52 protein-coding genes, 1 tRNA gene and 1 other RNA gene (1 of these 54 only partly in view) are annotated in these 55,824 nt (G+C 64.7%); 18 read left to right on the plus strand and 36 right to left on the minus strand.

The genetic code is table 11. From position 1 onward, the window contains the following. Positions 1-181 precede the first annotated feature (181 nt). The 13 genes from RFM40_RS14730 to RFM40_RS14790 form a co-directional block, all read right to left on the minus strand. Entirely contained in the window at positions 182-577 is a 396-nt protein-coding gene (locus RFM40_RS14730; RefSeq protein WP_320227453.1) for a RidA family protein, read from the minus strand. Positions 578-613: 36 nt separating this feature from the next. After that, positions 614-1,762 (minus strand): acyl-CoA dehydrogenase family protein, encoded by a 1,149-nt coding sequence (locus RFM40_RS14735; protein WP_320277717.1) that lies wholly within the window; start codon positions 1,760-1,762, stop codon positions 614-616. Positions 1,763-1,993: 231 nt separating this feature from the next. After that, on the minus strand, positions 1,994-2,806 hold the full coding sequence (locus RFM40_RS14740) for an enoyl-CoA hydratase family protein (RefSeq protein WP_320277718.1): 813 nt from the start codon (positions 2,804-2,806) through the stop codon (positions 1,994-1,996). Further along, positions 2,803-3,267 (minus strand): MarR family winged helix-turn-helix transcriptional regulator, encoded by a 465-nt coding sequence (locus tag RFM40_RS14745; protein ID WP_059189765.1) that lies wholly within the window; start codon positions 3,265-3,267, stop codon positions 2,803-2,805. Before RFM40_RS14745 ends, RFM40_RS14740 begins: the two co-directional genes overlap by 4 nt. Beyond that, positions 3,261-4,034, minus strand: a complete 774-nt coding sequence (locus RFM40_RS14750) for an SDR family NAD(P)-dependent oxidoreductase (RefSeq protein WP_320277719.1) — start codon at positions 4,032-4,034, stop codon at positions 3,261-3,263. Before RFM40_RS14750 ends, RFM40_RS14745 begins: the two co-directional genes overlap by 7 nt. Continuing rightward, positions 4,031-6,325, minus strand: a complete 2,295-nt coding sequence (locus tag RFM40_RS14755) for a bifunctional salicylyl-CoA 5-hydroxylase/oxidoreductase (protein ID WP_320277720.1) — start codon at positions 6,323-6,325, stop codon at positions 4,031-4,033. The genes RFM40_RS14750 and RFM40_RS14755 overlap by 4 nt, the downstream gene beginning before the upstream one ends. A gap of 137 nt (positions 6,326-6,462) precedes the next feature. Beyond that, on the minus strand, positions 6,463-7,062 hold the full coding sequence (locus tag RFM40_RS14760; protein ID WP_320277721.1) for a VOC family protein: 600 nt from the start codon (positions 7,060-7,062) through the stop codon (positions 6,463-6,465). A 79-nt stretch (positions 7,063-7,141) separates the two neighbouring features. Beyond that, the gene (locus tag RFM40_RS14765) at positions 7,142-7,966 is read right to left on the minus strand and encodes an ATP-binding cassette domain-containing protein (protein WP_320277722.1); all 825 of its coding nucleotides are present in this window, start codon (positions 7,964-7,966) and stop codon (positions 7,142-7,144) included. Beyond that, positions 7,959-8,837 carry an ABC transporter ATP-binding protein gene (locus RFM40_RS14770; RefSeq protein ID WP_320277723.1) on the minus strand — a complete coding sequence of 293 codons (879 nt, stop codon included), beginning with the start codon at positions 8,835-8,837 and terminating at the stop codon, positions 7,959-7,961. The genes RFM40_RS14765 and RFM40_RS14770 overlap by 8 nt, the downstream gene beginning before the upstream one ends. Further along, entirely contained in the window at positions 8,834-9,682 is an 849-nt protein-coding gene (locus RFM40_RS14775; RefSeq protein ID WP_320277724.1) for an ABC transporter permease, read from the minus strand. The genes RFM40_RS14770 and RFM40_RS14775 overlap by 4 nt, the downstream gene beginning before the upstream one ends. Then, positions 9,675-10,682 (minus strand): ABC transporter permease, encoded by a 1,008-nt coding sequence (locus tag RFM40_RS14780; protein WP_320277725.1) that lies wholly within the window; start codon positions 10,680-10,682, stop codon positions 9,675-9,677. Before RFM40_RS14780 ends, RFM40_RS14775 begins: the two co-directional genes overlap by 8 nt. A 70-nt stretch (positions 10,683-10,752) precedes the next feature. Beyond that, on the minus strand, positions 10,753-12,279 hold the full coding sequence (locus RFM40_RS14785) for an ABC transporter substrate-binding protein (RefSeq protein WP_320277726.1): 1,527 nt from the start codon (positions 12,277-12,279) through the stop codon (positions 10,753-10,755). Positions 12,280-12,392: 113 nt separating this feature from the next. Continuing rightward, entirely contained in the window at positions 12,393-13,967 is a 1,575-nt protein-coding gene (locus RFM40_RS14790) for a phytoene desaturase family protein (protein WP_320277727.1), read from the minus strand. Between the two features lie 119 nt (positions 13,968-14,086). Between RFM40_RS14790 and RFM40_RS14795 the strand changes: the two genes are divergently transcribed. The 6 genes from RFM40_RS14795 to RFM40_RS14820 all read left to right on the plus strand — a co-directional run bounded on the left by RFM40_RS14795 (position 14,087) and on the right by RFM40_RS14820 (position 21,411). Next, positions 14,087-14,878, plus strand: coding sequence for a cyclase family protein (locus tag RFM40_RS14795; protein WP_320277728.1), 792 nt, complete (start codon positions 14,087-14,089; stop codon positions 14,876-14,878). Between the two features lie 348 nt (positions 14,879-15,226). Next, positions 15,227-16,798 carry a phytoene desaturase family protein gene (locus RFM40_RS14800; RefSeq protein ID WP_320277729.1) on the plus strand — a complete coding sequence of 524 codons (1,572 nt, stop codon included), beginning with the start codon at positions 15,227-15,229 and terminating at the stop codon, positions 16,796-16,798. Then, positions 16,798-17,280, plus strand: coding sequence for a MarR family winged helix-turn-helix transcriptional regulator (locus tag RFM40_RS14805; protein ID WP_126096391.1), 483 nt, complete (start codon positions 16,798-16,800; stop codon positions 17,278-17,280). The genes RFM40_RS14800 and RFM40_RS14805 overlap by 1 nt, the downstream gene beginning before the upstream one ends. Before the next feature lie 48 nt (positions 17,281-17,328). Next, entirely contained in the window at positions 17,329-19,482 is a 2,154-nt protein-coding gene (locus RFM40_RS14810; protein WP_320277730.1) for an indolepyruvate ferredoxin oxidoreductase subunit alpha, read from the plus strand. Beyond that, positions 19,475-21,058, plus strand: coding sequence for an indolepyruvate oxidoreductase subunit beta family protein (locus RFM40_RS14815; protein ID WP_320277731.1), 1,584 nt, complete (start codon positions 19,475-19,477; stop codon positions 21,056-21,058). The genes RFM40_RS14810 and RFM40_RS14815 overlap by 8 nt, the downstream gene beginning before the upstream one ends. Positions 21,059-21,144: 86 nt before the next feature. Next, on the plus strand, positions 21,145-21,411 hold the full coding sequence (locus tag RFM40_RS14820; RefSeq protein WP_320277732.1) for a GCG_CRPN prefix-to-repeats domain-containing protein: 267 nt from the start codon (positions 21,145-21,147) through the stop codon (positions 21,409-21,411). Positions 21,412-21,762: 351 nt separating this feature from the next. On the opposite strand, the gene RFM40_RS14825 is transcribed toward RFM40_RS14820, so the two are convergent. The 9 genes from RFM40_RS14825 to RFM40_RS14865 form a co-directional block, all read right to left on the minus strand. Then, positions 21,763-23,001, minus strand: coding sequence for a DUF1501 domain-containing protein (locus RFM40_RS14825; RefSeq protein WP_320277733.1), 1,239 nt, complete (start codon positions 22,999-23,001; stop codon positions 21,763-21,765). A gap of 34 nt (positions 23,002-23,035) precedes the next feature. Next, positions 23,036-24,481 carry a DUF1800 domain-containing protein gene (locus RFM40_RS14830; RefSeq protein ID WP_320277734.1) on the minus strand — a complete coding sequence of 482 codons (1,446 nt, stop codon included), beginning with the start codon at positions 24,479-24,481 and terminating at the stop codon, positions 23,036-23,038. Between the two features lie 103 nt (positions 24,482-24,584). After that, positions 24,585-24,869 (minus strand): GCG_CRPN prefix-to-repeats domain-containing protein, encoded by a 285-nt coding sequence (locus RFM40_RS14835; protein WP_320277735.1) that lies wholly within the window; start codon positions 24,867-24,869, stop codon positions 24,585-24,587. 108 nt (positions 24,870-24,977) lie between these two features. Further along, entirely contained in the window at positions 24,978-25,424 is a 447-nt protein-coding gene (locus RFM40_RS14840; protein WP_320277736.1) for a periplasmic heavy metal sensor, read from the minus strand. Further along, positions 25,421-25,870, minus strand: a complete 450-nt coding sequence (locus RFM40_RS14845) for a hypothetical protein (RefSeq protein ID WP_320277737.1) — start codon at positions 25,868-25,870, stop codon at positions 25,421-25,423. Before RFM40_RS14845 ends, RFM40_RS14840 begins: the two co-directional genes overlap by 4 nt. 74 nt (positions 25,871-25,944) lie before the next feature. Further along, positions 25,945-26,487 (minus strand): RNA polymerase sigma factor, encoded by a 543-nt coding sequence (locus RFM40_RS14850; RefSeq protein WP_320277738.1) that lies wholly within the window; start codon positions 26,485-26,487, stop codon positions 25,945-25,947. A 45-nt stretch (positions 26,488-26,532) separates the two neighbouring features. Next, a complete protein-coding gene (locus RFM40_RS14855; RefSeq protein WP_320277739.1) occupies positions 26,533-26,988 on the minus strand; it encodes an EF-hand domain-containing protein in 456 nt (151 codons plus the stop codon). Positions 26,989-27,145: 157 nt separating this feature from the next. Next, the gene (locus RFM40_RS14860; protein WP_126096380.1) at positions 27,146-27,334 is read right to left on the minus strand and encodes a YodC family protein; all 189 of its coding nucleotides are present in this window, start codon (positions 27,332-27,334) and stop codon (positions 27,146-27,148) included. A gap of 249 nt (positions 27,335-27,583) precedes the next feature. Next, entirely contained in the window at positions 27,584-29,323 is a 1,740-nt protein-coding gene (locus RFM40_RS14865; protein WP_320227429.1) for an adenylate/guanylate cyclase domain-containing protein, read from the minus strand. Between the two features lie 439 nt (positions 29,324-29,762). Between RFM40_RS14865 and RFM40_RS14870 the strand changes: the two genes are divergently transcribed. After that, positions 29,763-29,936 (plus strand): hypothetical protein, encoded by a 174-nt coding sequence (locus RFM40_RS14870; protein WP_320277740.1) that lies wholly within the window; start codon positions 29,763-29,765, stop codon positions 29,934-29,936. Here RFM40_RS14870 and RFM40_RS14875 read toward each other — a convergent pair. Next, positions 29,924-30,589 carry an outer membrane protein gene (locus tag RFM40_RS14875; protein WP_320277741.1) on the minus strand — a complete coding sequence of 222 codons (666 nt, stop codon included), beginning with the start codon at positions 30,587-30,589 and terminating at the stop codon, positions 29,924-29,926. The two genes, RFM40_RS14870 and RFM40_RS14875, sit on opposite strands and share 13 nt — an antisense overlap. A gap of 239 nt (positions 30,590-30,828) precedes the next feature. Continuing rightward, positions 30,829-30,904: transfer RNA gene (locus RFM40_RS14880), tRNA-Thr, on the minus strand. A 347-nt stretch (positions 30,905-31,251) separates the two neighbouring features. Between RFM40_RS14880 and RFM40_RS14885 the strand changes: the two genes are divergently transcribed. Then, the gene (locus tag RFM40_RS14885) at positions 31,252-32,457 is read left to right on the plus strand and encodes a hypothetical protein (RefSeq protein WP_320277742.1); all 1,206 of its coding nucleotides are present in this window, start codon (positions 31,252-31,254) and stop codon (positions 32,455-32,457) included. Positions 32,458-32,624: 167 nt separating this feature from the next. Here the strand turns inward: RFM40_RS14885 and RFM40_RS14890 are convergent, their stop codons facing one another. Together RFM40_RS14890 and RFM40_RS14895 are read right to left on the minus strand one after the other, a co-directional pair. Further along, positions 32,625-34,226 (minus strand): cisplatin damage response ATP-dependent DNA ligase, encoded by a 1,602-nt coding sequence (locus tag RFM40_RS14890; RefSeq protein ID WP_320277743.1) that lies wholly within the window; start codon positions 34,224-34,226, stop codon positions 32,625-32,627. Positions 34,227-34,467: 241 nt separating this feature from the next. After that, positions 34,468-35,478: a ligase-associated DNA damage response exonuclease gene (locus tag RFM40_RS14895; RefSeq protein ID WP_320271561.1), complete on the minus strand. Its 1,011-nt coding sequence runs from the start codon at positions 35,476-35,478 to the stop codon at positions 34,468-34,470. Between the two features lie 245 nt (positions 35,479-35,723). Here RFM40_RS14895 and RFM40_RS14900 point away from each other — a divergent pair, with 245 nt between their 5' ends. Then, entirely contained in the window at positions 35,724-36,110 is a 387-nt protein-coding gene (locus tag RFM40_RS14900; protein WP_320277744.1) for a hypothetical protein, read from the plus strand. Here the strand turns inward: RFM40_RS14900 and RFM40_RS14905 are convergent. The 7 genes from RFM40_RS14905 to RFM40_RS14935 form a co-directional block, all read right to left on the minus strand. Further along, on the minus strand, positions 36,104-37,045 hold the full coding sequence (locus RFM40_RS14905; RefSeq protein WP_320277745.1) for a 2-hydroxyacid dehydrogenase: 942 nt from the start codon (positions 37,043-37,045) through the stop codon (positions 36,104-36,106). The two genes, RFM40_RS14900 and RFM40_RS14905, sit on opposite strands and share 7 nt — an antisense overlap. Positions 37,046-37,086: 41 nt before the next feature. Next, positions 37,087-38,715: an ABC transporter ATP-binding protein gene (locus RFM40_RS14910; protein ID WP_320277746.1), complete on the minus strand. Its 1,629-nt coding sequence runs from the start codon at positions 38,713-38,715 to the stop codon at positions 37,087-37,089. Next, the gene (locus RFM40_RS14915; RefSeq protein WP_320227421.1) at positions 38,712-39,851 is read right to left on the minus strand and encodes an ABC transporter permease; all 1,140 of its coding nucleotides are present in this window, start codon (positions 39,849-39,851) and stop codon (positions 38,712-38,714) included. The genes RFM40_RS14910 and RFM40_RS14915 overlap by 4 nt, the downstream gene beginning before the upstream one ends. Next, positions 39,851-40,948, minus strand: coding sequence for a microcin C ABC transporter permease YejB (locus RFM40_RS14920; protein WP_320277747.1), 1,098 nt, complete (start codon positions 40,946-40,948; stop codon positions 39,851-39,853). Before RFM40_RS14920 ends, RFM40_RS14915 begins: the two co-directional genes overlap by 1 nt. Before the next feature lie 30 nt (positions 40,949-40,978). After that, the gene (locus RFM40_RS14925) at positions 40,979-42,850 is read right to left on the minus strand and encodes an extracellular solute-binding protein (protein WP_320277748.1); all 1,872 of its coding nucleotides are present in this window, start codon (positions 42,848-42,850) and stop codon (positions 40,979-40,981) included. Further along, complete coding sequence (locus RFM40_RS14930; RefSeq protein ID WP_430691675.1) at positions 42,850-44,748, minus strand: extracellular solute-binding protein; 1,899 nt, start codon at positions 44,746-44,748, stop codon at positions 42,850-42,852. The genes RFM40_RS14925 and RFM40_RS14930 overlap by 1 nt, the downstream gene beginning before the upstream one ends. Before the next feature lie 157 nt (positions 44,749-44,905). After that, the gene (locus RFM40_RS14935) at positions 44,906-45,571 is read right to left on the minus strand and encodes a c-type cytochrome (RefSeq protein WP_320218631.1); all 666 of its coding nucleotides are present in this window, start codon (positions 45,569-45,571) and stop codon (positions 44,906-44,908) included. Positions 45,572-45,764: 193 nt separating this feature from the next. On the opposite strand from RFM40_RS14935, the gene RFM40_RS14940 reads away from it, so the two are divergent. After that, the gene (locus RFM40_RS14940) at positions 45,765-46,493 is read left to right on the plus strand and encodes a 3-deoxy-manno-octulosonate cytidylyltransferase (RefSeq protein WP_320277749.1); all 729 of its coding nucleotides are present in this window, start codon (positions 45,765-45,767) and stop codon (positions 46,491-46,493) included. Positions 46,494-46,516: 23 nt separating this feature from the next. Further along, on the plus strand, positions 46,517-47,380 hold the full coding sequence (locus tag RFM40_RS14945) for a prephenate dehydratase (RefSeq protein ID WP_320227416.1): 864 nt from the start codon (positions 46,517-46,519) through the stop codon (positions 47,378-47,380). Between the two features lie 336 nt (positions 47,381-47,716). On the opposite strand, the gene RFM40_RS14950 is transcribed toward RFM40_RS14945, so the two are convergent. Genes RFM40_RS14950 through RFM40_RS14960 form a run of 3 tightly spaced genes read right to left on the minus strand, consistent with a single transcriptional unit; the run spans position 47,717 to position 49,436 of the window. Then, positions 47,717-48,019 (minus strand): Dabb family protein, encoded by a 303-nt coding sequence (locus tag RFM40_RS14950; protein WP_320227415.1) that lies wholly within the window; start codon positions 48,017-48,019, stop codon positions 47,717-47,719. Between the two features lie 10 nt (positions 48,020-48,029). Continuing rightward, positions 48,030-48,971: an NAD(+) diphosphatase gene (nudC, locus tag RFM40_RS14955; RefSeq protein WP_320277750.1), complete on the minus strand. Its 942-nt coding sequence runs from the start codon at positions 48,969-48,971 to the stop codon at positions 48,030-48,032. 45 nt (positions 48,972-49,016) lie between these two features. Continuing rightward, a complete protein-coding gene (locus RFM40_RS14960; protein WP_320227413.1) occupies positions 49,017-49,436 on the minus strand; it encodes an HIT family protein in 420 nt (139 codons plus the stop codon). A 181-nt stretch (positions 49,437-49,617) separates the two neighbouring features. On the opposite strand from RFM40_RS14960, the gene ffs reads away from it, so the two are divergent. The 7 genes from ffs to RFM40_RS14995 form a co-directional block, all read left to right on the plus strand. Further along, positions 49,618-49,714, plus strand: an RNA gene (gene ffs / locus RFM40_RS14965) — signal recognition particle sRNA small type. Positions 49,715-49,814: 100 nt separating this feature from the next. Next, the gene (locus RFM40_RS14970) at positions 49,815-51,626 is read left to right on the plus strand and encodes a DNA polymerase III subunit gamma/tau (protein WP_320227412.1); all 1,812 of its coding nucleotides are present in this window, start codon (positions 49,815-49,817) and stop codon (positions 51,624-51,626) included. A gap of 118 nt (positions 51,627-51,744) precedes the next feature. Next, complete coding sequence (locus tag RFM40_RS14975; RefSeq protein WP_071101772.1) at positions 51,745-52,068, plus strand: YbaB/EbfC family nucleoid-associated protein; 324 nt, start codon at positions 51,745-51,747, stop codon at positions 52,066-52,068. A gap of 217 nt (positions 52,069-52,285) precedes the next feature. After that, positions 52,286-53,260, plus strand: coding sequence for a cell wall hydrolase (locus RFM40_RS14980; protein ID WP_320277751.1), 975 nt, complete (start codon positions 52,286-52,288; stop codon positions 53,258-53,260). 102 nt (positions 53,261-53,362) lie between these two features. After that, positions 53,363-53,968: a recombination mediator RecR gene (recR, locus tag RFM40_RS14985; RefSeq protein ID WP_292345833.1), complete on the plus strand. Its 606-nt coding sequence runs from the start codon at positions 53,363-53,365 to the stop codon at positions 53,966-53,968. Positions 53,969-54,144: 176 nt separating this feature from the next. Continuing rightward, positions 54,145-55,422, plus strand: coding sequence for a lytic murein transglycosylase (locus tag RFM40_RS14990; protein WP_320277752.1), 1,278 nt, complete (start codon positions 54,145-54,147; stop codon positions 55,420-55,422). Between the two features lie 270 nt (positions 55,423-55,692). Further along, a protein-coding gene (locus RFM40_RS14995) for an ABC transporter substrate-binding protein (RefSeq protein ID WP_320227459.1) crosses the window boundary here: on the plus strand, positions 55,693-55,824 show its start. The gene runs 1,497 nt beyond the window's last position; only the first 132 of its 1,629 coding nucleotides appear in the window; the start codon lies at positions 55,693-55,695; the stop codon falls past the right edge of the window.

Here is a 55,824-nt window from a genome sequence, read left to right on the forward strand (position 1 = left end):
TCGCAAATGCAACTTGACACCTCAGATAGTCGCTCATTGCCCTGCCGGGCATTTCTCCCCGTTAACGGGGAGAAAGAGGGCTGTCCGCTACGCGTGGCGCCAACATCGAAGATTGGCAGCCCAAGGTGGGCATTGGGTGGATTGCTTGCCGCTGGGGATGCCGACCAAGCCGAGCAGAACCTCACTCCGGAATGACCGCCATGGCCTGTATCTCGACCTTGGCGCGGTCCTCGACCAGTGCCATCACCTGCATGGCGGCCATTGCCGGAAAGTGCCGGCCGATCACCGCGCGGTAGGCCTCGCCGATCCCCTTGAGGTTGGCGAGATATTCGGCCTTGTCGGTGAAATACCAGGTCATCGAGGTGATGTGCCGAGGCTCGCCACTTGCTTCGGCAAGCACCGCAACGATGTTGGCGAGCGCCTGGCGCACCTGGCCGACGAAGTCGTCGGTCTCGAATTTGCACTCGGCGCTCCAGCCGACCTGGCCGCCGATGAAAACCAGCCGCCCGCGAGCGGCGACACCATTGGCATAGCCGATCGGTTTGGCCCAGCCTTCAGGCTGCAGGATCGTGTGCATGTCCAGCCCCCATTTCAAATGCGGTTCGCAAGGATGTCATGCCGCACCCATGACCTGCCTGGCGATCACCACCTTCTGCACGTCCGAGGCGCCTTCATAGATGCGCAGCGCCCGGATCTCGCGATAGAGGCTCTCGACGATGTGGCCTTTGCGCACGCCGTCGCCGCCATGCAGCTGCACCGCCTTGTCGATCACTTCCTGCGCCTTGTCCGTGGCGAACAGCTTCGCCATCGCCGCCTCGCGCGTCACCCGCGCGGCGCCCATGTCCTTGGTCCAGGCGGCCCGATAGATGAGCAAGGCGGCGGCGTCGACATCCAGCGCCATGTCGGCGATGTGGCCCTGCACCATTTGCAGCTCGGCCATCGGCGCGCCGAACAGTTTTCGCTCGGCCGCCCTTTTGACGCTTTCATCCAGCGCGCGCCGCGCGAAGCCGAGTGCCGCGGCGCCCACCGTCGAGCGGAAGACGTCGAGCACCGACATGGCAATGCGAAAACCGACGCCGGGCTTGCCGATCAGGGCGGAAGCCGGAACGCGGACATTGTCGAAGGAAAGCCGCGCCAGCGGATGCGGGGCGATCACTTCCAGCCGCTCGGCAACGCCAAGGCCCTTGGCGTCGGCGGGCACGATGAAAGCGGAAATACCCTTGGCGCCAGGCGCCTCGCCGGTGCGGGCGAAGACGACGTAGAGGTCCGCGATGCCGCCATTGGAGATCCAGGTCTTTTCACCCGACAGCACATAGTCGTCGCCGTCGCGGACAACCGACATTTCCATATTGGCGACATCGGACCCCGAGCGTGGCTCCGAGAGCGCGAAAGCGGAAATCGCCTGGCCGGCCCGTGTCTTTGCCAACCAGCGCTGCTGGTCCGGCGTGCCGAACAGGGTAAGCGCGCCGGTGCCCAACCCCTGCATGGCAAAGGCGAAGTCGGCGAGCCCGTCATGGCGCGCCAGCGTTTCGCGTGTGATGCAGAGCGTGCGCACATCGAGCGGCCCCGGCTCGTCCGGGTCGAGCGCCGTCGGCTGCAGCCAGCCGTCGCGGCCAAGCTTCGCCACCAGCTCGCGGCAGGCACCGTCCACGTCGTGGTGATCGACCGGCAGGTTCTTTGCGCACCAGGCATCGAGCTGTTCGGCCAGTAGGCGATGGCGGTCTTCGAAGAACGGCCAGTTGAGGAAGGAGCGGTCAGGCATGTCTGCCTCCGCAGTTGTGCGAGGTTTGCGCTCTACGGCGCCCCCCTCTGTCCTGCCGGACATCTCCCCCTCTAGGGGGGAGATCGGCTGTCATTGTCGTTTTCGCCAATCGCCAACGCTGCAGGATGTGAGCCCGCGGCCAAGCTGCCAATCTCCCCCCTTGAGGGGGAGATGTCCGGCAGGACAGAGGGGGGTGCTGTCCCACCATCGTGTCTGGTAACGCACCCATCCTCAATTCCCCTCGAACACCGGCTTTTCCTTGGCCACAAACGCCTTGTATGCCCGTTCGAAATCGCTGGTCTGCATGCAGATCGCCTGTGCCTGAGCCTCCGCCTCGATCGCCTGGTCGAGGCCCATCGACCATTCCTGGTTGAGCTGCGTCTTGGTGATGCCATGCGCGAAGGTCGGCCCGGAGACGATGCGCGCCGCCATGTCCAGGGCGTCGGCTTCGATCGCGGCGGGCTCGACGAGGCGGTTGTAGAACCCCCAGCGCTCGCCTTCGGCCGCGCTCATCGTGCGGCCGGTATAAAGCAGCTCCGCCGCTCGGCCTTGGCCGATGATGCGCGGCAGGATCGCGCAGGTGCCCATGTCGCAGCCGGCAAGCCCGACGCGGGTGAACAGAAACGCCGTCTTTGCCTGCGGCGTCGCGATGCGGATGTCGGAGGCCATGGCGATGATGGCGCCGGCGCCGACCGCAACGCCGTCGACCGCCGAAATGATCGGCTTGCCGCAGTTGAGCATCGCTTTGACGAAGTCGCCCGTCATACGCGTGAAGGCGAGCAGCGCCTTCATGTCCATCTTGACCAGCGGTCCGATGATGTCGTGGACATCGCCGCCCGAGCAGAAATTGCCGCCATTGGGCAGGAACACCACGGCGTCGACATCCTCGGCATAGACGAGATCGCGAAACGTGTCGCGAAGCTCGCCATAGCTGTCGAAGGTCAGCGGGTTCTTGCGCTCCGGCCGGTCGAGCCGGACCTTCGCGACCTTGCCTTCGATCTCCCAGAGGAAGTGCTTCGGCTTGAGCTTGGCCATGGCGCTCATTCGCGTCCCTCCCAATTGCTGCGGAACGATTTCAGCATGCCGGTGAGCCGCCTTGCTTCGTCCTCGCTGACAGTGCCGAGCAGTTCGCCGACCCAGCTCTCATGCGCGGCGGCGATTGCCGCGAAAGACTTCGAGCCTTCCTCGGTCAATCGCACCATCGAGGTGCGGCGGTCGCCATTGCGGCGCGCCCGTGTCACCAGCCCTTCGGAAACCAGCCGGTCGACGATGCCCGTCACATTGCCGTTCGACACCAACAGGAAGCGCGACAGGTCGCTCATCAGCATCCCTTCCGGCGACCGGTAGAGCGCCGCCATCACGTCGAAGCGCGGCAGCGTGGTGTCGAACTCCTTCTTCAGCCGTTCTCGCAACTCGGCCTCGATCGTGCGCGAAGCGCGCAGCAAGCGTATCCATAGGCGCAGCCTGTCCTTGCCCGGTCCGGCGGATGTCGGCCCCGCTACCATGTCTCGCCTCCCGAGACCGAGATCGCCTGTCCGGTGATCGATCGCGCGGCATCGCTGCACAGCCAGAGTACCGCCGCCGCAATTTCCTCCGGTTGGATGAAACGCCCTTGCGGGTTGATCGCTGAAAGGCTCGCGCGGGCGTCATCGGCGGAACGCCCGGTCTTCTCGACGATGCGCCGGACGGATTCTTCCAGCATGTCGGTCTCCACGAAACCCGGGCAGACTGCGTTCACCGTCACGCCTGACTTGGCGGTCTCGGCGGCCAAAGCCCGCATCAGCCCGACGACGCCGTGCTTGGCCGCGACGTAAGGCGCGACATAGGCGTAGCCTTTCAGGCCGGCGGTCGAGGCGACGAAGACGATGCGCCCCTGCTTGCGCGCCAGCATGCCTGTCAGCGCCGGCTTCACCGTTAGGAAAGCGCCGGTCAGGTTGACGTCGAGTGTCCGCCGCCAGTCGACCAGCGCGGTCTTGTGCGCCGGGGCGCTGCCGGCCATGCCGGCATTGGCGACGACGATGTCGAACGGTCCGCGCGCCGCCTCGGCCTTCTCGTAGAGGGTCGCCACCTCTGCCTCATCGGTGACATCGGCGGCGATCGCGAAGATGCGGTCGTTCTCCTTCGCGACCTCGGCGAGTGCTTCTTCGCGCCGTCCGCAGATGGTGACGTTCACACCGGCTTCCACCAGTGCCAGCGCGGTTGCCCTGCCGACGCCGGAGCCGCCGCCGGTGACGAGGGCATGCTTGCCGGCGATTGCTTGGGCCGCGCTCATACCTTCAGCCCCGCCGCCGCTTCGCGTTCGGCCAGGCGGTAGATCTGGTCGCGCCCGCGCAGATAGGGATCCGGCCATTTGACGCCGCGGTCGCCGAGCGTCACCGCCGCATGTAGCGTCCAGTAGGGATCCGTGAGATGCGGCCTGGCCAGCGCCACAAGGTCGGCGCGTCCGGCCATCAGGATCGAGTTGGCATGGTCTGGCTCGTAGATGTTGCCGACGGCCATCGTCGCCATGCCGACCTCGTTGCGGATGCGGTCGGAGAACGGCGTCTGGAACATGCGGCCATAGACCGGCTTCGCGGCGATGGTGGTCTGGCCGGCCGAGACGTCGCAGAGGTCGACGCCGGCCTCATGCAGCAGCCTGGCGATCTCGACCGCGTCGGCGGGCGTGACGCCTTCGATGCCCACCCAGTCATTGGCGGAGATGCGCATCGAGATCGGCTTCTGCGCTGGCCACACGGCCCGTACGGCGTGAAAAATCTCCAGCGGATAGCGCATGCGGTTTTCAAGCGAGCCGCCATAGTCGTCGGTGCGCCTGTTGGTCAGCGGCGTGATGAAGGCGGACAGCAGATAGCCATGCGCGGCATGGATCTCCAGCATGTCGAAGCCGCAGCGCTCGGCCATCTGCGCCGACGCGACGAACTGATTGCGCACAACGTCCATGTCGGCGCGGTCCATCGCCTTCGGCACCTGGTTCTGCGGCGACCACGGGATCGCGGACGGCGCCATCACCGGCCAGTTGCCGGAGGGCAGCGGCTCGTCCGTTCCTTCCCAGCCGAGGCGGGTCGAGCCCTTGGCGCCGGAATGGCCGATCTGGGCGCAGATTTTCGCTTCGGTCTCGGCATGGACGAAATCGACCAGGCGCTTCCAGGCGACCTCATGTTCGGGCTTGTAGAAGCCTGGGCATCCAGGCGTGATGCGCCCCTCGGGGCTGACGCAGGTCATCTCGATATAAAGCAGCCCCGCGCCGCCCTTGGCGCGCTCGGCATAATGGGCGAAATGCCAATCAGTGGGGCAGCCGTCGACCGCCTTGTACTGCGCCATCGGCGAGACGACGATGCGGTTGTTGAGCGTCATGTCGCGCAGCCTGAACGGCGCGAACATCGGCGCGCGGCGCAGCAAATTGCCGCCGGCGCCGGCCTTGCGCTGGAACCATTCCTCGGCGCCCGCCAGCCATTCGGCGTCGCGAAGTCTCAGGTTCTCGTGGCTGATGCGTTGCGAGCGGGTAAGCAGCGAATAGTTGAACTGAACTGGATCGAGTCCGAGATATCGTTCGACTTCCTCGAACCATTCGAGCGAATTGCGCGCCGCCGACTGCAGCTTCAGCACCTCGGTGCGCCGGGCATCCTCGTATTTGCGGAAGGCGGCTTCGAGGTCGGGCTCGGACTCGACATAGTCGGCGAGCGCGACGGCGCTTTCCAGCGCAAGCTTGGTGCCGGAGCCGATCGAGAAGTGCGCCGAAGCCGCCGCATCGCCCATCAGCGCCAGGTTATTGTACGACCAGCGCTCGCACAGCACGCGCGGGAAGCTGATCCAGGCCGAACCTCGAATGTGGTTGGCGTTGGTCATCAGCGGATGGCCGTCGAGATGCTTTTTGAAGATGCGCTCGCAGACCGCGATCGATTCCTGCTGCGTCATTTGGCCGAAGCCGAAGGCAGCCCAAGTCTGCTCGCTGCATTCGACGATGAACGTCGCGGTCTCGCTGTCGAACTGGTAGGCATGCGCCCACACCCAGCCATGCTCCGTCTTCTCGAAGATGAAGGTGAAGGCGTCATCGAATTTTTGCGTGGTGCCGAGCCAGACGAACTTGCATTTGCGGGTGTCGATGTCGGGCTTGAAGACATCGGCGAAGGCCGCGCGCGACTTCGAGTTCAGCCCGTCGGCCGCAACCACCAAATCATGCGTTTCCATGAAGGGCTTGGGGTCCGAGATGTCGGTCTCGAACATCATCTTGACGCCGAGCTCGCGCGCCCGCCGCTGTAAAAGGATCAAGAGCCGCTTGCGGCCGATGCCGCAGAAACCATGGCCGGAGGACAACGTGCGCACGCCGTCATGGATGACGGCGATGTCGTCCCAGTAGGCAAAATGCTTCTTGATCCAGACGGCGCTGACCGGGTCGTTCCTGGTCAGGTTCTCCAGCGTTTCGGCCGACAGCACCACGCCCCAGCCGAACGTGTCGTCCGGACGGTTGCGCTCGTAGACCGTCACCTCATGCGCGGCATCGCGCAATTTCAGCGAGATGGCAAAGTAGAGTCCGGCCGGTCCGCCGCCGAGAACCGCAACCTTCATGTCTTGCGATCTCCTCTTCGCATCCGGAACCGCCGGCAAGGCCGATGGTTCCGGATGTCAGTATCGCGCCAGAAGGCAATTATTTCAAGCTTGAAGTTTTATAATTGAACAATTGCTGGTGCGCATCGCGAATCAGCTCACTTGGTCGGATCCTTCGGACTCCACAGCACCGTCTCGGCACCCTTCTCGTAGGCCATGCCTTGAGGATAGCTGATCGCTTCGAGCTGCAGGCCCCAAGGCGCCTGGAAATAGAGGATGGTCTGGCCAGCGGCCGGCCCTTCCTTCACCGGCAGCGGCCCCAGTCTGGTCTTGACGCCCTTGGCCTCGAGATAGGCTTTCGCGGCCGCAACGTCGTCCACATAGAAGGCGATGTGGAAGCCGCCGATGTCGCTGTTCTTTGGCGTCAAATCCTTCTGGTCGGGTGCGGTGTATTTGAACAGCTCGATGTTCGATCCGCTGCCGCAGCGGACCATGGTAATCTCCTCGATCACCGCCTTCGGATCGACGCCGAGCAGGTCCTGCATGAAGGTGCCCTTGTCGTCGGCGAACGGACCGAAGGACATCGCCTTCTTGCAGCCGACGACATTGGTGAAGAAATCGACGGCCTGCTTCATGTCGGGCACGGTGACGCCGGTATGGTCGTGCCCGCGCATGCCGGGGATCGAGTCGGCCGAGGTCGCTCCCATCGATCCGAACAAAGTGGCTGCGAAGATCGCCGCCTGGATTGCGTATTTCATGTCACCCTCCGTTGGCGGGCTGACTTGTCATCGCGCATGTCCGGGCCCGCTGGTCGGCATGCGGATATCGAAGCTCACTTCATGCCGGCGCCTTGGGCCGCAGCCAGTCCGCGTCGATCTCGGGCAGCGGAATGGCGGCGAGCAGGTCGCGCGTGTAGGCCTCCTTCGGGTTCTCGAACAGCGCGTCGGTAGCGCTCGATTCGACGATCCTGCCTTCGCGCATGACGATGACCTGCTGGCAGAGCCGCCGGATCACCGAAAGATCGTGGCTGATGAAGGCGATGGTCAGGCCCATCTCGGCCGCGAGCTTTCCCAGCAGCGTCAGGATCTGCGCCTGCGTCGAGACGTCGAGGCCGGAGACGATCTCGTCGGCCAGCACGAATTTCGGCGACAGCGCCAGTGCCCGTGCGATGCCGACACGCTGGCGTTGCCCGCCGGACAGCTCGTGTCGGTAGCGGCTGGCGAAATTCTGCGGCAGGCCGACGCGCTGCAAGGCTTCCGCCACGCGTTCCTTCAGCCTGTCGCCAAGCCCGTTCTGCCTGAGCGGTGCGGCGACGATTTTGAAGATAGTATGGCGCGGATTGAGCGACGACATCGGATCCTGGAAGATCATCTGCAGGTCGCGGCGCAGCGGCATGAGCTCAGCTTCCGAGAGATGGCTGATGTCGCGGCCCTCGAAGCTGATGGAGCCGGCGCTCGGCTCGATCAGCCTGACCAGCGCGCGGCCGAGCGTCGACTTGCCCGAGCCGGATTCGCCGACGATGCCGGTCACCGAACCCTTCGGCAGGTCGAAATCGAGCCCCTTGAGGATCTCGGCCAGCGGCGCCCGGCCGATCAGCGGCTTGCGCGTCATGTCGGGCAGCGCCACCTTCAGCCCGCGCACGGAAAACAGCGGCTCAGCCATGGGCTGGCCTCCAATCCTTGTCGGCGGCCGTGATCTCGGCCGTGAGCCCTGCCAGCACGGTCTCGTCCACCGGCTTCAGCGAGGCGTATGGATCGGTGTAGCGCGGCGTCGCAGCGATCAGCGCCCGCGTGTAGGGATGCTGCGGTGATGCGAAGAGCGCCGCGGTCTCGGCCTCCTCGACCACCTTGCCGGCATAAAGCACCGAAACCTTCTGGCTGATCTTGGCGACCACGCCGAGGTCGTGGGTGACGAACAGGATCGCCGTGCCGTGGTCGCGCTGCAATTGCGCGATCAGCCGCAGGATCTGCTTCTGCACCGTCACGTCCAGCGCCGTCGTCGGCTCGTCGGCAACGATCAGCCTGGGTTCCGCCGCGAACGCCGCCGCGATCAGCACGCGCTGGCGCATGCCGCCGGAAAGCTCGTGCGGATAGCTTTTCAGCACACGCTCGGGGTCGCGGATCTGCACTTCGTCGAGCAACTGGCGGATGCGTTGATCGGCCCTCTCGCCGCTCCAGCCGAGGATGCGCACCAGCCGGTCGGTCATCTGCGGGCCGATGCGGCGCGACGGGTTGAGCGCGGTGAGCGGGTCCTGCGGGATCAGCGCCGTGCGCGCGCCGATCAAATTCCGTCGTGTCTTGGCATCGAGCCGGCCGAGATCCTCGCCCTCGATCAGCATCTCGCCTTCGACGATGCGCACGCTCTTCGGCAGGACGCCGAGCACCGCCTTGCCGATCATCGTCTTGCCGGCGCCGCTCTCGCCCACCAGAGCGCGCACCTCGCCCGGCTGGAGGGTGAGCGAGACCGAGCGCAGCACGCGCCGGCCATTAGGCAGCACGGCGCTCAAGCGGCGGATTTCGAGGCACGCGCTCATCGCAGCACCGGATCGAAACGCGCTTTCAATCCTTCGCCGAACTGGCTGAAGGAAAGCACGGTGAGGATCAGCGTGACCAGCGGGAAGACCAGCACCCACCAGGCCTGATGGATCGACAGCCGACCTTCGGCGATGACGCCGCCCCAGGTCGGGTCGTCGGTGGAGATCGACAGATTGACGAAGGAGAGGATCGCCTCGACGATGACGGCGATGCCCATCTCAAGCGACAGCAGCGCCACCACCGACGGCAGTACGTTGGGCAGCACCTCGCGCAGCATGATGCCGATGCGGCCATAGCCGGCGATGCGCGCGCTCTCGACATAATCCATGCGCGCCTGGCTCATCGCCTCGGCGCGGATCACCCGGCAGAAGCGCGTCCAGTCGATGACGGCGATGGCGATGATGACGGAGCTCAGGCCCGTGCCCAGCACTGCGACCAAAAGGATCGCGAACAGCACCGGCGGGAACGCCATCCACACATCGACGATGCGCGAGATGATGCGATCGGGCCAGCCGCCGAAATAGCCGGCGATCAGCCCGAGCGCGGAGCCGACGAGGCAGGCGGACGCCGCAGCGGCGAAAGCGACGATGAAGGCGATGCGGCCGCCGAAGATCAGCCGCGACAACAGATCCCGGCCGAGGCTGTCGGTGCCCAGCCAATAGCCGGGCTCGGCGCCGTCCAGCCAGAACGGCGGCAGGCGCTCCAGCATCAGGTCCTGCGCCAGCGGGTCCTGCGGTGCGATGAGCGGTGCGAAGACTGCGGCAAGCAGCGCGATAAGCAGCCAGCCGCCGGCCAGCCACAGCCGCGGGCTCAAGCCACGTCGCGAGGTGCGGGCCTCATCCATGGCGCAGCCTCGGATTGAGCAGCGCATACATCATGTCGACGGCAAGGTTGATCAGCACGAAGAGCAGCGCGAAGACCAGCACGATGCCCTGGATCAGTGGTAGGTCGCGATTGATGACGGCATCGATCGCCATGTTGCCGAGGCCCTCATAGGAGAACAGCCGCTCGACGATGACCGTGCCGCCGATGAGGAAGGTGAATTGCACGCCGACCAGCGTCAGTGTCGGCAGCGCCGCATTCTTCAGCGCCTCGCGCAGGATGACCTGCGTTTCCGAAAAACCCTTCACCCGTGCCAGCACGACATAGTCGAGATCGAGCACTTCCTTCAGCGACTGTTTCAGGAGCTGCGCGATGATCGCCGCCAGCGGCAGCGCCAAGGCCACGGCCGGCATCAGCATGTGCTTGAGCAGGTCCCAGGTGAGATCGAAGCGGAGCCGAAGCAAGCTCTCGACGAGATAGAACTGGGTGGCGAAGGGCAGGTCGAGCTGCGGCGACACCCGCCCGGAAATGTCGAACACGGGGACAAGCACGCCGAACAGCAGGATCAGCACCAGGCCCCACAGGAAATCGGGGATGGAAAGTGTAGCGCCGCTGGCGATGTCGATGCCGGCCTCGACCGCCGTGCCGCGCGAGCGCGCGCCGAAGATCGCTGCGGTGACACCAATTACGATCGCCATCAGCAGCGCGACGGTCGCAAGCTCCAGCGTCGCCGGCAGCCGGTTGAAGACCAGCCCGAGAACGTCCTGGCGCAGCGAGATCGAGGTGCCGAAATCACCATGCAGAACGCCGGCGAGCCAGATGAAGAATTGCTGCACGATGCTTTTGTCGAGCCCATAGAGCGCACGCAGCCGCGCGATGTCGTCATTGCTGGCGCCGGGCGGCAGCATCATGGCGATCGGATCGCCCGGCGCCACGCGGATGACGACGAACACGACGATGGCGACGCCGAACAGCGTCACCAGCATCGTCAAAATGCGAACGAGGAATCTCTGCAGCAGCATCTGCCAATATGCCCGGATGAAAATGCGCGCCGTCTTGCGGACGGCGCGCGCGGCAATCCAAGGCCGACGATCAGGCCGGGGTCATCAGCGCCGGCAGCAGCGCGCCGGACACATGCTGCACGACATTGACCTTCTTCGAGTGCACGATCGGCTGCGCATACTGGATCAGCGGCAGCACATAGGCCTGCTCGGCGATGTATTTGTCGACCGCCTTCCAGCCGGCGATGCGCTTGCCCTCGTCCTTCTCGCCCCACAGCGGGTTGATCATGTCGACCAGGTCCTTGCTGTCCCACACCGAATGCGGGCTCGGCCCGTACATGGCGAAGCCGGTCGAGGTGGTCGGATCGCCGATGGCGTTGCCCCAATTGTAGAAGGCAGCCGGCGCCAGCTTGTCGGCGGCGCGCAGCTCGTAATGCTTGGCGATCTCGTAGACCTCGATATTGGCCTCGATGCCGACCTTGCGCCACATGCCGACGATGGCCTGGATCATCTCGTAGTCCTTGGGCTTGAAGCCCTTGGTCGTCTGTATCGTGAATTTCACCGGCTTCTTCGGCGAATAGCCGGAAGCGGCGAGCAATTCCTTGGCCTTCTCGGGATTGTGGTCGACCTTGATCGAGGCATCGAAGGCCGCGTATTCCGGCGTCTCCAGCGTCGCGATCGGCTGGCCGTAGCCGCGCAGCAGGCGCTTGACCAGAAGCTCCTTGTCCACCGCCATCACGGCCGCCTGGCGGACGTTCTTGTCCAGCATCGCATCGATGTCGTTGAAGAAGATCATGCCGATGTCGGAGACGTTCTTGATCGAGCCGGCGAGCCCGTCCTTGGCGATCAGCCGGTCATATTCCTCATAGGGGATTTCGAGCGTCACCTGCGAGGAGCCGGATTCGATTTCGGCGACGCGGCTCGCCGCGTCGGTGACGAACTTGACCGTCACATTCTCGAAGGCCGGCTTGGTGCCCCAATAGTGCGGATTAGCCTTGAGCCGCAGGAAGGCGTTGCGCTCGAACTTGTCGACCATATAGGGGCCGGTGCCGATCGGCGCCTTTTCAAAACCTTCGGCGCCGACCTTCTCGTAGTAGGCTTTCGGCATGATGTAGCCGGTCAGGAACGACATCCACTTGAAATAGACCGGGTCGAACTGCACGACGTCGCCGGTGATCTTGTTGCCGTCGAACTTGAAGTTGTTGACGTTCTTCCAGACGAACTGGATCGGATTGCCCGTCTTCTCGTCGCCCGCCCGCTGCAGCGACCAGACAACGTCCTCGGCGGTGAAGGGCGAGCCGTCATGCCATTTCACGCCGTCGCGCACCGTCATCATCACCTTGGTGCGGTCGTCGTTCCAGCCCCATTCGGTGAGCAGGCCGGGCGTGAAGGAGAGGTCCGGCTTCTGCGGGATGAACTGGTCGAACACCGACTGGTAGAGGCCCTGGATGGTCGGATTCACCGCCGAAGGCCCGGTCGTCGGATCCCAGGAGGGCAGGTTGACGTTGTAGGCGATGGTGAGCTCGTCCGCCGCCTTTGCTGCCTTCGGCAGACCGAGCGTTGCCGCGCCTAGCGCCGCGGCGCCGTATCCGAGCAAATCGCGTCTGTTGATGGTCATGGTCGTTCCCCTTGTTGGTTGTCCATTTTTTGACTGTCATTGTCCGCGCGGCGTTTTTTCATTCGGTAGGTTTGGTGGGCAACCGCGCCTTGTCCATCCTGGAATTCTTCGGCTCAATGTCCTCCCAGTTGCTGCGCGAGCATGAAGCCCGATCCGGCACCGGTGCCGGCGCCGGGCCATGTCGCGGCGCCGATGAGGTACAGATTGGAGACCGGCGTGTTCCAGCGCGCGAAGCCGGGCGCCGGGCGGAAGACAAAATTCTGCGCCAGATGGTGGCTGCCGCAGATCTGGTCGCCGCCGACGAGGTTCGGATTCTCGCGCTCGAGATCGATCGGCGAGAAGATCGCGCGGCCGAGGATTTTCTGGCGCAGGCCCGGCGCGTAGCTCTCGATGATGTCGAGCACACGCTCGGCATAGGCGTCCTTGATCGCATCCCAAGGACCGGGCGCGATCTTGCCCGCGGCGTCGCCAAGGATCTCTGCCGGCAGCATGCGCACCTGCACCCACAGCACATGCTTGCCTTCGGGCGCCCGCGAGGGATCGACGGCCGTCGGCTGCCCGAGGACCAGCACAGGCTGGTCGGGCAACATGCCGGCCATCGCTTGCTGATAGGTGCGCGACATGGCGTCGAGCGAAGGCGCGAGATGCACATAGGCGAACCGGCGAAGCTCGGCGCCGGCGCTCCAGTCCGGCAGATCGTCAAGCGCCAGATGGATCATCATCGTGCCCGGCGCATGGCGGAATTTCTTCATCGCCTTGTCGAAGGCGGCGTCACCGGAGCCGTTGGGCAGCAGCCTGCCCGGAAGGGCGCTCGGCGCGACTCCGGCAATGACGGCTTTGTCCGCGACATGGGTTTCGCCCGACGCCAGCCGCACGCCGGTCACCCGGTTACCGGCAACGGTGATCTCCGCCACGTCCGCGCCGGTCATGATCTTGCCGCCGGCCGTTTTGACCATGCCGGCGAGCGCGCGAATGATGGTGTCGGCGCCGCGCTTGCCGAGCACCATGCCGAAACTCTGGTTGGCCATCGATTCCAGATAAGGGAACACGGCGCCGCCGGCGATGTCGGGCGCGAAGTCGAGATGCATGCCCCAGGCGGCGAGCGTGGTCCTGACGTGCGGCGTCTCGAAATTCTCCTCCAGCCACGCGCGAGGTGACGAGAGCAACAGCCGCCCGGTGTCGAGCGCTCCGGCGATGCCCTTCTTGCGCCACAGGTTCCAGACCGTGCCGGCAAGCGCGCGGCCGCTCATTGGCGAGCCCAGCAGACGGAACAGGTGCTCGGCCTCACCAGGGAAGGCGCCGACCAGCCGGCGCCATGTGGCGGCATCGGCCGTGGAGACGGCGGCCAGCCGAGACGCGGTCCTTTCGAGATCATTGCTGACGCCGAACCATTTCCCGTCCGGGAAGGCGCTGGCGAAACAATCGGCGACCGGCGCGAATTCCAGCCCGTGGCTTTTCAATTCATTTGCATATTTCCGATGGAAGGCCGAGCCGGCGAACAGGCTCAGATTCATCGCGCCGAAATCGTGCCGGAAGCCGGGAAGCGTGTATTCGCCCGTACGGACCGCGCCGCCGATTGTCTGGCTGCGTTCAAAAATCGCTGTTTTCCAGCCTTTGAGCGCCAGATGCGCGGCGCAGGCCAGACTGTTGTGGCCCGCTCCGACAAAGATGGCGTCGAACTCGCTCACGCCCTGCCCCAAAAAATGCTTTATGCTTAAAGATAATTGCAGATGCATATGTTTTCGTCTAGTAGGATATTAAGGGCCGCAACGAGCCTTGATCGTCACGAACAGAGGGAACAAAGACCATGGACACGCAAAAACTTCTCGGCGAGGTCGCCGGCCAGCTGCTTTCGGGCGCCATCAAGGTGGTCGACCTGACGGCGCCGCTCGGGCCCAACACGCCGCTGATCAAGCTGCCGCCGGAACTCGCCGTCGACACGCCGAAGATCGAGATCCACGCCATTTCCAAGTTTGACAAGAACGGCCCGTGGTGGGCCTGGAACTGGTTGAAGCTCGGCGAGCATTCGGGCACGCATTTCGACGCGCCACAGCACTGGATCACCGGCAAGGACTATCCGGACGGCGCCACCGACACCATTCCGGCGCAGAATTTCGTCGGGCCGGTCAATGTCATCGATTGCTCGAAGGAAGCCGCCGCCGATCACGATTTTCTGCTCACCGTCGACCACATCAAGGCCTGGGAAGCCAAGCATGGCGCGATCAATCCCGGCGAGTGGGTGGTGATGCGCACCGACTGGTACAAGCGCAACGGCTCCGAAGCCGAGTTCCTCAACGCCAACGAGACCGGCCCGCACACGCCCGGACCGACGGCCGAAGCCATCCAGTTCCTGATAGCCAAGGACATCAAGGGCTGGGGCTCGGAGACGATCGGCACCGATGCCGGCAAGGCCGGCGGCATGGAGCCGCCGTTCCCGGCGCACACGCTGATGCACAAGGCCAACCGCTATGGGCTTGCCAGCCTCTGCAATCTCGACCAGCTGCCGCCGAAAGGCGCGATCCTGATCGCCGCCCCGCTCAAGATCGAGCACGGCACCGGCAGCCCGATCCGCGCGCTGGCGCTGGTGCCGGGCAAATAGGCGCGGCGGCGGTCTTCGGGAGAAGATCATGCTCGTGGGCAATGGAGTGATGACGGGTATGGGGTGGCAGCCTTGCAGCGCTGGCGCTCACCCCCCTCTGTCCTGCCCGTCCTCCGCAGCAGCTGCGCTGCAGCTGCGGAGGGTGGACCGGACATCTCCCCCACAAGGGGGGAGATTGGCAGCTTTGGCGCCCTGTTCAATCCTGCGACGTGGACAATTGGCGAAAGCCGCGATGAAAGCTGATCTCCCCCTCAGAGGGGGAGATGCCTGGCAGGGCAGAGGGGGGCGCGAAGGAACGCAAGCCTACGCCATTAAGCTCCACCGACCACCGACACGGAGCACCCTTCAATGACCGCCCCCGATCACATCATCATCGGCAGCGGCATCAACGCCCTGGTCTGCGCGGCGTTGCTTGGCGCCAAGGGCGCGAGCGTGCTCGTGCTCGAGCGCAACGACCGCATCGGCGGCTGCATGCGCACCGAGGAGATCACGGCGCCGGGCTTCGTCCATGACGTGATGGCGACGACCTTCGTGCTGTTCATCACCTCGCCGGCCTATGCAGCACTTGGCAAGGACCTTGCGAGACACGGGCTGGAGTTCTGCCACACAGCTTTGCCCACCGGCGTGCTCAGGCCCGACGGCAGCCATGCCGTGCTCACCACCGACCGCGCCGCCAACATCGCGGCGCTGAACCGGATGGCCTCCGGCGACGGCGATCGCCACGGCGGCGATGTCGGCGACATCGAACGCAATGCCGGGCTGCTGTTCGGCCTGCTCGGCGGCGCGCTCTGGTCCTATCCGACGACCAAGCTCATGGCCGGCGAGGCCTGGCGGCGCGGCCCGCGCAACCTTGCCGCCTTCCTGGGCGAGGCGCTGGTACCGGCGCGCGGCTGGCTCGAGACCGGCTACACGTCGGACACGGTAAGAGCGCTCTGGGCGCCTTGGGTGCTGCATGCCGGGCTCGGCCCGGAAGACGCTTTTTCCGGCCAGATCGCCAAGGTCATCGCCTTCGCGCTGGAGGCGGCCGGCGCGCCGATCGTCAAGGGTGGCGCCAAGAACTTGCTCGCCGCCTTCGAGGCGCTGATCAAGGAGCGCGGCGGCGCCATCCGCGTCAACGCCGACGTCGCCTCGATCGTTCAGAAGGGGGGCCGTGCCACCGGCATCCGGCTCGCCTCCGGCGAGACATTGATGGCATTGAAGAGCGTCATCTGCTCGGTCACGCCGACGCAGCTCTATGGCCGCCTGCTCGGCGACGCGGCCCCAAAGCGCGACGTCGACGCGACGCGCGACTATCGCTACGGCAAGGGCAACTTCCAGATCCACTATGCGCTCAACAAGCCGCCGGCCTGGCGCGGCGAGGGGCTCGACAAGGTCGCGCTACTGCATCTGACGCCGGGGCTCGACGGCGTGTCGAAAGCCAGCAATGAAGCCGTGCGCGGCCTGCTGCCGGAAGTGCCGACCGTCTGCGTCGGTCAGCCGCACGCGCTCGACCCGTCGCGCTGCCCGCATGGCAAGGCAATCCTGTGGCTGCAACTGCCCGAGGCGCCGCGCGTTGTCAAAGGCGATGCGGCGGGCCAATTGGAAACACCGGCTGACGGACAGTGGAACGACGCGTTGCGGGAAGCCTTTGCCGATCGGGTCGAGGCGATCCTCGCCCACCACATCGACGACTTCCGGGGGACGGTGATCGCGCGCCGCGCCTATTCGCCGGCCGATCTCGAAGCGATGAACATCAACCTTGTCGGCGGCGATCCCTATGGCGGTTCTTCGACGATCGATCAGTCCTTGCTGTGGCGGCCGTTCAAGGCAAGCCGCAACAACGAGACCGCTATCCAAGGCCTCTACCACATCGGCGCCTCGACCCATCCGGGCGCCGGGCTTGGCGGCGGCTCCGGCTTCCTTTTGGCAGGGAGGCTCTGATGGAACAGAAGCTTCCCGAAAAGCGCCAGCGCATCTCGACCCTCGGCCAGATCGGCCTGCAGCAATTCGCGCCCTATCTGATGAACCGCATCATGGGCCGCTACAACGCCACCTTGCGCGAGGATTTCCGCAAGCAGGGCCTGACCATTCCGCAGGTGCGCACGCTGGCCGTGCTCTCGGTCACCGATGGCGTCACCGTCAACGACCTGTCGGTCTACACGGTGATCGAGCAATCGACGCTGAGCCGCACGCTCGACACGCTGGAAGGCCAGGGGCTGGTGCGGCGCGAGCAGGGCGTCACCGACAGCCGCATCCGCCATGTGTTCCTGACCGACGACGGCCGCGCGCTATTCACCCGCGCCTGGCCGGCCATGCACGACGCCTTCGAGGCGATGTTCGACGGCGTCGACGATGCCGAATATGCGGCGCTGATCGCGATTCTGCAGAAGATGCTGAAGAACATCCGCAAGCACGACATTTGAGTTTGACGTACGCGCCGCCAACTACGGCGGCAACGGAAGGAGGCAGAGATGGCCGAACGGTCTTTTGCCAAGGAAGTCGAGAAGCTGAGGTTAGGGGCCGGCGAGGAATTCGCCGGCGAGGGCATCCTCGCCATCACCAAGGCGCTGCTGCAATGCGGCGTCGGCTATGTCGGCGGCTACCAGGGCGCGCCGATCAGCCATCTGATGGACGTTCTCGCCGACGCGCAGGACATCCTGGGCGAGCTCGGCGTGCATTTCGAGGCGAGCGCTTCCGAAGCGACCGCCACCGCCATGCTCGCGGCATCCGTGCATTACCCGATCCGTGGCGCCGCCACCTTCAAGTCGACGGTCGGCACCAATGTCGCCTCCGATGCGCTCGCCAACCTGGCCTCCGGCGGCGTCACCGGCGGCGCGCTGATCATCGTCGGCGAGGATTATGGCGAGGGCTCCTCCATCATGCAGGAGCGCAGCCATGCCTTCGCCATGAAGAGCCAGGTCTGGCTGCTCGATCCGCGCCCCAACCTGCCCTCGATCGTCAAGGCGGTCGAGGATGGCTTCGAGCTGTCGGAGGCGTCGAACACGCCGGTCATGCTGCAGGTGCGCATCCGCTGCTGCCACGTCCACGGCCACTTCATCGCCAAGGACAACAAGCGTCCGCCGATGTCGGTGGCCGACGCGCTTGCCGCGCCGCGTCGCGACACCGGCCGCATCGTGCTGCCGCCGGCCTCCTTCCTGCATGAGAAGGAGAAGGTCGCCAAGCGCTGGCCGGCCGCCGTCGACTTCATTCGCGAGCGTAAGATCAACGAGATCTTCGGCTCCGATCACGGCTGGGTTGGCATCGTCATGCAGGGCGGCATGTACAATTCCGTCATCCGCGCGCTGCAGCGGCTTGGCCTCGCCGACACTTATGGCGACACCGACGTGTCGCTTTATGTGCTCAACGCCGTCTATCCGCTGCTCGACGACGAGTTTCTCTCCTTCTGCGAAGGCAAGCAGGCGGTGCTGGTAGTCGAGGAAGGCCAGCCCAACTATATCGAGCAGGCCTTTGCCGCCATGCTGCACAAGGCCGGACGCGGCACGAAGCTGGTCGGCAAGGAGCATCTGCCGATGGCCGGCGAATATACCGGCCAGGTAATGCTCGACGGCATCGGCTCCTTCCTGCGGGCCTATGCCCCCCATCTGTTGCCCGGCGAGGTTCGCGCGCCGAACAAGCTTGGCGAGGGTGTCGACACCGCTGACCTCGTCAATGTCGTTCCAGGCCGGCCGCCCGGCTTCTGCGTCGGCTGCCCCGAGCGGCCGATCTTTGCCGCCACCAAGCTGGTCGAGCAGGAACTCGGCAAGCACCATATCGCTTCCGACATCGGCTGCCATCTATTCTCGATCATGCCGCCCTTCGAGCTCGGCGCCACCACCATGGGCTACGGGCTCGGGCCGGCCTCGGCTTCCGCCTTCAACTCGCCGGAAGCAAAACGCCGCTCGATCTCCTTCGTCGGCGATGGCGGCTTCTGGCACAACGGCCTGACTTCCTCGATCGGCAACGCGGTGTTCAACAAGAATGACGGCGTCATCGTCATCGTCGACAATTTTTACTCCGCCGCGACCGGTGGCCAGGACATCCTGTCCTCGCGCGCCTCGAACCGCACAAAGTCGACCAAGCATCCGATCACCGAGGCGGTGAAGGGCATGGGCGTCAAATGGCTGCGCCATATCGACCGCACCTACGATGTCGGCAAGATGCAAGCGACGCTGCGCGAGGCGCTGACGACCGAGGAGAAGGGCCCGAAAGTCATCGTCGCCTCCTCCGAATGCATGCTCAACCGCCAGCGCCGCGAGAAGCCGCTGGTCGACAAGGCGATCAAATCCGGCGAGCGCATCGTCAAGCCGAAATTCGGCGTCGACGAGGACGTCTGCACCGGCGACCACGCCTGCATGCGGCTCTCCGGCTGCCCGTCGCTGTCGGTGAAGACGCTCGACGATCCGCTGCGCGACGATCCGGTCGCCAGCATCGACCAAAATTGCGTCGGCTGCGGCAATTGCGGCGAGGTGGCGGATGCGGCCGTGCTCTGCCCGTCCTTCTATCGCGCCGATGTCGTGCACAATCCCAACCGCTGGGACCGTTTCCTGGAAAGCGCGCGCCGCGCCGCGATCGACCTGTTGCAGCGCCGCCGCGAGAGCCACCGCCTGATGTTCGCCGATGCTTGAGCAGACCTCGCCCTTGCGCCCGAAGGCCGGCCCCTCCGATGACGAGCGGGTGATAAAACTCGCCGTGCTCGCCGTCGGCGGCCAGGGCGGCGGCGTGCTCGCCGACTGGATCACCGATGTCGCCGAGCGCAGCGGCTACATCGCGCAATCGACTTCGGTGGCGGGCGTCGCCCAGCGCACGGGCGCGACGATCTACTATATCGAGATGGCTCGCGACACCGGTCGGCTGCCGGTCTTTGCGCTGTCGCCCTCGCAGGGCGATGTCGACATCCTGATCGCCGCCGAGCTGATGGAGGCCGGCCGCGCCATCATCCGCGGTTTCGTCACGCCCGAGCGCACGACGCTGATCGCCTCCTCGCACCGCATCGCCGCCGTCTCGGAGAAGATCGAGCCGGGCGACGGCCGCGCGTCGTCGGAGACGGTGCACGCAACGGCGCAGGCCGCCGCAAAACGCTTCATTGCCTTCGACATGGAAAAGATCGCCGCCGAGAACGGCACCATGATCTCGGCCAGTCTGCTCGGCGCGCTGGCTGGTTCCGACACACTGCCCTTCACCCGCGAAAGCTACGAGCAGGCGGTCAGTGCCGGCGGCCGTGGCGTCAAGGCAAGCCTTGCCGCCTTCGGCGCGGCTTACGACCGCGCGCGCGGCATCGCGGCGGCTACGGCGGGCGACAAGGCGGCGGCGAAACCTGCCGCTGAGAGCAAGACAGCACCAAAGGTCAGCGGTCCGGAGACTCTCCTGAAAGGCTGGCAGGAGCTTGCCGCCCGCATCGGGGCGCTGCCGGAACCGGTGCGCGATATGGCCGAACGCGGCCTGAAAAAGGTCGTCGACTTCCAGGACATCGCCTATGGCGGCGAATATCTCGACAGGCTGGACAGGGCAGTCGCATTGGACAATGCGGAACGCAGCTATGCGCTGTCGATCGCGGCGGCAAAGCATCTCGCCAATGCGATGTGCTATGACGACATGATCCGCGTTGCGGACCTCAAGACGCGCTCCACCCGTGACAAACGGGTGCGCAAGGAGGTCGGCGTCAAGGAAGGCTCGGTCTTGCAGGTGACCGAATATTTCCATCCGCGCATCGAGGAATTCTGCGGCACGCTGCCGGCGGGGCTCGGCGGTTACATCGAGAGCCGGCCGAAGCTCGCCGCCTTCCTCGACCGCCGCATCAATCGCGGCCGCCACATCCGCACCGATGGTTTTTCCGGCTTCGCCATGCTCTGGTTCATCGGCGGCTTGCGCCGCTGGCGCCGCCGCCTGCTGCGTCACAAGGTGGAGGTCGAGCACCTGGAGCGCTGGTACGAACTGGCGCTCGCCCATGCGCGCGAAAACTATGCGCTCGGCGCGGAAATCCTGAACTGCCGCCGGCTGATCAAGGGCTACAGCGACACCCACGCCCGCGCCCAGTCGAAATTCGACCGCGTGCTGTCGGCGCTTCCCATGCTCAAGGGCCGCGACGATGCCGCCGACTGGATCCGCCGCCTGCGCGAGGCGGCGCTGAAGGACGAAAAAGGCGACATGCTCGACGGCGCGCTGAAGACGGTGGCGACGCTCAACGAAGACGCCGGCCGCTAACGAACATGTGATCCACCTCGCTCCGACGGATTTCGCCACTGTCCGCCGTTTCACGGCGGTAGGGATGAATCACGGAGACGAACCTTATGCTTACCAGATATTTTCTGCCCATCGCGTTGGCCGCCGGGACGTTGATGCTGGCCGGCGCCGGCGCGCAGGCCATGCCGATGGCCAAGCCGAGCGCCGCGCCGCTGCCGGTCGAGAGTGTCGGCTGGCGCTGCGGTCCCGGCTGGCACGTGAACCGCTGGGGCAGATGCGTGCCGAACGGTCGCCGGTTCATCCGGCCCGGGCGCCATTGGCATCCCGGCTTCTGGTATCACCACCGCTGGCACCCTGGACATTGGAGCTGGTGATCGCTTTCTGGGGATGACCGCCCGCGCTGGAACGGCGCGGGCGTTTTTTGTTGAGTTTCACGCACAACGGTTCATTTCGTTGAGCTTCGCGGAAATGTTCGTGATTGGCCGAAGCTTCTCAGCTTCGTCATCCACGGGCGGAGCGGGAGCGAAGCGGACGCGGAGACCCGAGGATCCATTCCGTGACTCTAGCCGAGGGATGCAGCGGAGCAGAATTCTGCACTGCGGCGACGTCTCAACGTCACGGAATGGATTCTAGGGTCTGCGCGCGTCGCTTCGCTCCTTGCTCCGCCCTAGAATGACGAATGACAGCAGACGCCGCACCTTGTTACCGATGAACAAAGTCAGGGCTCACCCAACCAAATCCCGCATCGGCTTCACCGCTCCCGACTCCGGAAACACCTTGTCGCCGAGCACCGCGGCCGAGAGCCCGAACTGGTCGGCAAGCAGGCCCTTCAGCACCGCGCGCACATCGCTGGTCGGCGCTAGGTCGCGGCTTTCGTAAAGCTGAGCCGGCTTCAGGCCGGGCCAGTCGGCGATGACGCGGCCGCCCTTGATCGCGCCGCCGGCAAGCAGCATCACCGTGCCGGTGCCGTGATCGGTGCCGACGGTGCCGTTGATACGGGCGGTGCGGCCGAATTCGGTGATGGCGACGATAGCGGTATCTTTCCAGCGCTCGCCGAGCCCCTTCTCGAATTCCTCGAAGGCGCCGTCGAGGCCGCCGAGCAGATTGGCGAGCCGTCCCGTGGCGCCGCCTTCGTTGACATGCGTGTCCCAGCCGTCGAAGGCCAGTGCTGAGATGCGCGGCCCGTCGTCCGCCGCCATCAGCTTTGCCGCGCCTTGCGCCGACTGACGCATGCCGGCGGCATTGTCGAGGCCGCCTCTCGGCTTCATCGTCTTGCTATCGAGCTCGTCGCTCATCGCCATCCGGTCGGCGTCGAGGCCTTTCTGCAGCGCCGCGGCCAGCGCTGGGTCGCGATGGTTGTAGAGGTCGAGCACGCGCTCGGCCAGCGCGTCGCCCGGCGTCGGCAGCACCTGCGGCGCCCAGCCGAGCACGGGTGCCGCACCGCGGATCACCAGCGGCGTCGACGGCCCGACCGCGAGCCCGCCGAGCTTTGCCACTCTTTCGCCTGCCGGCAGGCTGCCAAGCGCCCGGTTGAGCCAGCCTGTGGTTGCGTTGCCGGGGCCGGGCAGGCCGCTCTCCAGCACGTCCTGGCCGTCGAAATGCGAGCGGTCGCGATAGCCGGTTGCGGCCGCATGCACGACCGCCGCCTGGCCTGCCTTGAACAGCCGCGCGAACACCGGCATCGCCGGATTGAGCGCGAAGAAGGAGTCGAGCGGCAGCGCCGGGTTCGGGCCTGAAAGCGAAAGCGCGATGTCGCCATGCAGCCCGGCATAGCCGGGATCGCCGACCGGTCCGACGGTCGACAGCCCGTCCAGCGCGCCGCGCAGCACGATGACGATCAGGCGCGGATCGCGATTGTCGGCCGCGCGGGCAAAGCGTGGCAGATACGCCCAGGCAAACAGCACCCCGCCGGTCATCAGCACGGCGCGGCGGGATGGGTTCGGCGTTTCACAAAGAAGGCTCATGGCTGCATCTCCGTTCTCTTTGTTGGCGTCGGAATCATCTTCGTTGGAATTCCGGGGCCATCAAAAGCAGCGCCAGGCCCTGCTGTTTGGATTCGGCGCGCGCGATCGCTTCGCGTGTCTCGGCCGAGGCGGAGGCGCCGACCAGTGCATCGAGCAGTTGGTCGGGATTGCCGATGTCATCCGCCTGCTTCGCGGCCTGCCAGGCGATGTCGAGACGGGTCTTCAGGCCTTCGGCCGAGGACCAGTTGTCGCTCCCGTCCGGAAATCCGTTCGGCCCGGGCGGCTGCCAAAGCGGCTCGCCCAATGCCCTTAGCCAGCGAAGCGTTCGTTGCGGCTCGTTGCCGGCCGAACCGACCGGTCGGCGGAGCGCGACGACATAGTCGAAGGGCGAACGCAGCTTGGTGAGCGGCATCGACCAGGCTTCCGGCAGATCGATCAGGGCAAGCGCCATCGCGCGCAGGTCGCCATCCGTCCTGGTGAAGACCTCGGCGAGGCGGTCGACCGCCGCTGGGGGCGGATCGTCGGCGATGAAATGGCGGGCGAGCTTGGTGGCGATGTGCTGTGCGGTCGCCGGGTGGCGCGCAATGTCGTTGAGCGCCGCCTCCGCCTGGCCCATGCCGCCGGCAGGATAGGTCGTTCCGAGCAGTGTCGCCTTGCCCGGCTGATGGGCATTGGCGTTGAAGACGAAGCTGCCCGGCTCGCCGAGCCGCCCTTTCCGTCCCGCCATCGTCCAGCCGGTAAGCATGCCGGCAAAGCTGGTGACGTCGGCTTGGGCATAGCCGCTGCCGACACCCAGCGTGTGAAGCTCCAGGATCTCGCGGGCAAGGTTTTCGTTGAGGCCGCGGCCGCGTCTTTTGCCGGCGCGGGAATCGGGGCCGATCGACTGCCGGTTGTCGAGAAAAAACAGCATCGCCGGATGATGCTCGACCGCCAGCAGCATGTCGGCGAAGCGGCCGAGCACGAAAGGTCGGATCGCCTCGCGTTCGAAGGCGCCGGCGCTGGCCCGCACGATCTGGGCCTTGGCGACCGAGACGCAGAAATGGTTCGACCAGAAGCCGACCAGCCGCTCGACAAAGCCGGGATCGGCGTTGAGCGCCTTGTCGAAACGGGCCTGGGCTTCATCCCTATAGATATCGGCCTCGATCGGCGGCACGGCCGGCTTGGCTTTTGCGTCAGTTGAGCTATCCGCGGTGTCTGCGGCGGGCTGCATGGCGGACGCCGCCTCCCGCGCTGCCTTGCGTTCCGCGGCGGCGGCCATGCTGGCCTGAATCGCGGCAGTGCTGTCCAACAACCCGGCATTCTTTGAATCGCCGGCCGAGACAAGCGCGATATCCTGCTGCTCGAGCTCCGCCTTGAGATAGCCGCGGGCGTCGGCCGCGATCTTGACGAGGTGGTCACCGCGCCTCGCGCCGTGCCCGAAACGGTTGAGCGCGATCAGGGCCGGATCGATCTGAGCGGCATCTGAAACGGATTGAGCCAATGCAGCCTCCGTCGCGGGCCGACGCCGGTCGCGTCGGCCGCATGTCCTAATGGTCGAAAGGCCTCACGATGCCGGCCTCGGCATCATGAGGCTGGCCAGCGGCTTACCACCGGCGCCAGTGGTGCCAGCGGTGGTACGGATGCCAGGCCGGGCCGATATAGACCCTCGGTCCGCCCCAATAGTAATAGCCCGGATAGACCGCGCGGCGGTTGGGAACGCAGCGCCCCCAGCGGTTGGGGTGCCAGCCGGGACCGCAGCCCCAGGCCACATGCTTGACAAGCGCCTGTGCCGCGACCGGCGCGATCGGCATTGCCGAGGCAGCGCTTGCCGCGACTGCCCCGCCGACGGCGAAGGCGGCCGCGAGCGAATATTTCGTCAGACCGTTCATGGGATACTCCCGAAGTTTATCGACGTTGAAGAGAGCCCGTCCGCATTCGCGTGGCAGGCCTGTCCCTCTTTCCCTTGAACGGAGGTTGCCGGCGGTTTCCGTCGCTTGTCAGGGCGTATTTTTTGCGGACGGCGGCCGCTGCCTGCCGACATGGCGCAGCAAGGCGTCGGCCAGCAGCTTACGGTCTTCCGGCGAGCTCGACGCCGCGAATTCGACGATGCGCTGCTCGAGCCGCATGCGGATCGTGGCGTCGGCATTGCGCGCCCGCTCCAGGGCGGCGGCCAGAGCGTTGGCGTCGAGCGTCGGCTGCTGCAAAAGGTTGGCCGCGTCGCGCCGTGCCTGCTGCCCGTCGAGGATGACCGCGCGGGATTCGCGACGAACCTCGCGCAGAGCCTGGCGAAATGCCTTGCGGTCGTTGGCGGGAAGCTGCCCGCCTGCCGATTCCAGCGAATAACCCACGCCGGAACGGCCGATAAGCCAGCCCGCGCCGCCTGCCACGGCGCCGATCAGAAAGACGTTCAGCACCAGCGATGCCACGAAAAGACGGGTGTTCATAGGTCCTCCGTGTCGGCATCGGGACCGGCATCGCCGAACGACGTTGCGTTGGCATCCATCGCATAATGGTCGGACGGCACGTCTGGCGTGACGACGGTGACCAGCGCCAGCCCGGCGACGGCGCCGGCGAGGCCGACACCGGCGAGCCCGAAGCCCAGCCACCAGAACCGGCGATGCCGTCCCTGCCTGACCTGCGTCATGGCACGTGCGACGATCTCGCCATGCAGCACCCGGCTTGGGGCTTCGATGTGATGACGGTCGAGGACGGTGTCGAGCCTGGCGGCGCGCTGCAGGATGGCGCGGCCCTCTTCGCTGTTGGCAAACAGCGTGGCGGCAGCCTGCTCGGCCTGCGGCCAACGATGCAGCGCGCTGCCATAGGCATCCGCCAGCACGGCGAAGCGCCGGGCATCCATCCGCCCGCCGGCGGTCTTTCTTTCCTCAGCCATCTCGTTCCCCCTTCCACTCTTTCGGCATCGCCCCCCACGCTGCGTCCCGCGGAATCGGCAAGTCCTTCCCTGTCTCAGTCATTGCCATCGTCCCCGACGAGCATGGCCTGCAGCGTGCGACGACCCCGCGCGAGCAGGCTTTCCAGCGCATCGACGCTGACCTGCATGGCACCTGCGGCCTCGATATTGGACATCTCCTGATAATAGACGAGCACGATCGCCTCGCGCTGGCGCGGCGCGATGCGCAGCAAGGCCTGCTGGACGCGCCGGCCTTCGTCTCCGGCAAGGGCGTCGGGAAGCGGTGCCTCATCGGCCACCTCCGGCAGTTCGTCCGTCGTCCATTCGCGGCGCCGCCGTAGGCGGTCGTAGCAGAGGTTGAGCGCCACCCGGTGGATCCAGGTGTCGAAACGCGCGCGTCCCTGGCGCCAGCCGGAGGCATGGCGCCAGATGCGCACGAAGGTCTCCTGGGCGACGTCCTCGGCCTCGGCTGCGTCGCCCAGCATCCGCGTGGCGAGCGAGAGCACGCGCGGCAGCTTGCGCGCCACCATCGCCTGCACGGCGGCTTGGTCGCCGGCACCGATCCGCCGTACCAGTTCCTCGTCCGGATCGGCGCCCATCAGCCTGGGCGCTCCCAATGATCATCGTGCTGCATAACCTCTCGGTCATTGCTCCTGATTGGGAGCGGTTTTGTGGCCCGGCCTTTCGTCGGCGCCGAGCATGCCGTCGCCGTTCTTGTCGAGCCTGGCGAAGCGCTTGGCGAGGAAGGCATCGAGCTCCGACTTGTCGACGGACCCGTCCTTGTTGGCATCCATCCGCGCGAAGGCTTTGGCCGGGTCGCCCTTGGCCTTGCGCTGGGTTTGGAATGCCGTCCATTCGGCGAGGCTGACCTTGCCGTCGCCGTCCGTGTCGGCGGCCATGAAGGCCTTCTCCCGGCGCGCTTCGAACTTTTCCAGCGTAACGCCGGGCTTGGCGGTGGCGGTAGCGGTCGTGCTTGGCGCCGGTTGGGCCGGTGCGGTGGCAGGGGCCGGTGCGGTGGCAGGGGTCGGCGTCGTTGTCTGGGCGGCCGCGGCGGCGGCCTGCAGGCCAAGGGCAACGACCAGGGTAGTACGGCGGATCATGCTCTCATCTCCGGTTGGGCATGGCCATTGCCGACCACGCTTCAGCCGTTAAACGCGGTGACGGGAAAAATCCGTCGGTCGTTTTCTGACGAGAGAATAAGAACAAGGGGTCCGGCAAAAGCCGGGCCGGAGCCGACCCGAACGAGGGTGAGCGAAACTATTTCCGTTCTTCGACCACCACCAGCTGGTCCGGCTTGAAGCCGGCATGCTGCGGGGTCCAGACGTCGCCCTCGCGGTTGAACCAGTGGCACAGATAGGTGCCGGAAGCCGCGCCGTCGCTGATGGTCATTTCGGGGCCTCCGGATTTCAGCCTGACGACGTCTCCGGTCTTGAAACTATTGGGCATTTCGACCTCCCATGCTGAGGCCATGAGTTTTCCACCAAACCTGAGTCGCGACAATGGTCGATGTGCTTCGACCGTTTGGTGCAGTAAACCGGGAGTTGAAGAAACTGGTGCCGCTTGCGTGAGGAGAACACGCGACCCATCATTACGAATTAGCGGGCGACTGGATTGCCTCCTGCCGCTTGCAGTCCGGAGAACGAACCCGCTGCGGGATGGGCGCGCAAGGAGAGGACATCTTTGCAGCCGCGACGATCACTCCGGCACGCCGGCGATGCCCAGCGCCTCGACGTAACGCTCGGCGAACGCCTTGTCCAGCCATGGGTTGATCTGTCTTTGCAGGGTGAGCGTGTAGGTCGGGAACGCCTCCATCAGCCGCCGCGCCGCCGCCTGCGCCTCGTCCAGCCGGTTGAGTTTGACCAGCGCCATGATCACCACCCGGTGCGAAGAGCCGTAGTTCGGCATCTCGTTCAGCGCGCGTTCTCCCCATGCCAGCGCTTCCTCGTAGCGCTCGAGCATCAGGTAGCTCATCCCGATGCCGGAGAGCGCGATGCCTTTCTCGGGGTCGACCGGGCTCAGCCGCATTGCCCTGTGGAAATGCTCAATCGCCACGAGCGGGCGGCTGGCATGCGCGTTCACCCAGCCGCAGCCCGTATGGCCCTGCGCCGAATTGGGGTTGAGCAGCAGGGACCGTTCGATCGTGCCCAGCGCCATCTCGTAGTCCTTCGCGCTGTAGGCGATCACCTGCGCGGCGAAGCGTAGGCTCGTGGGGTCGTCGCGCGCTTCCGCCAGGACCTCGCGCGCCATGCGCGCGGCGACCCTGGTATCGTCGGGCTCGTGCCAGCACTGGCTCACGGACAGGCTGCGGATATAGGCGCCGAGTCCCTTCGCCAAGCTGAACGCAGGGTCGATGCTGAGCGCCTCGTTGGTGAGCCGGCGCACGTCGGTAAAGCCTTCGCGCGTCATGCTGTAGAAGCGCGGCAGCGCGCGAAGGTAGAGGTCGTAGGCGCTGATGTAGTCGGTCGGCTTCATGCGCGCCTGCTTGATCTCCTCCAGCCGGATGCTCGGCTCGACAGCGCCGACGACGCTCTCGGTCACCTTGTCCTGCAGGTCGAAGATGTCGCTTACGTCGCCCTCGAAGCGGCCAGTCCAGACATGGTGTCCGCTGATCGCGTCCACTAACTGCCCACTGATGCGCACCCGCGATCCTGCTCTGCGGATGCTGCCTTCGAGCACGTAGCGGACGCCCAGCTCGCGCCCGACCTGGCGCAGGTCCACCGCCCGGCCCTTGTAGGTGAAGGACGAGTTGCGGGCGATCACGAAGAAGGAGTTCACCCGGCTCAATCCCGTGATGATGTCCTCCACCAGCCCGTCGGCGAAGTATTCCTGGTCGGGGTCGCCGCTCATGTTGGTGAAAGGCAGAACCGCGATCGAGGGTTTCTCGGGCAGGGGAGGCGGCGCAGCCACCGAGGCGTCGGGCTCGACGCGGTAGGCGCGCACAGGCCGCTCGATGTTCTTGAGGCGCAGGTTGCCGAGCGGCGTGAAGCCGCAGTCGAGCTTGCCCTGCAGGTGGTCGTAGGCGGTGCCCGAGACGACCACGGTGCCGGGATCGGCGATGCTTTCGAGGCGGGCGGCGATGTTGACCCCGTCGCCGTAGAGGTCGCCGTCCTCCTCGCAGACGACGTCGCCGAGATTGACGCCGATGCGCAAGCGTATCCGCTCTTCCTCTGGCGTCTCCGCCTCGTGTTCTGCCAGGGCCTGCTGGATCGCAATCCCCGAGGTCACCGCGTTGACGACGCTCGCGAACTCGCAGAGCATGCCGTCGCCGGTGAGCTTGACGATCCGCCCCTGGTTCTCGGAGACCAGCGGTTCGAGGAGGTCCTTGCGGTAGGTCTTCAGCCGCTCGAGCGTGCCGCGCTCGTCGCGCTCCGTCAGGCGCGAATAGCCGACCACGTCGCAAGCCAGGATCGCTGCGAGATGGCGCTGCGTGGTCATTGCACCGCTCAGCCAAGCGCCTGCGCGCGGGCCGCCCCGCGTCCATGTCCTGCCAGCTTCCATACGCCCCACCTGCATGGTATCCATCTATCCCAGTCTCCGCTCGTCGCTGGAACGGAGAACGCAGCTTGACCTTGCCTTCACGAAATTTCGCTATCCCGCTTGCGAGGCGTGGAGCGTTCCAGTGGCGCGCTAACAGCCAGCCGACGACACGCCCACGCAGCCTCTGGGGACGCCGACACGCCACTTCCAGAAGGCCGGGGATATTCCCTGTCCTGTGTAACCGGTTGACGTCACCGTGGCGGTGTTTTTGTTTCGGACATCACACCAGATGTTGGTGCTTGGTCTACATCCATGTCACGCCTGCATGGCGCGCCGTTCGATACCGATCGCAACGATTGGCCGCGCCTTTTGTTTAGGACGCGCCTAGAACGCAACCATGAAGATGACAGCGACTTACGATTCGGCGGCGAGCACCCTCACGCTCGTCAAAGCAATGGCGAGCAACATTCCCCATCGCCGATCTGCCGAAGTGGCTGAATTTCTACCGCCAACCCGCCAACAAATGCCGGCGGGGTTCAGCGACTTCAAGCGATTAAATCAAAAGCGGTAGTTCAGGCTCAGAGAAACCGTATGGGTGCTGGGCTTCACGAATGTCGGGCCGACGTCTTGTTCTCCCTCGAAGTTGTGATCCGAGAAATGCGCGTATGCGTAATCCGCGCCGACGATCCACTTATCACTGAGCGCGTAATCGGCGCCGACGCCGATCGTCCAGCCGGTATAAGTCCGGTCAAACTTGGCATCTCCAAAACCGAGAACGCTGTATCCGGTATCGTGTAGGTGCAGGAAGGCCACGCCGCCCTTAACATAGGGGAGGAAATTGCCCATCGCATATCCAGCCTTCGCAACGATGTCGCCTTGCCAATCGGCAGCGGTCTCGAACGTTTCAGTGTCGATCGTCGGCACCGTCTTCTTGTTGAACACCGCGACCAGCCGGGCTTCCGCTCCGAGCACGAAATTGTTGTCGAACTGGTACTGATAGCCCACTTGGCCGCCAATCGAAGCCGACGTGCTATCGCCATCATATCCGGGGGGATCATAATTGGGGATCGTCACATCGCCCTTGAGAAAATTGACGCCGGCCACAGCGCCGATATAGGCGCCTGTCCAATTGTAGGACGTGGGCTCCACTGACAATGCATCCGCAGCAAAGGCTGACGAACAAAGCCCAAATAGAATTGCCGATGTGAGTAGAACCTTCCTCATAACTCGCCTATCGCTCCCGCTCCGCCATTGCATCTAAGGGTTGATAGCATGGCTTTCAGGGGTTGCGCTGTAACACAGCGGCAACAGTGGCGGTGGAGGAAGCGTGGCGAGAGATTGCCTTCCGACGCGGTGAGCAAGGCAGCGTGGTGCTGGCTATCCTGCTCACCGTCCGCGGTAGGTAGTTTCTGTGCGGTTTCTGCACAAAACCGTCGAGCGGATCGGCTCAGTCATTGAATTTTTGGTGCCGCTTGCGTGACTCGAACACGCGACCCCATCATTACGAATGATGTGCTCTACCAACTGAGCTAAAGCGGCCCGGGAAGCAGCTCAGCTTCCAAGATGCGCCGGTTGATAGACTCAACCGTCAGCTAATTCAAGATGGGTGGCTCCGAAATCCTGCGCCCATACGCGGCAATTCCGGTCGGCTGCCGCCGCGCGACAGCCTCCCGCGTCCGCCGCGGCGGCTCGCCGGCTCGCTGGCGGCCGCAATCCGGTCCGCCGGAGCCGATCCGGTGACGGTGACAAAAAATGTTGATTCTTCAACAAAAAACGCCGAAATGGGCTTTGGATGCGTCGGCAAGTCAGCCGCTCGCCCGTTGATTGATTGGTCGCCTGCGGCTAACGATCGATGAACTGTGAGCGAACGCGCAGAGGGAGCTCGCTTGGACGCCATCGAGAAAGCGATCCGCAATGCCTTCGAGAAAGGCAATGCCGAGGACCGGGCGTTTCGCGAGAAGGTCTATCGCTCGGCCTTTGCCGCGCTGGATCGCGTGCTGCAGGCCAATCCGAATGTGACGGTGGAGGCCGCCATCAACCGCCGCAAGGCGGTGCAGGCCAAAATCGCCGAGATCGAATCCGAATTCCTGCCGGCCGTCCAGGCAATCCCGGACGTCATGCTCCCGTCCGAGAGTAGTGCGCCCGCTGGCGATGCCGCGCCGGCGCCGTCGGTGGACACGCCGGCCCGGTCTCCGGCGCCGTCAGTGGACGCGCCGCGGCAGGCGCCGAACCAGGCGTGGTCGTCGCCGTCGATCACCGTCGATGGTCCGGTGCAGCCCGACGACTCGGACGCGCCGCGCTCCCGCGTGCTGCCCCGCGTGCCCGACATCATGCCGGACGAGGCGCTTCCCGATGCGCCCACCCTCGACGATTCTCCTGGATCCTCCGTCGGCAACGGCGCCGAAGTGGCGCCGGACCGCGATGAACGGCGGATCAGGGGCCGGCGCCTGCCGCTGACGGCGATCTTCGTCGTCGCGACGCTTGTCGCCGCCGCCGGTATCGGTCTCTATTTCGCGAAGCAGACCGGCGTCTTCAAGACGGCGGCTGAGCTCAACACCGGTCCGCCGGAAGCGCCGCCGACGCTGGAAGGGGAGGATTCCTCGCAGTCCGCCGACGCCGGCTCGCCGGAAAAGCCGGGCGAGGCGGATCAGTCGAAGAACTGGATCAACGTCTTCCTGCCCAGCGATCCGACCCATGTCAGCACGCCGTCCGACGCCAGCGCCGACGTGATGAAGGACGACACCGGCCAGTTCCTGCGCATCCGTTCCGGCGCGTCCGGCTCGGCGATCGCCTTCGACGTCGGGCAGGGCGTCTTGGAAAAGCTCGCCGGCAAGCATGCCATGTTCGACATCATCGCCCGCTCGGAGGAGGGTAAGGAGACGCAGATCTCGGTCGACTGCAATTTCGGCGAGTTCGGCGATTGCGGCCGCAAGCGCTACGCCGTCGGCCACGAGCGCAACGAATATCTGTTCGACGTGCAGTTTCCGGACAAGCATCCGGGCGCCGCCGGCACCATCGCCGTCAATTCCGACTTCGACAAGCAGGGCAAGTCCGTCGACATCTACGAGATCCGCGTCTCGATCGCGGAGTGACCTTGCGTTATTGACACGCTATCCAACATAGACGCTGCACCCCACCCGCGCCTGCGGCGCTACCTCCCCATCGAGGGGAGGTAGAGCGTAGCGCCAACCCCTACCTCCCCTCGATGGGGAGGTCGGCGCGAAGCGCCCGGTGGGGTGAAGCGCCGACGTCGGATTTCCTAGCTGTCGAGCAGCGCCTGCAGCGTCTCGATGCGGTCGGCCTCGGCTGCCGGCTTATCCCAGCGCAGCCGGGAAATGCGGGGAAAGCGCATGGCGACGCCCGATTTGTGGCGCGTCGAGCGGTTGAGGCCTTCGAACGCCACTTCCAGCACCAAGCCGTTCTGGCGGTCGGCACGCACCGAACGCACCGGCCCGAAACGTTCGATCGTGTTGTCGCGGACATATTTGTCGATCTGCCGCAGCTCCTCGTCGGTGAAGCCGAAATAGGCCTTGCCGACCGGCACCAGCTCTTCCGATCCTTCCGGGCCCGCCCAGACGCCGAAAGTGTAATCGGAATAAAAGCTGGAGCGCTTGCCGTGGCCGCGCTGCGCATACATCAGCACCGCGTCCACCGTGTGCGGATCGCGCTTCCACTTGAACCAGGGACCTTTCGGCCGGCCGGCGAGATAGGGCGAATCCCAGCGCTTCAGCATCACCCCTTCGATGATCGGGTGCGGCGGCGCCTGGCGCAGCCGTTCGAGCGTTTCCCAATCCGCAAATGCGACCAGCGGCGACAGGTCGAAGCGGCTGGGGTCGAGGGTGCCGACGAAGGTTTCGAGCCGTGTCCGGCGCTCGGCGAAGGGCAGGCCGCGCAAATCCTCGCCGTTGATCTGCAGCGCGTCGTAGCAGCGCATGAAGGCCGGGTATTGCTGCTGGATTTTTGGCGACACGCTCTTGCGGTTCAGCCGCTGCTGCAGGTCGGAAAAGGTTCCGGTCGCCTCGCGCGGGTCGCCGACCAAGAGCTCGCCGTCGAGCGCAGCCTCGAAATCCATGGCCGCGGCAAGGTCCGGGAAGGCGCCCGCCACATCGTCGCCGGTGCGCGAATAGAGCCGGCGGATGCCGCCTTCGCAGACCGCTTGCACACGGATGCCGTCCCATTTCCATTCCGCCGCATAGTCGCGCGGATCGAGCTTTTCGAGATCGCCGTCATCGACGGCGTTGGAAAGCATCACCGGCCGGAACAACGCGAGCGCCGCGCTCCTCGGCTTTTCCGCCCGGCCTTCCAGCCAGGCGAACAGCTCGGTGTAGGGCGGCGTCAACCCATGCCAGAGCTCCTCGATCTCGACGACGTCGACTTGGCCGAGATCGGCCAGCGCCTGCTTGGCGAGCCGCGCCGAAACGCCGATGCGCAGGCCGCCGGTGACCAGCTTGATGATGGCGAAGCGGGCCGAGATGCTTGCGCTGTCGAGCAGCCGCGCCAGCACCTGCGGCCCGTCGGAGCGGCTCGCCGCCTGCAGTTTGCCGACCACCTCGGCCAGCGTCGGCGCATGGTCCGGGATGTGGCCGGCGGGCTGCGGCCAGACCAGCGACACCGTCTCGGCGAGGTCGCCGACATAGTCGTAGGAATAGCCGAACAGCACCGGGTCCATGCGCTCGACCACCAGCGCGCGCAGCATCGCCGGCTTCACCGCCGCGATCGAGAGATCGCCGGTGATCGCCGCCAAAGCCAGGCCGCGGTCCGGGTCCTCGACGCTGCGGAAATAGTCGGTAAGCAGCGTCAGCTTGCCATTGCGCGACGGCGTCAGCACCAGCCGGTCGAGGAGCTCGGCGAAGCGGTTCATGGCGCTGTGCACCACGCCAATAGCGAAAGCTGGCGCGCGGCACCCCCCTCTGGCCTGCCGGCCATCTCCCCCTCAAGGGGGGAGATCAGATGTCGCGCCGGCCTTCGCCAATCTCCGGCGTTGCGAGTGATGCGACGGCGCCGAAGCTGCCAATCTCCCCCCTTGAGGGGGAGATGTCCGGCAGGACAGAGGGGGGTGCGAAGGATCACTACGCCGGCGATTAGCGGATCAAGAAACGCCATCAATCGCCCTCGTCCTCGTACCCCACCAGATGCAGCGGCCTCGCCGCGATGCCCTCCAGCTCGCACCAGCGCACCAGCGCCTCCTCGCGGCCATGCGTCACCCAGATTTCCTCCGCGCCTGTTTCCTTGATCGTGGCGATGAGCTCGTCCCAGTCGCCATGGTCGGAAATGATCAGCGGCAGCTCGACGCCGCCCTGCTTGGCGCGCTGGCGGATGCGCATCCAGCCCGAGGCGAAGCACGAGATCGGGTCTGGGAAGCGCCGCGCCCAGCGGTCGGCGAAGGCAGCCGGCGGGCCGACGACGATGGCCCCGGTGAAATCGGCCTTGCCGCCGCTCTCGACCGTCGCCGGCTCCAGCCTGCCGAGATCGATGCCCTGGCTTTGGTAATACTCGCTGAGCTTGGCCAACGCGCCGTGGATGTAGATCGGTCGGTCGTAGCCGGCGTCGCGCAACAGGTGCATGACACGCTGCGCCTTGCCGAGCGCATAGGCGCCGATCAGATGCGAACGCTCGGGAAACTGCGCCGCCGATTTGAGCACGCGCGCGATCTCCTCGTGATCCGGCGGATGCCGGAACACCGGCAGGCCGAAGGTCGCCTCGGTGATGAAGACATCGCACCGGACCGGCTCGAAGGGCCGGCATGTGGCGTCCTTCTGCCGTTTGTAGTCGCCTGAGGCGACGATGCGCATGCCTTGGTGCTCGACGGCGATCTGCGCCGAACCAAGCACATGGCCGGCCGGATGGAAAGTGACGGAGACGCCGTTGATATCAGTCGTCTCGCCGAGGTTCGCGGCCTGCGTCGTCCCGGCAAAGTCCTCGCCGTAGCGCAATCCCATGATGTCGAGCGTCTCTTGAGTGGCGAGCACCGAACGGTGGCCGGAGCGGGCATGGTCGGAATGGCCGTGCGTGATCAGCGCGCGGCCTACCGGCCGCACCGGGTCGATGAAGAAATCGCCTGGCGGGCAGTAGAGCCCTTCCGGCCGTGGCTTGAGCAGGTCGCTGGCGCGCATGCCTTGAAGATAATGGCTAAATTCTGCGCGAGAAGCCCGTTGCAAGAGACTGCTGACTCGTCATACACGCTGCCGCGCAGGAAGAGCGGCGGGCCGAAGCTGCCAAATCTCCCCCCTTGCGGGGGAGATGGCCGGCAGGCCAGAGGGGTGCTGTCCCGCCGACCTTGTATTAATCCTCCGCTCGCGAAAAAGCCCGAATCGCGTGGCGAGGTTTGCGCGGGGCGGATACCGCACGGAGGGATACCATGCGCTGGACCATGGTTGTGTTGGCATCTTGCCTAGTGACGGCCGGCTGCGTCGGCGGCTCGTCGATGGCCGAACGCCAGGACGAGAATATCCAGTCCTCGCTGCAATATGACGATGTGCCTTGCGACCAATTGTTGGCGCAGCGCAATCAGGTGGCGCAGCAAAACAATCTGCCGATCACCGCCAAGCCGACTTTCTCCAATCCGGCGATGGGCTTCGGCCCGTTCACGCCGGACATGCGCTCCAAGGCGCAGCGCGACAGCGACAAGGCGAGCGGCGAGATCGACGCCATGAGCCGCTCGATCGAGCGCCGCGACTGCGGCAAGCCGAAGAAGAAGGACAAGTTCGCGCTGCCTGGCTCGAAGCCGTCTTCGCCGGCTCAGTAGCCCGCTTCGCGGTCGACCAGGTTTTCGAGCTTTTCGCCGCGCTCGAACGCGTCCATCTGCCGGAGCATGATCGGGACCAGATGTGTCGGGTCCGAGGTCGCCGCCGCATGCGGCGTCACGAACACTTTCGGATGGCTCCACAGCGGGCTCGTCTTCGGCAGCGGCTCGACCTCGAACACGTCGAGGCTCGCTTCCTTCAGCGTGCCGTCGGTGAGCGCACGCAGGATATCGGCATCCTTCTGCAGCCGCCCGCGCCCGGCATTGATCAGCACCGCGCCGCCGAGGCCGTTGCGCCTGCGCAATTCTTTCAGCACGCCGTAGTTGATGATGCCTTGCGTGTTGGGGGTGAGCGGCAGCAGCACCACCAGGATGTCGGTGGCGTTGAGGAAAGGGATCAGCCCCGCCTCGCCGGAATAGGTCGAAACGCCCTTCATCGGCCGCTCGCTGCGCGACCAGCCATTGACCGCGAAGCCGAGCGAGAGCAGCACCGATGCCGCGGCGCGCCCGAGATTGCCGAGGCCCATGATGCCGACGGAGATGTCTTCCGCCGGGCGCTGCGGCAGTTCGCGCCAGATCTTCTTCTGCTGCTGCGCGCGGTAGAGCATGCTCTGGCGATGGTGGTCGAGCACCCGCCAGACGACATATTCGGTCATGTGTTGGGTGAGGTTGTCGGCGACGACCCTGACGATCGGCACGTCGGGCAGGCCGGGATCGGCGAAGATATGGTCGACGCCGGCGCCGATCGAGAAGATGGCGCGCAAATTGGGCAGCCTCGACAAGAGATTGGGCTTCTGCTTCCAAACCACCGCATAGGCAATCGACGGATCGGTGGGGCCATCCGGCTCCAGCACCACTTCGCGCTCGGCCGCGAGCAGTTCGCGCCAATGCTGCGGATGAAAGCCGGTGAGGGCAAGCAGGATTTTGCCTTTTTCCATTCGCGGATTTTTCGTCCCTGTTATGTCGGTCCAGCCGGGGGTTACTCGCTGACTACGCCGGTCGGCGCCGTTTCGATCCGGAACGCGGCCGAGATCAGCGCCCGGGTATAGTCGGTTTGCGGACTGCCGAAAATCTGTTCGGACGGTCCGGCTTCGACGATCTGGCCATTGCGCATGACGATCACGTCGTTGGCAAGGGCGCGGATGACCTTCAGGTCATGGCTGATGAAGAGATAGGCGAGGTTGTGCTTGGCCTGCAGGTTGCGCAAAAGGTCGACCACCTGCGCCTGCACGCTCATGTCGAGCGCTGACGTCGGCTCGTCGAGCATGACGAAGCGCGGGTTGAGCACCATGGCGCGCGCGATGGCGACGCGCTGGCGCTGGCCGCCTGAGAATTCGTGCGGATAGCGGTGGCGCGTTTCGGGATCGAGACCGACCTCCTTCAGCACTTCGACGACCTTGTCGTCGCGCTCGTCGGGCGAGAGCTTCGGCTCGTGGATCTTCAGCCCCTCCTCGATGATCTCAGCCACCGACATGCGCGGGCTCAAGGACCCGAACGGGTCCTGGAAGACGATCTGCAACTCGCGTCTCAGCGGCCGCATGGCGCTGAAGGAGAGCTGGTTGATGTCGCGCCCGTTGAAATTGATGGTGCCGTTCGAGGAGATCATTCTGGCCAGCGCGAGACCGAGCGTCGTCTTGCCGGAACCGGATTCGCCGACGACGCCGAGCGTCTGGCCGGCCCGCACGGTGACGTCGATGCCGTCCACCGCTTTCACATTATCCACCGTGCGGCGGAAAAAACCGCGCTTGATCGGGAACCAGACCTTGATCTCCTTGCCGGTCATCACCGCATTGGCCGCGGCATTCGCCGCCGGCGGCTTGCCCTTCGGCTCGGCGGCCAAGAGGTGTTTTGTGTAGGCATGCTGTGGGTTGGCGAAAATCTCCCTGGTCGGCCCGGTCTCGACGATTCTGCCCTTGGTCATGACACAGACGCGGTCGGCGATCTTCCTCACGATGCCGAGGTCGTGGGTGATGAAGAGCATCGACATGCCCTTGCGGCTTTTCAGGCCCGCGAGCAGCTCGAGGATCTGCGCCTGCACGGTGACGTCCAGCGCCGTCGTCGGCTCGTCGGCGATCAACAGTTCCGGCTCGTTGGCCAAGGCCATAGCGATCATGACACGCTGGCGCTGGCCGCCGGAGAGCTGGTGCGGATAGGCATCGAGCCGCTTTTGCGGATCGCGGATGCCGACCTCGGTGAGCAGCTCCAGGGTGCGCGCGCGGGCCTGACGGTCGCCCAGTCCCTGATGCAGCTTCAACACCTCGACGATCTGCTGCTCGATCGTGTGCAGCGGGTTGAGCGAGGTCATCGGCTCCTGGAAGATCATGGTGATCTTGTTGCCGCGCACGCCGCGCAAGGTCTTTTCGTTGGCGCCGAGCAGATCGGCGCCGTGGAAGAGGATCTTGCCCGAAGGATGGCTGGCCGCGGGGTAGGGCAGAAGCTTCAGCACCGACAGCGCCGAGACCGATTTGCCGGATCCGGATTCGCCGACCAGCGCCACGGTCTCGCCCTTGGCGATGTCGAAGGAGATGTGGTCGACGGCTACGGACTGTGTGCCGCCTTGCGCGAAGGCGACGCTCAGATCGCGGACGGAAAGCAGGGGCTCGCTCATTTGAACGTCTTGCGCGGATCGAAGGCGTCGCGCGTCGCCTCGCCGATGAAGACCAGCAGCGACAGCATCAGCGAAATCACGATGAAGCCGGAGATGCCGAGCCAGGGCGCGTTGAGATTGCGTTGCGCCTGCTTCAGCAGCTCGCCGAGCGAGGCGGAACCGGGCGGCAGGCCGAAGCCGAGATAGTCGAGCGAGGTCAGCGTCGAGATCGAGCCTGAGAGCAGGAAGGGCAGGAAGGTCAGCGTCGCCACCATGGCGTTGGGCAGAAGGTGGCGGAACATGATGGTGAGGTTGGGCACGCCAAGCGCCCGCGCCGCGTTGACATATTCGAAGTTGCGCGCGCGCAGGAACTCGGCCCTCACCACGCCGACCAGCGCCACCCAGGAGAACAACAGCATCAGGCCGAGCAGGATGAAGAAACCGGGCGGCAGGATCGCGGAGACGATGAGCAGCAGGTAGAGCACCGGGATCGCCGACCAGATCTCGATGAAGCGCTGGAACAGAAGGTCTGTCCAGCCGCCGAAATAACCCTGCACCGCGCCCGCCGCGACGCCGATCAGCGAGGAGCCGAGCGTCAGGACCAGCCCGAACAGCACCGAGATGCGGAAGCCGTACAACACGCGCGCCAGCACGTCGCGCGCCTGGTCGTCGGTGCCCAGCCAGTTCCAGTTGCCGACGACGCAGTTCTCATCGGCCTCTCCCTTTGGGTATTGGCTGCAACGCTTGTTCTTGTCGTAGAGCCAGGAGGGTTTGGCGGGCGCCGCCTCCGGAATGGCGTTGTTGACGGTCTGATACGAGTAGCGCACCGCCGGCCAGACCATCCAGCCGTTCGAATTGATCTCGTCCTGGATGACCGGATCGCGATAGTCGGTGACGGCATAGAAGCCGCCGAACTTCTCTTCCGGATAGGCGACCAGCACCGGAAACAGGATCTCGCCCCTGTAGGAAACGATGATCGGCTTGTCGTTGGCGATCAGCTCCGAAAACAGCGACAGCACGAAGAGGAGAAGGAAGATCCACAGCGACCAGTAGCCGCGCCGGTTGGCCTTGAAGTTCTGCAGCCGCCGCTGGTTGAGCGGCGAGAGCCGGGGCCGGGCGGCGCGGGCCGGCTTGGTTTCGGCCGAAGCTGCCGTCATCAGACGTCTCTCCGCTCGAAATCGATGCGCGGATCGACCCAGGTGTAGATCAGGTCCGACAAGAGGCCGACGAACAGGCCGAGCAGCGAGAAGATGTAGAGATTGGCGAACACCACCGGATAGTCGCGGTCGATCACCGACTTGAAGCCGAGCAGGCCGAGGCCGTCGAGCGAGAAGATGTTTTCGATCAGCAGCGAGCCGGTGAAGAAGGCCGAGATGAAGGCGCCCGGAAAGCCGGCGATGACGATCAGCATGGCGTTGCGGAAGACATGGCCGTAGAGCACCTTGCGCTCCGACAGGCCCTTGGCCCGCGCCGTCACCACATACTGCTTGCGGATCTCTTCGAGGAAGGAGTTCTTGGTCAACAGCGTCGTCGTGGCGAAGGCCGACAACACAAGTGCGGTCAGCGGCAGCGTCATGTGCCAGAAATAGTCGATGATCTTGTCCGGCCAGGACAACTGGTCCCAATTGTCGGAAACGATGCCGCGTAGCGGGAACCAGTCCCAGAACGAGCCGCCGGCGAACAGCACCATCAAAAGGATGCCGAACAGGAAGCCGGGGATGGCGTAGCCGACGATGACGACGCCGCTGGTCCAGACGTCGAAGGTCGAGCCGTCCTGCACCGCTTTACGGATTCCGAGAGGGATCGAGATCAGGTAGGACAGAAGCGTGATCCACAGCCCGATCGAGATCGACACCGGCATCTTTTCCAGGATCAGGTCGAGCACCGAGATGTCGCGGAAATAGCTGTCGCCGAAATCGAAGCGGGCGTAGTTCCACAGCATCATGCCGAAGCGCTCGAGCGGCGGCTTGTCGAAGCCGAACTGCTTTTCGAGCTTCTTGATGAATTCGGGGTCAAGCCCCTGCGCGCCGCGATATTTCGAGCTGACGCCGCCCGCGACATCGAGATTGGTGGCGCCGGCATCGCCACCGCCACCGCCGCCGAGGCGATCGGTGCCGCCCTGATTGGTGAGCCGGGCGATAACCTGCTCGACCGGACCGCCGGGAGCGAACTGGATGACGGCGAAGGATATCGCCATGATGCCGAACAGCGTCGGGATCATCAGAAGGATGCGGCGCAGGATATAAGCGCCCATCAGGCTACCGGCCCTGCGCGAACGGAAGTGTCAGGCTTTGCCAATTTTTGTCGCCTTGCCCTTGTCGAACCACCACGCCGTTTCGACCGGAAAGCCGAAATCGGGTTTCTGTTCGGGAAAGCCGAACATGTCCCAATAGGCGACGCGGTGATTCGCCAGATAGTATGTTGGAATCCAGTCTAGCCGCGCGCGCAAGACCCGATCGAGCGCTCTGAGCGCCGTCACGAGTTCCGTTCGACTATTCGCTTTGCCGGCTGCCACGATCAGCGCGTCGATGGCCGGGCTTTCGGTGCCTGGATAGTTGCGCTGCCCGGGGATCTTCGCCATCCGCGAATCGTAGAGCATCTCCAGGCCGTCGGCAGTGGGCGTTGCCCCGATCGACCAATGGAGCAGGTTGAAATCGAAGTCGAAATCGCTCTGCCGCTCTTCATATTGTGTCGAATCGACCTGCCGGATCGACGCGTCGATCCCAATCGCCTTCATGTTCTCGGACCATTTGGTGAAGAGACGGACGATGCCATCGTCTTCAGCGAGCATTTCCACGCGCAGTCGCTCCCCCTTTTCATTGACCACGAAATCGCCCGCCCGCTTCCAGCCGGCTTCGGCGAGCAGTTTTGAAGCCTTGCCGAGCAGTTTGCGGTCGCGGCCTGAACCGTCGGATACAGGCTGCATCACTGGTTCGCCGAACGTCTCTGGCGGCAACTCGGCGCGAAACGGTTCCAGCAGGGCCAGTTCCTGGGGCGATGGCAGTCCTTCGGCCTTGTAGTCCGAGCGTTCGAAATTCGATTGCGAACGCTCGTAAGAACCAAAAAACAGGACGCGCTTGGTCCATTCGAAATCGAAGCAATTGGCGATGGCCAGTCTTACGCGCACATCACGGAATTGCGCACGACGCTGGTTCAGCGCGACCGCCTGCATGTCCGGCGTCTTCTCGCCGGGAAACTCACGTTTGACGACCCTGCCATCCTTGAGCGCCGGAAAATCATAACCGGTTGCCCATACCCGCGCGGTGAATTCCTCGCGAAAATGCGTGTCGCCTTTCTTGAAGGCTTCGAACGCCGCCTGGCGATCGAGATAGAAGTCGATGCGAATGCGGTCGAAATTGTTAAGGCCACGGTTCACGGCGAGATCGCGGCCCCAATAGTCGGCGACGCGTTCATATTCGACAGTCTGTCCGGCCATGACGCGCCCTATCTTGTAGGGTCCGGAGCTGAGCGGCGGTGTCATCGTCGAGGCATCGAAATCGTTGGCCGTATAAAAGGCCTTGGAAACGATCGGCATTGCGACGATCGAAAGGATGTTCTGCGCCGACTGTTCGCCATTGAAGGTGAGGTTGAGGGTGACGGGATCGACGGCAACTGCCTCCGTCATGAACCGCAACGCCTTGGACAGGTTCGGGTGGCCCTGATCCTTGTACAGCTTCAATGCGAAGGCGACGTCGTCGGCGGTCAGAGGTGTGCCATCGTGGAACCGCGCCTGCGGCCGCAGGGTGAAGCGGAAGCCGTTGCGGTCTTGCGACAAGGTAACGGACTCGGCAAGCAGGCCGTAGACGGCATCCGGCTCATCGAGCGCGCTAGTCATCAGCGAATCGAAACAGAGTTCGGTGCGCGGCGGTGAATCTCCCTTCAACACCAGGGAATTCAGGGTGTTGAAGGTTAGAAAGCTTTGATTCAGAGTTGCGTTCGGCGGCGCGAAATTCATCTGGCCGCCCTTGGGCGCGTCCGGATTGACATAGTCGAAATGCGTGAAGTCGGGCTTGTATTTCAGGTCGCCGAAGGCCGACAGGCCATGCAACTTGACGCCGGTCGGGGTCTCGGCAAAAGCCCGGCCTGGCAGCAGCGCCGTGGCTGCCGTTGCGGCGCCGAGCGCCAGGAAGTCGCGACGAGGAAGCAGCCGCCGCATCAATTGAGGCCTTTGTACTTGCCGGCCAGCGCCTTTTCCTTCTCGGGGTCGGCCCACCAGGAATCGATGTCGGCGCCGCGGTAGCTGGGCTGCTTTTCCGGCATGCCGAACTTGTTCCAGTAGGCGAGCCAAACCACCGCGCGGTAGTATTGCGGCACGACATAGTAATTCCACAACAGCACCCGATCGAGCGCATGGGTGGCGGCTACGAGATCGTCGCGGTCAGTGGCGAAGATGATGCGGTCGACGAGCGCGTCGACGACCGGGTTCTTGATGCCGGAATAATTGCGCGATCCCGGCGTGTCCGCGGCCTTCGAGCTCCAGAAGTCGCGTTGCTCGTTGCCGGGCGATTCCGATTGCTGGAGTATGCTGGTAATGACGTCGTAGTCGAAATTGTTGACGCGGTTGATGTACTGCGTCTGGTCGATGATCCGCAGCGTCGCATCGACGCCGATCTTGCGCAGATTGGCGATCCAGGGACTGGCGATGACCTGGTCGGTGTCGTTCGAGCCGAGTATTTCGAACTTGAACGGCGCGCCGGTTTTGGCATTTACCATCTTGCCGCCCTTGATCACCCAGCCTGCCTTGGCGAACAGGTCGACCGCCTGTTTCAGATATTTGCGCTCGGCTTGCGGTGCATCGTAGACCGGTAGCTTGAATTCCTGGGTAAACAGCTCCGACGGCAGCTTGTCGCGATACTTCTCCAGGATTTCGAGTTCCTTGCCCTGCGGCAGCCCGCTCGACGCCAGTTCCGTACCCTCGAAATAGCTGTGGGTGCGCGTGTTCGAGTTGTAGAACAGCGTGCGGTTCATCGTCTCGAAGTCGAACGGATAGGTCAGCGCGGCGCGCACGAGCCGATCCTGGAACAGCGGCCGCCGTTGGTTGAGCACGAAAGCCTGCATCGGCTCGGGAGACGTCGTCTTGAATTCCTTCTTGACCACGTCTCCGGCACTCACCGCTGGAAAGTTGTAAGCCGTCGCCCAGCGCCGCGAACTGTTTTCCGGTTTGATGTCTTGAAGTCCACCTTTGGTGAAAGCTTGCCAGGCGGCATTGTCGTCCAGGATATAGGTGAAGCGCTGGGTGTCGAAGTTCTCACGGCCGATCTTCACCGGCAGCTTGGCGCCCCAATAGTCGGGCACGCGCTGCCAGACGATCTCCGAGCCCGGCTTGAAGCTGGCGATCTTGTAGGCGGCCGAGCCCAGCGGCGGCTCGAGCGTCGGCCGGGTGATGTCGCGCTTCTTGCCACTGGCGTCGGTGCCTTCCCACCAGTGTTTCGGCAGCACGACGAGATCGCCGAGGATCTTGGGCAATTCCCGATTGCCCTTCTGGTTGAAATGAAACTCGATCTCGCGATCGGAGATGGCGACCGCCTCGGTCACATTCTCGAAATAGCGGCTGTACATTGGACTGTTGGCCTTCAACACCTGGAACGACCAGACCACGTCGTCGACGGTGATCGGCTGGCCGTCATGCCACTTGGCGCGTGGGTCGAGGCGGTAGGTCGCCGACGAATAGTCCGACGGATATTTGTAGGCCTCGGCGACCAGCGGATGGCTGACGCTGCCTTCATCGGTCGCCTGGTCCATAAGCGTGTCGTAGACCAGCCCGCCGCCGAACTGCGCGAAGCCGGCGGCCGGCGATCCCTGCACGATATAGGGATTGAAGCTGTCGAAGGTGCCGACAGTGACGGAGTTGAACGTGCCTCCCTTGGGTGCATCCGGATTGACGTAGTCGTAGCGCTGGAAATTCTCACCGTATTTCGAGGGGCCGATCAGCGAGGAGGTGGTGTGCCATTCGTCGGCCAAGCTGGCCCCAAGGCTCGCGGCGAAGGCAAGCGCCAGCACCGATGCGAAAAATGTCATTGATGCGAAAGGTGTCCGGGAGCGGCCAACCGTCATGCGTTCTCCTCGTCGCGAACAGTACTGACCGGCAATCTAGATCATTTGACGCCGGTGAAAACCGCAAGGAGCGTCTTTGTCGCCGCATATGCGGTTTTCCTAACAGAAAAGCCGGGACGAACCCGGCTTTTCTGAGGTTGCCTCTATGACAAATCGTTTATTGAGCAGGTGCCGCCGGCTTGGCCGGAGCGGCGCCTTCAGCCGGCTTGGCGGGTGCGGCGCCTTCCGCGGGCTTGGCGCCCTCGGCGGGCTTGGCCTCGGCTGAAGCGCCCGGTTGCGGCAGCGGCTTCGGATTGTCCGACAGCGTGCGCAGATAGGCGATCACATTGGCGCGGTCTTCATCCTTCGGCAGGCCGGCGAAACCCATCGCCGTGCCCTTCACGAACTTCTTCGGCGAGGTGATGAAGTGGTTGAGGTTGTCGTAGGTCCACTTCTCGGCGCCGCCCTTGGAAAAATCCTTCATGCCGGCCGAATAGGCGAAGCCCTCGTGCTCGGCGACGGGGCGGTCGACGATGTCCCACAGATCCGGACCGACCTTGTTCGGGCCGCCCTTCTCGCCGGAGTGGCAGGCCTGGCACTTCTTGAAGATGGCCGCGCCCGCCTCGGCGTTGGCCTTGGCGAGCAGATCGGCGATCGGCTTGGCCTCTGCGGCCGGAGCGGCCGCGCCGCCACCTTCCGCCGGCTCTTGAGCCTCGATGGCGAAGCCAGGCTTCTCGGGCGCAGGCGAAGCGAACAGCGCGTCGGAGACGATACCTACGGAAAAGACCACGAAGACGGTTCCGAGGAATCCGGCAAGCAGCTTGTTGACTTCGGTGGAATCCATACGCCCCTTGCTCCCTTTTCCGGCGGACCGATCCGTCCACTCCGTCCGTCGGTATCGCGAACGGCCCCTCGGGGCCAGTCAAATCGGGCGGAAACTAGGTCTTTTGCTTCGGCGTTGCAACACCTATAAGGGCGCTTCCAGTGAGACCTTTTGCCACTTTCCCATCCGCTTTTTTCGGGCGTCCCGCAGTCCAATGTCGACATTGATCCTGATCCCCGCCCGCATGGCCTCGACACGCCTGCCGGGCAAGCCGCTGGCCGACATCGCCGGCGCGCCGATGATCGTCCATGTCGCCCGCCGCGGCGCCGAGGCCGGGCTCGGACGCGTGGTGGTGGCGACCGATACGGAGGCCGTGGCGCAAGCGGTTCGCGAGCATGGTTTCGAGGCGGTGATGACCCGCGCGGACCACGAATCGGGCTCCGACCGCATCTTCGAGGCGCTGACGGTTCTTGATCCCAAAAACAAGGTCGAGACGATCGTCAACGTGCAGGGTGACCTGCCGACCATCGATCCTGAAACCATCGGCGCATCGCTGCGGCCCTTCGCCGACCCGGCGGTCGACATCGCCACGCTCGGCGTCAAGATCGTGCGCGACGAGGAAAAGACCAATCCGAACGTCGTCAAGATCGTCGGCTCGCCGCTCTCAGCGACAAGGCTGAAGGCGCTCTATTTCACCCGCGCCACCGCGCCGTGGGGGGAGGGGCCGCTCTATCACCACATCGGCCTCTACGCCTATCGTCGCGCCGCGCTCGAACGCTTCGTTACGTTGAAGCCGTCGCCGCTGGAGCGCCGCGAGCGGCTGGAGCAGCTTCGGGCGCTGGAAGCCGGCATGCGCATCGATGCCGAGATCGTCCGGTTGTTGCCGCTCGGCGTCGACACGCCGGACGACCTCGAGCGTGCCAGGCAAATCCTTTCTAACTGAGACATCCAGAGAGACATTGGCGCATGCCTGAAAAGACCAACAGAATTTCCTTCCAGGGCGAGCCCGGCGCCAATTCCGATACCGCCTGCCGCAACATGTTCCCGTCGATGGAGCCGTTGCCCTGTCCGACCTTCGAGGACGCCTTCAACGCGGTGGAGACCGGCAAGGCCGAGCTCGCCATGATCCCGATCGAGAACACGATCGCAGGCCGTGTCGCCGACATCCATCATCTGCTGCCGGAATCGCGGCTGCACATCGTCGGCGAGTATTTTTTGCCGATCCACTTCCAGCTGATGGTGCTGCCGGGCGTCAAGCGCGAAGAGATCAAAAGCGTGCACAGCCATATCCACGCGCTTGGCCAGTGCCGCAAATACATCCGCAAGAACGGTTGGAAGCCGATTGTCGCCGGTGACACGGCGGGGTCGGCCAAGATGGTTTCCGAGGTCAGGGATCGCACCATGGCCTCGCTCGCCCCTGCGCTCGCCGCCGAGCTCTACGGCCTCGACATCATCGAGAAGAATGTCGAGGACACCGATTCGAACGTCACCCGCTTCGTCGTGCTGACCAAGAACAAGCAATGGGCCGAGCGTCCGTCGCCCGACGCCAAGATGATGACCACTTTCATCTTCCGCGTACGCAACGTGCCGGCCGCGCTCTACAAGGCCATGGGCGGCTTCGCCACCAACGGCATCAACATGACCAAGCTCGAGAGCTACCAGCTCGGCGCCTTCACCGCGACGCTGTTTTATGCCGACATCGAGGGCCACCCCGACGATCCGCTGGTCAAGCTGGCGCTCGACGAATTGCGCTTCTTCTCGCGCGAGATGCGCATCCTCGGCGTCTATCCCGCAAGCGCCTCGCGCGAGCAGTGGAAGGTGGCAGATTAGCTTTTTCTCGCCGTTGCAGGAAGGTAGCCGACGCTGCGGCCAGCTCCTTCTCCCCGTCTCTATACGGGGAGAAGTGCCCGGCAGGGTGATGAGGGGCAGCGCTGACTTCGACTGTTAATGCGTCTGGGTTCGGGTCGACGTCTGAAGCCCCGACTTGGCCTATCCAGCGTCTGCGCCGCCCCTCACCTGCCTGCCGGCATCCTCTCCCCGTATAGTGACGGGGAGAGGGGCGCTGCCATCGGCGCTTTCGCCAATCGTCAACGCCGCAGAAAGGGAAGGGGCGGGGCAGCGCGCTCTGGCCGAAACCATTAACGTTGGTGCTGGAACCGCTCTTGTTCAGCCAAAACCCAGCGGCACGTAGTCGATCTCCATGAACGCCTCGACCTCCGGCACCCAGCGGTCGCGCACGAACGCGACGTGGTCGGGGTGCTCGTTGTATCTTGTGTAGGCGGCCTGGTCGGCGAACTCCATCGAGAACCCGAACTGGTAGTCGTTCTTGGGGCTGACCTGGCGCAGCTGCTCGAAATGCGTCACGCCCTTGATCGCTGTCAGGATCTTCTTGGCATCGTGCAGAAACCGCTTCGCCTCCAGCGAATGCGGCGGATGCTTCAGCGTGAACACGACGGTATGGCGGATCATTTCCCTGCTCCTATTCGCTGTCGATCCAGGCGCGGATGAGGTGATGCGCGATCGCCCCCTTCGGCGGCGTGATCAAGCCGCCGGCATGCGTTCTGTCCAGCATCGAGCGCACCTCGTCGCGGAAAAACCAGCGGCAGTCCTCCAGCTCGTTGAGGTCGGCCTGGATGTCCTCGTTGAGCGGCTCGCCGAAGCAGCCGATCATCAGCGAGTAAGGAAACGGCCAAGGCTGGCTGGCATGGTAGACGACGCGGCCGAGCTTTATGCCTGCCTCTTCCAGCGTCTCGCGGCGCACCGCCGCCTCGATCGTCTCGCCCGGCTCGATGAAGCCGGCAAGCGCCGAATACATGCCCGGCGCGAAATGCCGGCCGCGCCCGAGCAGGCATTTCTCGCGCGTCGCCGTCAGCATGATCGCCACCGGATCGGTGCGTGGGAAATGGTCGGCGCCGCAGGCCGGGCAATGCCGTCTGTAGCCGCCGGCGCGCATTTCCGAGCGGTTGCCGCATTTCGAGCAGAAGGCGTGGCTGGCGTGCCAGGCGAGCAGCGCGGCGCCCTGCGCCAGCGCCCCGGCGGCCGCCTCGTCGATCAAGCCCTGCATGTAGACCGAGCGGTAGTCGATCGCCTTCACCGCTTCCGGCAGATTTTCCGGCTCGATGCCGCCAGGTACGGCAAGCACCGGACCGCAGTCCGAAATGCCGAGCAGCACGCCGTGGTCGAGCGAAGCCTCGAAGGCCTGGCTTTCCGCCGCCTCGAACCAAGGGTCGAACATGCCGTCGGCGAGCTTCAGATAGAGCCGGCCGCCATGCATAAGCATCAGCCTTGCCGATTGCTCGGCGAGCGCCTTCTCGACGGCGTCGTCGGCGCGGTTTTCCGATTGCCGATCGATCCGGTTTCCGGCGAAACCGACGAACTGGCTCGGTTCGCGCAATGGCGCGTCAAACAGGCGAAAGCTCATAGGGACTCGGGGTCTCGGGAAAGTGCAGGATGGACACTGGTCGGCTTATAGCGCTGCCTTGATCGTTTCGGCAAACCGTCGGATCTCGGGGCGCTGATAGGGCTCGCGCATGCCGTGCCCCCAGACGGGCCCCGGCCAGCCGGGATCGCCTTCGCTGCGGGCGATGACATGGACATGCAACTGGCGCACGATGTTGCCCAAAGCGCCGGTGTTGATCTTAGTGCAGCCGGTCACCCTTTTCAGCGCCTGCGCCACCATATTGGTCTCGAAGGTCAGCATCGTCTGGTCGAGCGGCGTCAGCTCGTGGATTTCCTCGACGCCCGGCCGCTGCGGCACCAGCACCAGCCATGGCCAGCGGCGATCGTTCATCAGCCTGAGCTCGCACAGGCCGAGCCACATGAGCTGCTCACTGTCCGCCTCCAACCGGGCGTCCAGCGTGAATCCGGCCTTGAGGCCAGGCAGCATGGGCGTTTCCCTCGCTTTTGTAGTCTTTTCCAAACCGGGGAACGCTAGAGCGGCGGCAAGGTGGCTGCAAGCGAATCATTGACCGCTATTGTGGATTTGAAGGGTTCCCCGCCCGCATGGCTTGGCCGGTCATTCACCTCCACCCTTGCATTTCGCCGCCGAATTGCCGATATGGAGCGCGGGAGGTTGGTGGTGGACGATCCACTCGCCAACCGGGTCAGGTCCGGAAGGAAGCAGCCCTAACGAGCCCGGAACGGGTCATTGTTCCAGCCTCCCGCCTCTTCGCCTTTCTCCCGCGACGTTGACGGCGCCGAGCCGTGCGGGCGAGACTATGCGCAGGAATCGACCGCCTGCGGTCCTTGGAGCTTTTGACGGCGAATGAGCGAAGCCGGAAATTTGGGGCCAAAAAATCCGGAGACGGAAAAGGCCGGCGCCTATCGCGTGCTGGCGCGCAAATATCGCCCCTCGAATTTCTCCGAGCTGATCGGCCAGGAGCCGATGGTCCGCACCCTGACCAATGCCTTCGCCACCGGCCGCATCGCCCAGGCCTGGATGCTGACCGGCGTGCGCGGTGTCGGCAAGACGACGACCGCGCGCATTCTGGCACGGGCGCTCAACTACAAGACCGCGACAGTCGATCAACCCTCGGTCGACCTGTCGATCCCAGGCGAGCATTGCCAGGCGATCATGGAAGGCCGCCATGTCGATGTCATCGAGATGGATGCCGCCTCCCACACCGGTATCGACGACATCAGGGACATCATCGACCGTGTCCGCTACGCGCCGGTCGCGGCCCGTTACAAGGTCTACATCATCGACGAAGTGCACATGCTCTCCACCCAGGCCTTCAACGGCCTGCTGAAGACGCTGGAAGAGCCGCCGCCGCACGTCAAATTCATCTTCGCCACCACCGAGATCCGCAAGGTGCCGATCACGGTCCTGTCACGCTGCCAGCGCTTCGATCTGAGGCGCATCGACGCCGGCGCGCTGGTCGCGCATCTTTCCTCGATTGCCGCCAAGGAGGGCATTTCCGTCGACGACGAGGCCCTGGCGATGATCGCTCGCGCGGCCGAAGGCTCGGCGCGCGATTCGCTCTCCATCCTCGACCAGGCGATCGCCCATGGCAGCGGCACGGTCAGCGCCGAGGCGGTGCGCGCCATGCTAGGGCTTGCCGACCGCGCCCGCATCATCGACCTGTTCGAGCATGTCATGAAGGGCGATGTCGCGGCGGCCTTGGCCGAGTTCCGCTCGCAATACGACACGGGCGCCGATCCGGCCGCCGTGCTCACCGATCTCGCCGAATTCAATCACCTCGTTACCCGGCTGCGTTTCGTGCCGGCCGCGGCAGACGACGCTTCGCTCTCGGAGGACGAACGCCGGCGCGGCGCCGAGTTCGCGAGCGCGCTGTCGGTGCGCGTGCTGTCGCGAACCTGGCAGATGCTGCTCAAGGGCATTCCCGAGGTGCAGTCCTCCAACCGCCCGGTCAGCGCCGGCGAGATGGTGCTGATCCGGCTGGCACACGCCGCCGACCTGCCGACGCTGGACGAGGCGCTGAAATCGCTGGAAGGCGCGGCAACGGTGCCGAATGGCGCGCCGCGCGTCAACGGAGCGCCCACCGGCAATGGCGGCGGCGCAAGTGCTGTGGCGCAGGCCCGGATGCCGACCTCCACCGGCGGCGCGCAGACGATGCGCCTGGTCGAAGCTGAGCCCGTGCCAGCCGCCTTCGTTCCGGCCCCGGCGCCAGTGGTCGAAACGCCCGCCGTTCCGGTGAAGTCGCTGGCCGATATCGCTGCACTTGCCGACGCCAATCGCGACATCGCCTTCAAGGTGCAACTGAAGCGCTATGTGCGGCCCGTGCGCATCGAGCCCGGCCGCATCGACGTCACCTTGACCGACGATGCGCCGAAGATGCTGCTCAACGACCTGACCGCGAAGCTGCGCGCCTGGACCGGTCGCAACTGGCTGGTCTCGCTGTCGAAGGAGGAAGGCGGCCAGACGCTGGCCGAAATGGAGACGACGAAGCGCGAGAACGCCTTCTCCGATGCCAGGAGCGACCCGACGGTCGCCGCCATTCTCGCCCGCTTTCCCGGCGCCAAGATCATCGACGTGCGCATTCCGGATGTGCCGGACGTGGAAGAGACCGGGGCCGACCTGCCGGTCGAGCCGGCCGCCGACGACGACGAAATCTAGAGCATGATCCCGAACCGAAGAACCGCGTCAGAGAAAAGTGGGAACCGGTTTTTGCTTCGCTGACCTACGGTTCGGACAAGATCATGCTCCAACAAAAGAAACCAAGAGGACGTTTGCAATGAAAGATCTTCTCGGCCTGATGGGCAAGGCGAAGGAAATGCAGGCCAAGTTCCAGGCCATGCAGGACGAGATCGCCACGCTGGAAGCCACCGGACAGGCGGGTGGCGGACTGGTCAGCGTGACGCTGACCGGTAAGTTCGAAATGAAGGCGCTGAAGATCGATCCGTCGCTGCTCAAGGACGACGAGGTCGAGATCCTCGAGGACCTGCTTTTGGCCGCTCACAATGACGCCAAAAATAAGGTCGAGCAGGTTATGCAGGAAAAGACCAAGGCGCTGACGGCAGGTCTACCTATACCACCCGGAATGAAATTGCCGTTCTGAGGCGGCTGCCGTCAGTTAATTGATTATGAACGAAAATCAAGCCCGGGCCGCTATATTAACTATTTTGCCGGCAATGCTCACGGGCTCATTTCGCGACATTCATAAAGTTTTACCCAAGTCCAGAGGTTGCTAACCGTCTAGCCATCTTTTTGCCTGAAAGAGTCTCATTCTTGCCACATCTCGGGGCGGGCTGGCATCTGGAAATGAGGCTTTTTTGTTGATCGCGACGCGATGGAAGACGCCGCTGCTGCTTATCGGCATCGCCGCTTCCCCCTTGTTCCTGGCCGGCTGCAGCCAGACCGCTTCACATGGCATGTCGGTGGCGAGCCTTGCCGACGCCGTCACGCCGAGCTTCCTCAGCTCGCGCTCCTACAGATACACGATGAAGGACAAGGAATGCCTGCAAAGGGCGATGTTCTTCGAGTCCAACCGGTCGAGCCGCGACGGCATGATCGCCGTCGGTACGGTCGTGATGAACCGGCTGCGCTCGGGCCAGCACGGCAGCACCATCTGCGAGGTCGTCGGCGAGAGGGGTCAGTTCGCGCCCGGCGTGATGACACGGCCGATGAATTCGAGGGCGCTGCCGGATGTCGAGGAGGCCGCCGAGGCGGTGCTCAAGGGCGAGCGCAAGGCCAAGCTCAAGAACACGATGTATTTCCACACCGCCGGGCTGCGGTTCCCTTACAACAACATGCACTACACGATGGTCGCCGGCGGCAACGCCTTCTACGAGAAGCGCGGCCGCAACTGGCAGCCGCTGCCCGATGAACCCATGGTCGCCCTGGCCTCCGGCAAGTCGCAGAAGACCGACCCTGCCGCTCCGGTGCTCGTCGCTTCCGCCGAGCCGGTGAAGACGATTGTCCATCCGGATCCGGCCAAGCAGGCCGCTATGACCGCTGCCGCGGCGCCGTCGCGTACGGCCAAGCCTGCGAGTACTCCCGACGAGCAGACCTACACGGCATCAGTCGCGACTGCGCAGAAGTCCGGCCGCGTCACGGCGAAGCCGACGGTGGTGGCGATGCAGGAACCGATGGAGGAACCGGATGCGTCCCGCTTCGGTGGCACGCTGAAGGGCCGGTACGTCACCTCCGTTCCAAGCGCGCCGCGGGAAGCGGCGATGGGGTTCGAGTCGACGCCTGAGAACACCGACGCCATCGGCGCGCTGATCGTCAGCCAGAACCGGCCGCTCTAACCTGCTCAGCTCACTTGCTCGATGATCCGTCATGGCAGCATGGCGGATCACGTGCCATTGCGGACTGTTCCAAACCGCTCTGAAAAATCCTAGATCAGAGTGATGTCGAAACGAATCGCCGGTCCAGAGATCGAACGCCTGATCCAGCTCCTGGCCAAGGTGCCGGGGCTCGGGCCGCGTTCGGCCAGGCGCGCCGCCCTCCATCTCATCAAAAAGAAGGAGCAGTTGCTCGAACCTTTAGCCGCCGCCATGGGCGAGGCGGTCGACAAGGTGCGCATCTGCTCGACCTGCGGCAATGTCGACACCTCCGACCCTTGCATGATCTGCACCGACCCGCGCCGCGACGCCGGCACGCTGATCGTCGTCGAGGACGTCTCCGACCTCTGGGCGCTGGAGCGCGCCGCCGCCATGAACGTGCGTTATCATGTGCTCGGCGGCACGCTGTCGCCGCTCGACGGCATCGGCCCGGACCAGCTCAACATCCGCTCGCTGGTCGACCGCGTCGCCGGCGGCGAGGTGAAGGAAGTGATCCTCGCCGTCAACGCCACCGTCGAGGGCCAGACCACCGCGCACTACCTGACCGACCAGCTCTCGGGCCTCGACGTCAAGGTGACCAGACTCGCGCATGGCGTGCCGGTCGGCGGCGAGCTCGACTATCTCGACGAAGGCACGCTGGCCGCCGCGCTGCGATCGAGGACGGCGTTTTGAGGGAGTTGGGGAGGGGGCACTTGGAAATGACAGCATTCCTTCGCGCCCCCCTCTGTCCTGCCGGACATCTCCCCCACAAGGGGGGAGATCAGATGCCACGCCGGCTTTCGTCAATCTCCAACGTCGCAGGAAGAGGCGGGGCGCCGAAGCTGCCAATCTCCCCCCTTGTGGGGGAGATGTCCGGCAGGACAGAGGGGGGCGCGACAGAACGCAACCTTCGCATATTTACCTTCGCGTTTTTGTTCGCGAGCTTTGTCGTCCTTCTCCTCACGCACCCCTCCCGCGCAGCCCCCATCGACGACCAGTTCCAGGCGTGGCTGCAAAACGACCTCTGGCCCGAGGCGCAGGCCAAGGGTATCTCCAAGAAAACCTTCGACGCCGCCTTCATCGGCGTGAAGCCGAACCTGAAATTGCCGGACCTCGTCTTGCCCGGCAAGAAGCCGACGACGCCTGAAAAGCAGCACCAGGCCGAGTTCGGTCCGCCCGCCAACTATTTCGCCGAGAAAATCATTCGCCCCGTCACCGCCGGCGGACGGTCGCGCGAGAGCACCAACGCAAGAGTGCTCGGGCTGATCGAGAAGCGCTACGGCGTGCCTGGCGAGGTCGTGCTGGCGATCTGGGGTCGCGAGACCGGCTTCGGCGCGGCCAGGATGCCTTACGACGCCTTCGAGGTGCTGGGCACCAAGGCGTTCATGTCGACCAAGAAGGATTTCTTCCGCGCCGAGGTGCTGGCGGCGCTCGAGATCGTCGAGCGCGGGCTCGCCCCGGTCAACGCGATGAAGTCGTCCTGGGCCGGCGCGCTCGGCCAGCCGCAATTCATGCCGACGTCGTTCCTGAAGCACGCCGTCGATTTCGACGGCGACGGCCGGCCCGACATCTGGAATTCGACGCCCGACGTGCTCGCCTCGATCGCCAACTACCTCGTCCATTATGGCTGGGCGAGGGGGCGCGGCTGGGGGACCGAGGTGATCGCGCCGACCAACGTCTCCTGCTCGCTCGAAGGACCTGATCAGGGCAAGAAGATTTCCGACTGGGTGGCGATGGGCGTCAGGCGCGCGGACGGCAAAGCGTTCCAGGCCAGCGAGCTGAAAGCCGAGGGCTTCCTTCTGATGCCGGCCGGGCGCAGCGGCCCGGCCTTCCTTGTCACGCCGAACTTCTATGTGCTGAAGGAGTATAACACCAGCGACCTCTATGCGCTGTTCATCGGCCACGCCGCCGACCGCATCGCCAAGGGCGACACCACCTTTGCCGGCAACTGGGGCCCGGTCGGCGATCTCCACCGGTCCGATATCGCGTCGCTCCAGCGGGCGCTGGAGGCGAAGGGCTACGATGTCGGCAGCGCCGATGGCCTGCCCGGTTTCAAGACGCGTCGCTCGATCGGCACCTGGCAGTCGAAGAACGGCAAGGCCGCGACCTGCTTTCCCGACGCGAGCCTGGTTGCGCAGCTGAAATGACGGCGACCTTCAAGGGTCAAGGTTTAGCAGATTCTTCCTGATTGGAGGCTTCGATTAGCCGGCGCACGGGTCGACTAGTGGCGGCCCATTCTGGCCCAATAAGCGATCTCGCAAAATGCGCGTTGCGGGTTCGAACGCCGCCGAATAGGGTGTTGACCAACTGGACAAAAACCACGACGGTAAGTGGTCCAAGCCGCCGTCGGCTTCGCAAAGAATAATGCAGCCCTGAGCCGGGAACTCAGGTCAACAAAACAGGGAACGATCACCATGATGCTGGAAAAGTTTGCTCTCCGTAGCTTGCTTGCGGGTGTGGCAATGTCTGCGCTGCTCGCGGCGCCCGCCTTCGCGGTCACGCCTGCCGACACGCTGGTCGAAGGCTTCGCCATCGACGACATCATCTCG

The organism is Mesorhizobium captivum (assembly GCF_033977165.1).
Lineage (GTDB): Bacteria > Pseudomonadota > Alphaproteobacteria > Rhizobiales > Rhizobiaceae > Mesorhizobium > Mesorhizobium captivum.

What these genes read in the sequence shown, in the direction of transcription:
- RFM40_RS14805 (WP_126096391.1), top strand. Translation starts at nt 16,798, where the DNA reads ATGGAACAGAAGCTTCCCGAAAAGCGCCAGCGCATCTCGACCCTCGGC.
- RFM40_RS14890 (WP_320277743.1), bottom strand. Translation starts at nt 34,226, where the DNA reads ATGAACCGCTTCGCCGAGCTCCTCGACCGGCTGGTGCTGACGCCGTCG.
- RFM40_RS14865 (WP_320227429.1), bottom strand. Translation starts at nt 29,323, where the DNA reads ATGACCACGCAGCGCCATCTCGCAGCGATCCTGGCTTGCGACGTGGTC.
- RFM40_RS14815 (WP_320277731.1), top strand. Translation starts at nt 19,475, where the DNA reads ATGCTTGAGCAGACCTCGCCCTTGCGCCCGAAGGCCGGCCCCTCCGAT.
- RFM40_RS14910 (WP_320277746.1), bottom strand. Translation starts at nt 38,715, where the DNA reads ATGAGCGAGCCCCTGCTTTCCGTCCGCGATCTGAGCGTCGCCTTCGCG.
- RFM40_RS14750 (WP_320277719.1), bottom strand. Translation starts at nt 4,034, where the DNA reads ATGAGCGCGGCCCAAGCAATCGCCGGCAAGCATGCCCTCGTCACCGGC.
- RFM40_RS14835 (WP_320277735.1), bottom strand. Translation starts at nt 24,869, where the DNA reads ATGAACGGTCTGACGAAATATTCGCTCGCGGCCGCCTTCGCCGTCGGC.
- RFM40_RS14930 (WP_430691675.1), bottom strand. Translation starts at nt 44,748, where the DNA reads ATGACGGTTGGCCGCTCCCGGACACCTTTCGCATCAATGACATTTTTC.
- RFM40_RS14745 (WP_059189765.1), bottom strand. Translation starts at nt 3,267, where the DNA reads ATGGTAGCGGGGCCGACATCCGCCGGACCGGGCAAGGACAGGCTGCGC.
- RFM40_RS14735 (WP_320277717.1), bottom strand. Translation starts at nt 1,762, where the DNA reads ATGCCTGACCGCTCCTTCCTCAACTGGCCGTTCTTCGAAGACCGCCAT.
- RFM40_RS14770 (WP_320277723.1), bottom strand. Translation starts at nt 8,837, where the DNA reads ATGAGCGCGTGCCTCGAAATCCGCCGCTTGAGCGCCGTGCTGCCTAAT.
- RFM40_RS14940 (WP_320277749.1), top strand. Translation starts at nt 45,765, where the DNA reads ATGTCGACATTGATCCTGATCCCCGCCCGCATGGCCTCGACACGCCTG.
- RFM40_RS14970 (WP_320227412.1), top strand. Translation starts at nt 49,815, where the DNA reads ATGAGCGAAGCCGGAAATTTGGGGCCAAAAAATCCGGAGACGGAAAAG.
- recR (WP_292345833.1), top strand. Translation starts at nt 53,363, where the DNA reads ATGTCGAAACGAATCGCCGGTCCAGAGATCGAACGCCTGATCCAGCTC.
- RFM40_RS14755 (WP_320277720.1), bottom strand. Translation starts at nt 6,325, where the DNA reads ATGAAGGTTGCGGTTCTCGGCGGCGGACCGGCCGGACTCTACTTTGCC.
- RFM40_RS14855 (WP_320277739.1), bottom strand. Translation starts at nt 26,988, where the DNA reads ATGATCCGCCGTACTACCCTGGTCGTTGCCCTTGGCCTGCAGGCCGCC.
- RFM40_RS14960 (WP_320227413.1), bottom strand. Translation starts at nt 49,436, where the DNA reads ATGCTGCCTGGCCTCAAGGCCGGATTCACGCTGGACGCCCGGTTGGAG.
- RFM40_RS14895 (WP_320271561.1), bottom strand. Translation starts at nt 35,478, where the DNA reads ATGCGCGCCAGCGACCTGCTCAAGCCACGGCCGGAAGGGCTCTACTGC.
- RFM40_RS14870 (WP_320277740.1), top strand. Translation starts at nt 29,763, where the DNA reads ATGAAGATGACAGCGACTTACGATTCGGCGGCGAGCACCCTCACGCTC.
- RFM40_RS14950 (WP_320227415.1), bottom strand. Translation starts at nt 48,019, where the DNA reads ATGATCCGCCATACCGTCGTGTTCACGCTGAAGCATCCGCCGCATTCG.
- RFM40_RS14875 (WP_320277741.1), bottom strand. Translation starts at nt 30,589, where the DNA reads ATGAGGAAGGTTCTACTCACATCGGCAATTCTATTTGGGCTTTGTTCG.
- RFM40_RS14860 (WP_126096380.1), bottom strand. Translation starts at nt 27,334, where the DNA reads ATGCCCAATAGTTTCAAGACCGGAGACGTCGTCAGGCTGAAATCCGGA.
- RFM40_RS14800 (WP_320277729.1), top strand. Translation starts at nt 15,227, where the DNA reads ATGACCGCCCCCGATCACATCATCATCGGCAGCGGCATCAACGCCCTG.
- RFM40_RS14915 (WP_320227421.1), bottom strand. Translation starts at nt 39,851, where the DNA reads ATGACGGCAGCTTCGGCCGAAACCAAGCCGGCCCGCGCCGCCCGGCCC.
- RFM40_RS14850 (WP_320277738.1), bottom strand. Translation starts at nt 26,487, where the DNA reads ATGGGCGCCGATCCGGACGAGGAACTGGTACGGCGGATCGGTGCCGGC.
- RFM40_RS14730 (WP_320227453.1), bottom strand. Translation starts at nt 577, where the DNA reads ATGCACACGATCCTGCAGCCTGAAGGCTGGGCCAAACCGATCGGCTAT.
- RFM40_RS14990 (WP_320277752.1), top strand. Translation starts at nt 54,145, where the DNA reads ATGTCCGGCAGGACAGAGGGGGGCGCGACAGAACGCAACCTTCGCATA.
- RFM40_RS14840 (WP_320277736.1), bottom strand. Translation starts at nt 25,424, where the DNA reads ATGAACACCCGTCTTTTCGTGGCATCGCTGGTGCTGAACGTCTTTCTG.
- RFM40_RS14820 (WP_320277732.1), top strand. Translation starts at nt 21,145, where the DNA reads ATGCTTACCAGATATTTTCTGCCCATCGCGTTGGCCGCCGGGACGTTG.
- nudC (WP_320277750.1), bottom strand. Translation starts at nt 48,971, where the DNA reads ATGAGCTTTCGCCTGTTTGACGCGCCATTGCGCGAACCGAGCCAGTTC.
- RFM40_RS14920 (WP_320277747.1), bottom strand. Translation starts at nt 40,948, where the DNA reads ATGGGCGCTTATATCCTGCGCCGCATCCTTCTGATGATCCCGACGCTG.
- RFM40_RS14765 (WP_320277722.1), bottom strand. Translation starts at nt 7,966, where the DNA reads ATGGCTGAGCCGCTGTTTTCCGTGCGCGGGCTGAAGGTGGCGCTGCCC.
- RFM40_RS14900 (WP_320277744.1), top strand. Translation starts at nt 35,724, where the DNA reads ATGCGCTGGACCATGGTTGTGTTGGCATCTTGCCTAGTGACGGCCGGC.
- RFM40_RS14780 (WP_320277725.1), bottom strand. Translation starts at nt 10,682, where the DNA reads ATGCTGCTGCAGAGATTCCTCGTTCGCATTTTGACGATGCTGGTGACG.
- RFM40_RS14795 (WP_320277728.1), top strand. Translation starts at nt 14,087, where the DNA reads ATGGACACGCAAAAACTTCTCGGCGAGGTCGCCGGCCAGCTGCTTTCG.
- RFM40_RS14945 (WP_320227416.1), top strand. Translation starts at nt 46,517, where the DNA reads ATGCCTGAAAAGACCAACAGAATTTCCTTCCAGGGCGAGCCCGGCGCC.
- RFM40_RS14935 (WP_320218631.1), bottom strand. Translation starts at nt 45,571, where the DNA reads ATGGATTCCACCGAAGTCAACAAGCTGCTTGCCGGATTCCTCGGAACC.
- RFM40_RS14785 (WP_320277726.1), bottom strand. Translation starts at nt 12,279, where the DNA reads ATGACCATCAACAGACGCGATTTGCTCGGATACGGCGCCGCGGCGCTA.
- RFM40_RS14740 (WP_320277718.1), bottom strand. Translation starts at nt 2,806, where the DNA reads ATGAGCGCCATGGCCAAGCTCAAGCCGAAGCACTTCCTCTGGGAGATC.
- RFM40_RS14905 (WP_320277745.1), bottom strand. Translation starts at nt 37,045, where the DNA reads ATGGAAAAAGGCAAAATCCTGCTTGCCCTCACCGGCTTTCATCCGCAG.
- RFM40_RS14775 (WP_320277724.1), bottom strand. Translation starts at nt 9,682, where the DNA reads ATGGATGAGGCCCGCACCTCGCGACGTGGCTTGAGCCCGCGGCTGTGG.
- RFM40_RS14760 (WP_320277721.1), bottom strand. Translation starts at nt 7,062, where the DNA reads ATGAAATACGCAATCCAGGCGGCGATCTTCGCAGCCACTTTGTTCGGA.
- RFM40_RS14975 (WP_071101772.1), top strand. Translation starts at nt 51,745, where the DNA reads ATGAAAGATCTTCTCGGCCTGATGGGCAAGGCGAAGGAAATGCAGGCC.
- RFM40_RS14810 (WP_320277730.1), top strand. Translation starts at nt 17,329, where the DNA reads ATGGCCGAACGGTCTTTTGCCAAGGAAGTCGAGAAGCTGAGGTTAGGG.
- RFM40_RS14825 (WP_320277733.1), bottom strand. Translation starts at nt 23,001, where the DNA reads ATGAGCCTTCTTTGTGAAACGCCGAACCCATCCCGCCGCGCCGTGCTG.
- RFM40_RS14845 (WP_320277737.1), bottom strand. Translation starts at nt 25,870, where the DNA reads ATGGCTGAGGAAAGAAAGACCGCCGGCGGGCGGATGGATGCCCGGCGC.
- RFM40_RS14925 (WP_320277748.1), bottom strand. Translation starts at nt 42,850, where the DNA reads ATGCGGCGGCTGCTTCCTCGTCGCGACTTCCTGGCGCTCGGCGCCGCA.